Source organism: Aquibacillus koreensis, from assembly GCF_025154055.1.
Taxonomy (GTDB): domain Bacteria; phylum Bacillota; class Bacilli; order Bacillales; family Amphibacillaceae; genus Aquibacillus_C; species Aquibacillus_C koreensis.
The window spans coordinates 1-57,340 of record NZ_JAOALK010000013.1; the positions used below are offsets into that span (position 1 = coordinate 1).

A 57,340-nucleotide genomic window follows, 5' to 3' on the forward strand; every position below is an offset into this window, starting at 1 on the left:
GCGTGATTCTGACTCTGAATGGCTTTTGCTCGCACATGATGTCCGAATCCTAGCGTGATTCTGACTCTGAATGGCTTTTGCTCGCACATGATGTCCGAATCCTAGCGTGATTCTGACTCTCAATGGCTTTTGCTCGCACATGATGTCCGAATCCGTGCGTGATTCAGACTCTCAATGGCTTTTGCTCGCACATGATGTCCGAATCCTAGCGTGATTCTGACTCTGAATGGCTTTTGCTCGCACATGATGTCCGAATCCTAGCGTGATTCTGACTCTGAAAGACTTTCGCACGCACATGATGTCCGAATCCTAGCGTGATTCTGACTCTGAAAGGCTTTCAGTCGCACATGTTGTCCAAATCGAAGTCTGTTCTGATTGGCTACTGCACGTCTTCTCTTGCGAATTGACGATGAAATCAATAATTAAATTACTATACAGTTTATAGATAATCCGTTCTAATACAAAATTTAGTAATAAAAATTCTCCCTAAATATTTACAGGGGTAAAGTAAGCTTCATCCACACACCATAAGAAATGAACAGTTATCTTCTGTTCACTTATCCCACAAGGAGTGATTGCGAATGGCTTCTAATAAATTGTTAGTTCCAGGTGCAGAAAATGCGTTGAACAACATGAAAGAAGAAATCGCAAGCGAGTTTGGCGTTGAATTAGGCGCTGATACTACTGCGCGAGCAAACGGTTCCGTGGGTGGCGAGATGGTTAAAAGAATGATCCAGATCGCCGAACAAAGTCTAGAAAATAAATAAATTTTAAATTTTCTAGAAAAAGAAGGGGGACTCGGATTACGAGTTCCCCTTTGGTTCATCTTTCATTCTTTTCCTAACGATACGATAAACAATGATGCCAAGGATTCCTAAAAGGATTAAAGAAGGGAGATTTCCTACAAAAAATACAACCAATCCCGAAAACGCCGCTAGTAAAAAGTTGATACTATTCATAAATTGTTCTTTCGTTTTATCCCAAGTATTCAATTCTTCTTGATTTACAGAAGGAATGTTCACTCGGTTTTCATACATATGAATCGTAACGGTTGCGAGGTCTGATTGGTTTTTTAAGTAATTCATTTTACCAGTTAACTGCTCTATCTCTTCTTGAACCTTAGCTAAGTCTGATGATATTTTTAAGAGATCTTCCGTTTTTTCTGCTTGTTCCATAAAAGAAAGTAAACGTTCTTCTACTACTCTTTTTGACTTCAATCGTGACTCTAAATCTACGTACTGTTCGGTTACATCTTCACCAGATACATTCTTTTCAACAACCTTCACACTACCTTGCTCGATAAGTTGAATGAAGGATTGAAACTTTTCTTGCGGAATACGTACTTTAATCATTCCCTCAGAAAGGTCTTCCTCCGAACCGCCGTAGGTGTTTGATTCTACAATATAACCGCCCTGGTCTGTAACTTGCTTTTGCAGTTCATTCATTGCGTTTGTATAGTTTTTTACTTCAACGGTAAGGTTTGCGTTATAAATAATCATCCTGTTTACTTGTGGTGTAGAACCGTTAGTGGCTTCATCTGCTACGACATCTTCCTGAGGTGATTCGGCCTGATTCTCGTATTCGCCATCGTCACTCATTTTCATTTCCATATCCGCAGATTCTTCCGTGTCCATTCCTGCATCTTCATTTGCGCTTTCCTCTAAAGAGTTTTGATCGTTACTACAAGCAACTAATATAACGCCCAGCAGTATAAACATGATGTACAGTACACGCTTTTTCATATTAACCCACCTTTTTTCTTTATTAAATAGACGGAATAGAATGAAATAGGTTACAAAGATGCTTTTATGCATAAAAATGTAATGTTTATGCATAATTTAGCTTGTTATATATAGTCTATGTTGGAAAAAGTAATCGTTGGGTCTATACCATTGGAAAATGAAGTTAGCTCATGACAGTAATCTTAATAAACGAAGCTATCATGGAAGGTAGGTAGACAAATATTAATTATTTAAAACCCTTGTAACGAATATACACCTACCGCATACATTAACGGGGACATTATTCTTAGTAATGTCCCCTAAAAATTGCCGTCATTGAGTTGTTTTAAGCACTTGAATTAACACTATTATTCTGTAATTATATTTTTTGAAAAAATAATAAAAAAAATATCGATTAACGGTTGAATTAATATACTTAATAGTGCATAATAATTCATACACAATAAATTAAAATAATGTATCTATTGAAATATAAACACAAATGTTAGGGGAGATACCAAATGGGTAAAGAAAAAATCGTATTAGCGTATTCTGGAGGATTAGATACTTCCGTTGCAATTAAATGGTTACAAGATAAGTACAATTATGATGTTATTGCAGTTGGATTAGATGTTGGGGAAGGTAAAGATTTAGAGTTTGTTAAAAATAAAGCGCTAGATGTTGGTGCGATTAAGTCTTATTCTGTAGATGCAAAAGCGCTTTATGCAGAAGATTTTGTCCTACCAGCCTTAAAAGCCAATCTTCTTTATGAAGGAATATATCCGTTAGTATCAGCATTATCACGTCCGTTAATTGCAAAAGTACTTGTAGATATTGCTGAAAAAGAAGGCGCGGTAGCTGTTGCGCATGGTTGTACAGGAAAAGGAAATGACCAAGTAAGATTTGATGTGGCATTTACTGCTCTAAATCCAAACTTGAAGATCGTTGCTCCTGTACGTGAGTGGAAAATGACGAGAGATGAAGAAATAAAATATGCACAAGACAATGGTATTCCAATTCCAATCGATTTAGATAACCCATACAGTGTAGACCAAAACTTATGGGGACGTAGTAATGAGTGTGGCATATTGGAAGATCCTTGGGCAGAGGCGCCAGAGGGTGCGTTTGAATTAACAACAAATCCAGAGGATGCACCAGATAAGCCACAAGTGGTTGAAATTACTTTTGAACAAGGTAAACCAGTTTCACTTGATGGAAAATCAATGCCATTACATGAACTTATTCTTGAACTTAATAGCATAGCTGGAAAACACGGGGTAGGACGTATTGATCACGTAGAAAACCGTCTTGTTGGTATTAAGTCTCGTGAAGTATATGAGTGTCCTGGGGCAATTACTTTGATTACCGCACATAAGGAACTTGAAGCTTTAACACTTCCAAGAGAAGTTGCTTCATTTAAGCCAATGATTGAGCACAAATTATCTGAAACTGTGTATAACGGTCTATGGTTCTCTCAATTAACAGATGGTTTAAAAGCATTTATCGAAACAACACAAACGTATGTGTCTGGTACAGTGAAAGTGAAGCTTTATAAAGGTCACGCGCACGTACTTGGCCGTGAGTCTAAGCATTCTCTATATGATTTAGATCTTGCTACGTATAACAAAGGTGATGCATTCGATCACGATGCTGCACTAGGATTTATTAAGCTTTGGGGGTTACCAACACAAGTACACTCTCAAGTGAACAAAGTGCATGAAAATAAAGATGCTGCATCTATTGAAAAAGCAGTCGTTAGTGTAAAGGAAGCAGTGAAACAATGAAGCTATGGGGCGGACGTTTTACAAAACCAACAAACGAATTAGTGGATGAATATACGGCATCGATCCGTTTCGACCAAAAATTAGCACAGTTTGATATCCAAGGAAGTCTTGCCCACGTAGAAATGCTAGCAAAGTGCAACATCATCTCTGATGAAGATGCTGCTACGATTTCAAAAGGATTGAAAGTTGTTGCACAGAAAATAAATGCTGGCGAAGCAGAGTTAACAGAAGATAACGAAGACATTCATATGAATGTGGAAAAATTATTAATAGATGAAGTTGGCCCTGTCGGTGGTAAATTACACACCGGCAGAAGCCGTAATGACCAAGTAGCGCTTGATATGCGTTTATATTTACGTGATGCACTGATTACACTTAATCAACTACTCTTAAATGTGCAACAGTCACTATATACGCAAGCCAAAGATAACTTGGATACAGTTTTACCAGGATACACGCACTTACAGCGTGCACAACCGGTATTATTCGGACACCATATGATGGCTTATGTGTTTATGTTCCAAAGAGATATGGAACGCTTGCAGGATAGCTGGAAGCGTGTCAATCAATCACCACTTGGAGCAGGGGCACTTGCTGGGACATCTTTCCCGATCGACCGTCATTTTGTAGCAGAAAAGTTAAACTTTGATGGTATTTGTGATAACAGTTTAGACGCGGTTAGTGATCGGGATTTTGTTGTGGAGTTTTTATCCAACGCATCGCTAATATCTGTGCACCTTTCACGTCTCTGTGAAGAGCTTGTCCAATGGTCAAGTGCTGAATTCAATTTTGTGGAATTAGATGATGCATTCTGTACAGGAAGTAGTATGATGCCACAGAAGAAGAATCCAGATGTTGCAGAGTTAGTGCGTGGTAAAACAGGAAGAGTAGTTGGAAACCTTATCGGGATGTTAACGACATTAAAAGGTTTACCATTAGCTTATAACAAAGACATGCAAGAAGATAAAGAAGGTATGTTTGATACAGTCGAAACATTAAAAGGTGCCTTAGCTTTATTTGCACCAATGATTGAGACAATGGATGTGAAGAAAGAAAATATGTATGAAGCGGTGGCGAAGGATTACTCTAATGCCACGGATCTTGCTGATTATCTTGTAGGTAAAGACCTTCCATTTAGAGAAGCCCATGCAGTTGTGGGGCAAGTCGTATTACATTGTATCAACGAAAATAAGTATCTGCTTGATCTTAAATTGGAAGAATTTCAGGAATTTTCTTCTTTAATTGAAGGAGATATCTATGATGTCCTTTCACCAAAAGCGGTAGTAAATGCACGTAACGTGGCTGGTGGTACTGCTAGAAACCGTGTGGAAGAACAAATAGAAAAAGCGGAAAAGTTATTCGAAGCAAGTGACGAGTGGATTGAAAAGCATGCGAAACAAATTAGTGTGCTAATAGCTGAATAACAAACAAACACGGAACTAAGTCTCTGCCTCATTAGAGAGGCTTAGTTCTTGTTATATAAGTGGGGAGTATAGTAAAGGTGATTCTTAGTTTGCCAATATGAATGGGAGGCTAAGCCTTTATTTTGCCAAGGCTTGTATAATTATAAATAATTAAGTATAAATATTAGGTTGGTCAGGAGCGGTTTTCTACCAATTTATTATACGAACCTAGTTTTGGGAGGGAGCATCTATGGAGGAAAAAGTAGGTTATCTTACATTAAGCACAGGGGACGTTCTAGAAGGGGTATGGTTAGGCTCTAGTGTAACAGCAGAAGGAGAAATGGTGTTTAATACCGCGATGACTGGTTACCAAGAGGTAATGACAGATCCATCTTATGCAGGGCAAATTGTTACAATGACATATCCTTTGATCGGTAACTATGGGTTCAACGATATTGATTCAGAAAGTATCAAACCATCTTTATCTGGATTAATTATCTCCAATCCATGTTATACACCGGACCACTATCAATCTAATTATTCCATCGTTGAGATGATTGAAAAATATAATATACCAACACTGTACGGAGTGGATACGAGAGCACTTACCCGTATTATCCGAGAACAAGGTGAAGTATACGGGAAAATTACTGAAAATAAAGAAAACTTCCCGGAGAAAGACACTGTAGCAACTAATGTAGTGCAACGAGTATCCGTGACGGAAATTAAAAGCTTTAAAACTAAAAAACAAGCTTTTTCGGCCCCTCATGTGGTGGTGATGGATTTTGGATTTAAACATTCGATTATGCATTCTCTTTTAGATCTCGGTTGTGACGTATCGGTTGTTCCTTTTGATACTACATTTGAGCAAATCCAAGCATTGGATCCGGATGGGATTTTGCTTTCCAATGGACCAGGTAATCCGAAAAGCCTTAGTCACTTAGCCTCCAACATTAAGCAGATTGCTGATCATTATCCAACGCTAGGTATTTGTCTAGGTCATCAGCTTGTAGCTTTAGCTTATGGTGCGACGACTAAACGTTTACCATATGGACATAGAGGAAGTAATCACCCAGTAAAAGACTTAATCACTGGTAATGTACTCATCACTTCTCAAAATCATGGCTATGTAGTCGATATGGATTCAGTGGAAGAGAAAGACTGGCAAGTATCGCACATTAACGTAAATGACAAGTCTGTGGAGGGATTAATTCACCGCACGAAGAATGTGATGACCGTTCAATTCCACCCTGAAGCACACCCAGGCCCAATTGACACACACAACATTTTCGTAAACTTTACTAAACAACTAGTAGCAAAGGGAGAGAAACAGCATGCCTAAGTTCGAGCATATCAAGAAAGTACTAGTCATAGGTTCAGGCCCAATTGTGATCGGGCAAGCAGCTGAATTTGACTATGCTGGTACCCAGGCTTGCTTAGCGTTAAAAGAAGAAGGCGTTGAAGTAATCCTTGTTAATAATAATCCTGCAACGATCATGACCGATGAAAATATTGCAGATAAAGTATATTTAGAACCGTTAACTTTAGAATCCATTACTAAAATAATTGAGAAAGAACAACCAGATGGATTACTGCCTACATTGGGTGGTCAAACAGGGCTAAACATGGCGATTCTTCTCACAAATGCTGGGGTTTTGGAAAAGCATAAAGTAGAGTTGTTGGGCACACCGCTTGATACGATTCAAAAAGGTGAGGATCGTGAAATCTTTAAATCGATGATGAAATCCATTGATGAGCCTGTTGCAGAAAGTAAATCCACGACCTCGGTTGAAGAAGCCGTTACATTTGCAAAAACAGTAGGTTATCCACTTATCGTAAGACCAGCTTACACACTAGGTGGTGCTGGTGGTGGTATTGCGAAAGATGAGCAACATCTTCGGACAATTGTTAAAAATGGCCTTTATGCAAGTCCAATCAACCAAGTGTTGATTGAACAAAGCGTTAAAGGATGGAAAGAAATTGAATATGAAGTCATGCGTGATGCAAATGATACATGTATTATCGTGTGTAATATGGAAAACTTTGATCCTGTAGGTGTACATACTGGAGACAGTATCGTTGTTGCACCATCACAAACGTTAAATGACAGGCAGTACCAAATGCTACGTACATCTTCATGTCGTGTAATCCGTGAATTAGGAGTAATTGGCGGATGTAATATTCAATTTGCACTTAATCCAGAAAGCAATGAATATATCATTATTGAAGTAAATCCACGAGTTAGTCGTTCGAGTGCTTTGGCATCAAAGGCTACTGGTTATCCAATTGCTAGAATTGCTGCGAAAGTCGCGCTTGGCTATCACTTGGATGAAGTAATAAACCCAATCACTGGTGATACGTATGCTAGCTTTGAACCAGCGATTGACTATATTGCACTGAAGATTCCACGTTGGCCTTTTGACAAGTTTACGAAGGCTGACAGATTACTTGGTACGCAAATGAAAGCAACAGGGGAAGTAATGGCGTTGGCAAGAAATTTCCCAGCTGCTTTAAATAAAGCGGTGCGTTCATTGGAAATAGGATTGGACTATGTACACTTGCCAAGTCTAGAAAAATTAACAGATGCACAGATTAACCATGAGTTAGACGAAGCGACGGATGACCGTTTGTTTGTTGTGGCTGAAGCATTGCGACGAGGTTATACAGTCGATGCTATTCATGACATAACGGCGATTAATAAGTACTTCTTACATGAATTGTCCATCTTGATTCATACTGAAAAAGATCTAAAGCAGAAGCAGTGGGCGGATCTTAGTGATCAAACCTTGAAAAAGGCAAAATTATTAGGTTTTACAGACCAAACACTGGCAACACTACTAAATGTCCAAACAGAAGACGTAAGAAAACGATTAGAAACATCTAATCTAGCACCCTCTTATAAAATGGTAGATACATGTGCAGCTGAGTTTTCTGCGGAAACACCATATTTCTACAGTTCATGGAATGAGATCGATGAAGTTGAGCCATTAACTGGTTCCAAACGTATGGTGGTACTTGGATCTGGACCGATACGAATTGGTCAGGGTGTAGAATTTGACTATTGCTCTGTTCACGCGGCGATGTCTTTAAGAGAACAAAAAATTGACGCGATTGTTATTAACAATAATCCGGAAACTGTAAGTACGGATTTCAATACGGCAGACCATCTTTATTTTGAACCACTAACAGAAGAAGACGTATTGCATGTAGTGAAGAAAGAAAATGCAGATGGTGTTCTAGTACAATTCGGCGGTCAAACAGCTATCAATCTAGCGAATGGGCTAGAGAAAGCAGGCGTAAAAATCGTTGGAACAGATTTGAAGGCGATTGAGGCGGTAGAAGATCGTGATCAGTTCTATCAATTGTTGCAAAAACTAGACATTCCTCATATCCCAGGGGAATCTGTCATGAACTTTGATGATGCAAAAGAAGTGGCTACAAAGATTGGGTATCCTATTCTTATTCGTCCATCGTATGTTATTGGTGGAAGAGGAATGGTTGTCGTTCGTAATGAAAACCAATTAATGAACTATCTTGAAAATATAAAAGAAACGTCACCAGGTTCTCGTATCTTCCCATTATTGATCGATCGATTTATTACTGGATCTGAAGTAGAGATCGATGCGGTATGTGACGGAGAAGATATATTAATTCCAGGAATTTTTGAACATGTGGAACGTGCAGGTGTACACTCTGGAGATAGTATTGCTATTTTCCCTGCGCCTAGCTTAAATGATGCCCAAAAGAAACTCATTGAATCTTACGCACAGAAGATCTCTAAGGAACTTGATGTAAAAGGAATTATGAATATCCAGTTTGTAATCAGTGAGGACAAAAAGACCATCTATGTGTTGGAAGTAAACCCACGTGCTTCAAGAACTGTACCCATTTCTAGTAAGATTACTGGGGTACCAATGGTTGATTTAGCGACTCGCGTGCAAATGGGTGAAGCGTTAGAAGACCAAGAGTGGAAGTTAGGGTTGCATCAGGATGTTCCATTTTATGCTGTGAAAATGCCTGTATTTTCAACAAACAAATTACCTGGGGTTGATTCCTTCTTAGGACCAGAAATGAAATCAACAGGGGAAGCGATTGGTCTAGGTTCTACAGTTGAAACGGCGATGGCCAAAGCATTCGGCTGGAAGGAAAAAAGTCTGAAGCCATTAACAAAAGAGGATACGATTTTCTTATCGATGGATGTTGTATATGACAATGTGATAGAGTCTCTATCAGGCTTATCTGCTAAAATAGCTGCGGATGAAGCAACTGCAAAACTACTAGACGTTAACGGAATAAAGGTTGACCAACAAATAACTATTTCAGAAGCACAAGAGATTTGTCTAGACAATGGTTTCCAATTGATGTGTAGCACCAATCATAATGGAGAGTATGATGAACACGTGAAGCTAAGAGAAGATGCCTTAAAGTCGGATACCATGTGTGTTACATCGAACGAAACCTTGTTTGTATATATACAAGCGGCGGGGCAAGTCCAAGAAGAACCGGTTGCTATTAATTCGTACACGAAAGAACGTAATCAAATCAACAAAAAGGAGCGTGTGTTGCGGTGACAGTAGGTGTAACCTCCCAAGATATAAAAGAACAATTAAAAGGTCGCGACATGTTAACGTTGGCTGACTATTCACCAGAAGAGATCGACTATCTACTGGAGCTAGCGGAAGAGATAAAGACAAAGCATAAAAATGGAGAAATCGTTCAACCGCTAAAAGGCAAGATCTTAGGAATGATTTTTGAAAAATCATCCACACGTACACGCGTATCCTTTGAATCTGGTATTTATCAATTAGGTGGAACAGGACTTTTTCTTAGTTCAAAAGATATCCAGTTAGGTAGAGGGGAACCGATCTCGGATACAGCAAAAGTATTGTCAGGTTATTTAGATGGTATTATGATTCGAACTTTTTCGCAGGCAGATGTGGAAGAGTTAGCAGAGAATGCAAGTATTCCTGTAATCAATGGTCTTACAGATGACTATCACCCATGCCAGGTGCTTGCAGACTTACAAACGATCAAAGAAGTAAAAGGTAGTTTGAAGGGCAAAAAGATCGCCTATATTGGTGATGGCAATAACATGGCCAATTCACTTATGATTGGTGCGGCTAAAATGGGACTCGATGTTGCGATTGCAGCTCCGGAAGGTTACCAGCCAAGTCCTGCTATCACGGAGAAAGCGAAAGGCTTTGCTGTTGGTACAGAAGTGTTGGTTACATCAGACCCAGTTGAAGCTGTCAAAGATGCAGATGTAATCTACACAGATGTCTGGGCAAGCATGGGGCAAGAAAGTGAGCAATTAGAGCGCGAGAAACACTTTGCGAACTTCCAGGTTAATGATGAGCTGTTTAGCTATGCGAAGACGGACGCCATTTTTATGCATTGCCTACCTGCGCATAGAGGTGAAGAAGTGTCGGCAGAAGTTATTGATGGAAAACAATCTGTTGTGTTCCAACAAGCAGAAAATAGATTACATGCACAGAAAGCGCTAATGGTAGCTTTAATGGGCTAACAAGGAAAGTCTAGACGATGTCTAGGCTTTTTTATTTTTTTGAGAGATAGATTGGGCGGCCATTTTTTCCGTTATTTTCATGAAAACTACCAATTCCAAGTTGCAAGAGGACATTTTTTCCGCTATTCACTCCAAATAATAGAAATAAGACTACTAGTTAGTAAAATAGCGGAAAAAATGTCCGCGAACTTACCAAAATCATTAATTTAACTATAAATAGCGGAAAAAATGTCCGCCTAGGCTACCCAGCACTCTTTCTCATAACAAAATAGAATAGAGGAAAGGTTTCCGATCAGTGACCGTAGAATTAGTTAATGTAGAGTGAAAACAGAAGGAGAGAGGATCATGATTAAACGAGCATTAATCAACATTGACTATACATATGACTTTGTCGCAGATGATGGAAAACTAACTTGTGGGGAAGCGGGCCAAGCGATTGAGAATGAAGTTGTTGCAATTACCAAACAATTTGTTGATGCGGAAGACTTTGTTGTATTTGCGATTGATGGGCATGACGAAGGGGATACGTTCCACCCAGAAACGTCCCTATTTCCACCACATAATATAAAAGGTACAAAAGGACGTACGCTATACGGTGAATTACAGGGGTTGTATGAGAAGATAAAATATCTTCCCCAAGTGAACTATATGGATAAGACACGATATAGTGCATTTGCTGGAACAGATTTGGAAATGAAGTTGAGAGAACGCGGCATAAACGAGATATATCTAGTTGGCGTATGCACGGATATTTGTGTTCTCCACACAGCCATAGATGCTTATAATAAAGGCTTTGATCTCTACATTTATCAAAATGCAGTTGCCAGTTTTAATCAAGCCGGCCATGACTGGGCACTTGGACATTTTGCGAATACACTCGGTGCAAAAGTACTATAGCATTCTCACTCACAATGCTCCATGATCTTTCATATGTATAAACTAGAGCCTAATTGTTGTTGATGTATAGCTTGTGTAACTGCTATAATTTAAAAAGTGTATGTATTAATTGTCGGTTGATAAACGGCATGAAAAAGGATGATACAAGTGGTTAAATACCATCATATATATGAACAGTTACTTACCATTACAGCCAAAGAAAATGTGATGGTAGATGAGCAATTAAGAAATCATACCTATACAAAACTAGGTGGAAAAGCGGATTTATTTGTTACACCAGCAAGTATAGAAGAGGTACAGCAAATTGTGAAGTTAGCAAATAAGGAAGAAGTTCCTTTTACATTACTCGGTAACGGATCAAACCTCATTGTACGTGATGGTGGGATTCGAGGTATTGTGATGAGTCCGAAGCGCTTCACAACGATCAAGCGTGAAGGGGATAGCATCATTGCAGAAAGTGGAGCTAGAATCATCGATGCTTCAAGAAAAGCTTTAGAAGAAGAGCTATCGGGATTAGAATTTGCGTGTGGGATTCCTGGAACAGTAGGTGGTGCATTGTACATGAATGCAGGTGCTTACGGCGGGGAAGTGAAGGATTGCTTACACTATACTGTAGTTGTGACGAAAGAGGGAGAACTACTTACGTTGAAAGCGGAAGACCTTGACTTGGATTATCGAACAAGTAATATCCCGGATAAAGGCTATATCGTACTAGAGGCACGTTTTGATTTAAAACCTGGAAAATATGATGAAATAAAAGCGATTATGGATGACCTAACTTACAAAAGAGAGTCCAAACAACCTCTTGAATATCCTTCTTGTGGCAGCGTGTTTAAAAGGCCACCGGGCTATTTTGCTGGTAAGTTAATTCAAGATAGTGAGTTGCAAGGAAAAGGCGTAGGTGGGGCAGAGGTTTCAACCAAACATGCAGGTTTTATTGTCAATAAAGACAATGCAACTGCAACAGATTATATCGCTGTGATTGAAATGGTTCAAAAAACGGTGAAAGATAAATTTGGGGTAGAGTTAGAAAGAGAAGTTAGGATATTAGGAGAAGACTGAGTTCGCCATGCGCCTACTTAGGAAATCAAATCAAATTACATGATCAAATGGTAAAGAATCGCTCAGAGTCTAAGAAAACTCTGAGCGATTCTTTTTGTTAAGGATTTATGGGTGTGAAAAATGCGATTTGTTCGGTACTTTACTTAGTTCAACCCTTCAAATAATTCGAGACCATCCATCCTTCGAATCAAGGAAATCTTCCCATTTTCATTCAAGTTAATAACCCCAGTAACGGTTGCTGTATTAGCTTCATTATTTTTACTATATTCTACTTCTACTTCGTAATTATAGACATCATTTTTCGTATCCTCTATCTGTTGTATGTTGATATCTTTTGGTTGTAATTGATACCCTTCTGTATGGGCAGCTCTTAGAAATGATAATACATAATTCCTGTTAATCATCTGCTCTAAGTCTGCTACCAAATCATCATAATTTTCTTCTAGATACCTTTCTAATTCAACGGAGTATAACCCCTGATCAAGAATATCGCTTAGTTCTTGACCTGGCCCTGTGAATTCCTTCTCCAAATAAGTGTGGATTGTTCTCACATTGTTATCATTTATTTGCTCAAGCGGTATATTAGCTTCATTAAGATTCTTTTGATCTGTCGTTACATAGATTGTAAGGAAAAAAGCACATAATGCCGCAACTAGTAATCCTGCATGCAACAACCTCTTAACATAGGTGTTTTTGCTACTGGGCTCTTTAATAGAGTTGATTCTGGAATAAATGTTTCTTTTGTCCTTATCCGTAAACAATTTTTCTTCTCCGATAAAATCCTCCAAATTGTCTCGAATCCTATTACTCAAGGTATACACCTCCTAGCTTTTTCTTTAACAGGTTTCTAGCCCTTGAAATTCTCGTTTTCACTGTAGATTCATTCACTTGCAAAATATTGCTTATCTCCTTCATTTTCAGCTCGTTATAATAGAATAAAATAATTATTTCACGATATTTTATGGGCAAAGATAGGATTGCTTGTGTAAGCAGTGACTTTTCATCTTCTCTTATTAAAATTTGTTCGGGGGTATTATCGTTTGTTTTTTCAATGAAAGGATTAAAAATGATCTTTCTATAAGTCCAACTTCGAAAATAATCCTTACACTGATTGATGGCAATCCTATAAATCCATGTCTTATAAGAAGAGTTGTGTTCAAAAGTATTCATATGACTGAATACTTTTATAAAAACCTCCTGCGTTAAATCATCAGTGATGGCTTTGTCTCTCACATATAAAAAGATTAATCGTTTCACAGATTCCCCGTATTCCTCTAATAACGAGTCGAAAACATCCTCATCTCTCAATAGAATCACCTACTTTCATGTATTAGACGGAACAAGCAGAAAAAGGTCCCAATTTTTTAAAATAAATATATAGGAAGCGACATTAAATACGGGGTCGCCAGTGTGTTGACGACCCCGATATGCAATTAAGTGCTAGTTTATCTAGTAAACTAATTTTAACATAATTATCCATTATACTTTTATATTTGAAAACCTAACTGCTTGAGTTTGCATGATTTGTTCATAAATTCACAATATCGTCAAGTTTCACAACGTGCACGGCTCATCATTTAATGGTATATTATACGTAATCGAATAAGGATTCCTTTGGGGCAGGGTGTAAATCCCGACCGACGGTGAAGGATGTGCTCGCATCCTAAGTCCGTGACCCGGCGCATGTATATGCAATGGTTGATTTGGTGTAATTCCAAAACCGACAGTTAAAGTCTGGATGGGAAAAGGAAAAGAAACGTACAGTTGTATGTTTATTTAGACGTAGTAAAAGCTCCAAGTATAGTTCTTGGGGCTTTCTTGCTTCTCTTTCCAAAAAAGGAAAGGGTGTGGTAAAGATGACAAAGGAAGAATATATGGCACTGGCCTTATCTGTTGCGGAAAGTACGATTGGTCAAACGAGTCCTAATCCATCTGTTGGAGCAGTAGTTGTAAAAGGTGGGAGAATTATTGGGATAGGGAGTCATCTTCAAGCAGGTAAGGAACATGCAGAAGTCCATGCGTTAGCGCAAGCTGGTGAGGGAGCAGAAGGCGGAGAAATATATGTAACATTAGAACCGTGTGTTCACTTTGGTAAAACACCACCATGTGCGGATCTGATCATCAAACACAAATTAAAAAAAGTATATATTGCTTGCCTAGATCCAAATCCAGCAGTAGCTGGAAAAGGAGTAGCAAAGTTAGAACAAGCAGGTATAGAGGTTGAAATTGGCCTCGGAGAAGCAAGAGCATTAGAGCTTAATCGTAAATTTTTCTATTTTATGAAAACCCGAAGACCGTATGTTACGTTAAAAGCAGCGATGACGCTTGATGGCAAAACGGCTACTTCCTCTGGAGATAGCAAGTGGATCACATCAGAAGAAGCGAGGCTTGACGTTCATAAAGAGCGAGACATACATGATGCCATTTTAGTTGGTAGTCAAACGGTCATAAAAGATAACCCTCAACTAACCACTAGGTTGCCCCAAGGTGGTAAAAATCCCATTCGAATTATTTTAGATACGAATTTATCCATACATGATGATGCTCGAATTTTGGATCAGGTAGCGTCGACATGGATAATATGTGGAAACAAAGCAGATGTAGAGACTTTTTCGTCAAACCATCCACATATTGAAGTGATGCAGTTACCAGCCGATAAGATTCGAATTTCGGATGTGTTAGACGTGCTTGGAGAAAAAGGTGTGCAGTCGCTATATGTAGAAGGTGGAAGCACGATCCATGGAGCTTTTGTTAGAGAGCAGTTGTTTCAAGAATGTCATTGGTACATTGCACCGAAACTACTTGGAGGAGCTAACGCCATCACAGCGGTTGGTGGAGAGTCACCGTTGTTCATGAACGATGCTTCCTCGTTAACCTTTACATCCGTTGAGCAAATTGGACCGGATATAAAAGTAGTTGCAAGACCAAAGGAGGCTCGCTAACATGTTTACTGGAATTGTAGAAGAAAAAGGGAAGATTAAAAGTATTGAAAAGAATCAAAGTTCACTAACGCTAAAAATAGATGGACAAACTGTTACATCAGATGTATCAATTGGGGATAGTATAGCAGTAAATGGTGTTTGTCTAACTGTTACATCCTTTGGTGCCGGTTGGTTTACGGTAGACGTTATTCCGGAAACATTTAGAGGGACGTCACTAGCAACAACCAATGCAGGTTCTGAAGTGAATTTAGAGCGTGCAATGAGTGCAGGTGGCAGATTTGGTGGTCATTTTGTATCAGGTCATGTGGACACGGTAGGAAAAATAAAAAAGATATGGACAGAAGACAATGCCCAATATGTTCATATCACCATTGACCAAGATGGATTACCTTATATAGCTTTAAAAGGCTCGATCACAGTAGATGGTACATCGCTCACCATTTTTGGTGTGAAAGAGGATGGTTTTGTCATTTCACTCATACCAGAAACAAGAAGAGCGACAGTATTAGGGGCTAAAAGGCAAGGGGACATCGTCAATGTGGAATATGATGTACTCGCAAAATATATGGAACGAATGTTAGGTTTTCGAAATAAAGCTACAGACTCGCATGATGGTGGATTAACATCTGATAAATTACAACAATATGGTTTTATAGACTAGGAGGTAGACGCTCATGTTTCAAACAATTGAAAAGGCCATTCAGGATCTACAAGCTGGAAAAATGATTATCGTTGTGGATGATGAAGATAGAGAAAATGAGGGTGACTTTGTCCTTTTAGCAGAGCATGCTACTCCAGAAAACATTAATTTTATGGCGCAAGAGGGAAGAGGCCTGATTTGTACACCGATGGATCTAGCGTTTGCGAAAAAGTTTGAGCTAAACGCAATGGTCTCTAATAATACAGACGCACACGGTACAGCATTTACGGTTAGTGTCGATCACAAGGATACAACGACAGGAATTAGTGCATATGAAAGAGCGCTTACGATACAAAAGTTTATTGACCCTGAGACGGTTGCTTCTGACTTTAAACGACCAGGCCATGTCTTTCCTTTAATGGCAAAGGATGCGGGTGTATTAGAAAGGCCTGGGCATACCGAAGCGGCAGTCGATTTTGCGAGACTAGCAGGTTCATCACCAGTTGGTGTCATCTGTGAAATTATGAACCCCGACGGTACGATGGCACGGTTACCTGAGCTAGAGAAATTAGCAGAAGAGCATGATATGGCTTTGATTACGATTCAAGCGTTGATTGATTACCGAAAGAAAAAAGATAAGTTGATTAACAAAGAGATAGAAATAAACTTGCCAACTGAATATGGTCAGTTTAAGTTAGCTGCCTATACCGAAACATTTACAGGTAAAGAGCATTTAGCTTTATATAAAGGTGATCTTTCAGAAAATGAACCTACCTTAGTGCGCATTCACTCGGAGTGTTTAACTGGAGATGTGTTAGGATCACATCGTTGTGATTGCGGTCCTCAATTGGAAAAAGCACTCTTGCAGATTGAAGAAGCAGGAAAAGGTGTGCTTGTGTACATGCGGCAGGAAGGTCGAGGCATCGGTTTATTAAACAAGTTAAAAGCTTACAAACTACAAGAAAAAGGCTTCGATACAGTAGAAGCGAATCACCAACTTGGCTTCCCGGATGACTTAAGGGATTATGCTGTGAGTGCACAAATTTTGAAAGACTTAGGTGTAAAAAAGATACGTCTGTTAACGAATAATCCACGGAAAATCTCAAGCATGGGTGATTATGGCTTAGAAGTGGTGGAAAGAGAAGCAATTCAAATTCCAACAAATAAAGATAATGAAAACTATTTAAAAACAAAAGTAGCAAAATTAGACCATTTACTTAAATTTTAGGAGGACAAAGACATGAGTAACATTTTTGAGGGGAATTTAGTAGGTACAGATTTAAAAGTAGGTATCGTAGTAGCGAGATTTAACGAATTTATAACAAGCAAACTATTAGGTGGTGCTGAAGACACGTTACGCCGCCATGGTGTGAAAGAGGAAGACATCTCTGTAGCGTGGGTACCAGGAGCATTTGAAATTCCGTTAGTGGCGAAAAAGATGGCTGCATCAGGGAAATATGATGCTGTTATTACACTAGGGACAGTTATCAGAGGATCAACGCCACACTTTGATTATGTTTGTAGTGAAGTAGCAAAAGGTGTATCAAATATAGCAATGCAAGAAAACTTACCGGTTATTTTTGGCGTCTTGACTACTGAAAATATCGAGCAAGCAATTGAACGTGCTGGAACAAAAGCAGGAAACAAAGGTGCGGAAGCTGCAGTATCTGCAGTGGAAATGGCAAATTTATTAAGAAGCTTGGCGTAATTAGTTAACATATTTTAATAGAAAACACGTGGACTCTGAAAAGGGATCGCGTGTTTTTTATTTTGTGAATTGCGATTCTAATCAAAACGATTTTTTCTGAATAGACTTGACAGGTATATCATTCTTCCCATATAGTATGAAATAATTTCATATAGCTAAAAGCAATGATTAGGATTAGTACGAGTGGTTCGTCTTTTTACAGAGAGGAATGTTTGCTGGAAAATTCCATTAGACCCATTTGGAACCTACCTAGGAGCGTGTATCGATAAAGATATAAGCGGAGTGATTCCGTTATCAATAGAAAGTGTGCAGTGAATAGTACTGTAAACAAGGGTGGTACCACCATGACTCGGTCCCTTATTGGGGATGGGGTCTTTTTGTACGTTAAAAAAGTATAAATTTTTAGCTAAGAAGTGTGATCGACGTAGTGGAAAATTTAATGTACCAAGTATAAGATCAACTAACACATTCGCAAAAGGACGAGCGAATGCGAGTTTTTCTAACGTTCATTATTTTATTATCTTACAAGAGAAAGTGAGTGTGTATTTATGGGTAAAAAGAATAAACAATTTGTGGAAAAAGTAACGGCGATGGAAGATGATTTTGCTAAATGGTACACCGATGTGGTAAAACAAGCAGATCTTGTTGACTATGGCTCTGTTAGAGGAACGATGATCATTCGTCCTTATGGTTATGCAATCTGGGAAAATATTCGTGATGTATTAGATAGAAAAATTAAAGAGACAGGCCATCAAAATATGTACTTCCCTTTATTTATACCTGAGAGCCTTCTGCAAAAAGAAAAAGATCATATTGAGGGGTTTGCTCCTGAAGTGGCTTGGGTGACGCATGGCGGAGATGAGGAATTACAAGAGCGCTTAGTTGTTCGCCCTACTTCTGAAGTGTTATTTGCAGAGCATTATTCCAAAATAATTCATTCGTATCGTGACCTGCCAAAGTTGTATAACCAGTGGAGTAACGTAGTGCGTTGGGAAAAAACAACACGACCATTCCTTCGTTCTTTAGAATTTTTATGGCAAGAGGGACACACATGTCATGCCACAGATGAAGATGCAGCCGAAGAGACAAATAAGATGTTAGAAGTGTATGCAAGTGTGTGTGAAGATTATCTAGCAATCCCTGTCCTCAAGGGGAGAAAAACAGAAAAAGAGAAGTTTGCCGGTGCTAAATATACGCTAACGATCGAAAGCTTAATGCATGATGGAAAAGCATTGCAGTCTGGAACGTCTCACCATTTGGGCACAGGTTTTGCAGAATCATTTGATATTAGATTTTTAGATGAAGAAGGAAAACAACAACCGGTCCATCAAACATCATGGGGAATTACGACCCGTTTAATTGGTGCACTAATTATGGTTCATGGTGATAACCGCGGTTTAGTCATTCCACCAAAAATTGCCCCAACCCAAGTGATGGTCGTTCCAATTGCGCAGCATAAAGAAGGGGTACTGGATAAAGCTTACGAACTAAAAGAAAAAGTTGCAAAAGTAGCGCGAGCAGATATTGATGCCAGTGACAAAATGCCAGGATGGAAATTTAATGAATATGAGATGAAGGGCATTCCATTACGTCTTGAGGTTGGACCTAAGGATATTGAAAAAGAACAAGTAGTCCTTGTGCGAAGGGATACAGGCGAAAAAGTATTTGTAGCAATGAGTGAGCTAGAGGCAACAGTTGAAAAACTTCTTGCAGAAATGCAGCATAACTTACTAGAAAGAGCACGTACACATCGAGATGAGAAGACAAGTGTAGCGCATGACTTTCATCAATTCAAGGAGCTTCTCGAGTCGAAGCTAGGGTTTATCAAGGCAATGTGGTGTGGAGATCAAGCTTGTGAGGACAAAATAAAAGAAGAAACAGGCGCGACGTCTAGATGCATTCCATTTGAACAGGAGCAGCTAGCTGATACATGTGTTTGTTGTGGTGAAAAAGCAGAAACATTTGTTTATTGGGCGAAAGCTTATTAAATAAAAAGCGCAATGTCTAGGTAGTTCTAGATTATTGCGCTTTTTTGGTATTTCCGACTAATAGGATGGTAGGAAAAAGACCAGAGTCCATCGATAATCAGTATGCAAGTCCAAACGATAAACACAGTTGGAGGACATTGGATGACCAGTAGATAGACCTGCATGACGAACCATAAACAACCATGCACAACAAATTTACGCTTTAACACAGTTGAATAGGTACGGAAATAATCTGTTTGAGCGCTTGCTCTCACCATGGACGATCCGCGATAAGGTGCTTTATTTTTCCACCTAGAAGTATAGAGTTTTATCAGCTTGTCTAACTCCAACATGTGCTTTGGCCCTCTAAATATTGCATACATATAGATGCAAACAATGATGATGTGGAAGAGTGTAATGCGCCTAAAGTGTATATAATCGATGGCACCTAATGGTAAATTGACAAATTGATTTAGTATGGAAAACCAAAGGAAAAAGACCTGTCCTTTAGCCTCGTACCAATAACGTAACAGTAAAAAAATAATGAAGGATAACCAAAATAATATTTCTGAACCTACTAAAATTATCCATTTGTATTCTAAAATATATTGAATCATCGCATCACCTATTAGAAAGAATGCTTTCTAATAAGATATATTTCTGATTTGAGAAAAAATAACAAAAAAAGGTAGAAAGTATAAGACGGATTATTTAAAAGTAGTTGAAGACATGTTAGATAATGGACACCATCTTATTGAAAAGAGGACAAAAATAAAAATCGCTACAAAGTAAGCGATTTTCAAGTTAAGTCATATTTACTTATTCAAGATAGCTTCGATATCCTTCTCAATATCTTTTGGCTCATCCTTAGGTGCATATCTTTTTACGACATTCCCATCTTTATCAATTAAGAATTTCGTGAAATTCCATTTTACTTGGTCCGTAATAAAACCAGGGGCTTGTTTCACAAGGTATTTAAATAATGGATGTGCAGTCTTTCCTCTAACATCAATTTTGCTGAACATTGGAAATGTAACACCATAATTAAGCTGACAAAACGCTTGGATGTCATCATTGGATCCGGGTTCTTGATTCATGAATTGATTACTAGGAAATCCAAGAATCTCTAGACCTTGTTCCTTATACTTATCGTACAATGCTTGTAGTCCTTCTAATTGGGGAGTGAAACCACATTTACTAGCCGTATTAACAATTAATACTGCCTTGCCTTCATAATCAGATAAGCTTTTTTCTTCACCTTTAATGGTTTCTACCTCAAAGTCATAAATACCCATTGCCAAAACCTCCCTTTATTTAATTGAAACATACCAACGGAAAGCAACAATGTCAAAAATAATGTATTACCGCCACAAAGCAAAAAAGACGACCAAAAAATGGTCGTCTTCTGTATAATTTAAGCTTGTACGCCGTCTTCCTGCTCAATTCTTTCTAATCTGGCGTTAATCTCTTCTTGTGATAAGTTTTGTTCTTCTACATATAAGCTGCGTGGAGAAGTGCGGCACTCGTGTGAACATCCGCGCATGTATTTATGCTCATTTTCCTCTGAGCAAAGCATTTGTCTGTTACACTCAGGGTTTGCACAATTTACATAGCGTTCACATGGTTCACCGTCAAAGTAATCTTTACCAACAACCACATGTTCTTTATGGTTAACTGGTACTGCAATACGTTCATCAAAGACGTATAACTGACCATCCCATAGTTCACCACGAACTTCCGGGTCTTTTCCGTAAGTCACAATTCCTCCGTGTAGTTGCCCTACATCTTCAAAGCCCTCTTTGACAAGCCAACCAGAGAATTTTTCACAACGGATTCCACCTGTGCAATACGTTAATACTTTTTTGCCTTCTAATTTATCTTTGTTATCTCTAACCCAATTTGGTAGGTCGCGGAATGTTTCAATATCTGGACGAATAGCACCACGGAAATGTCCAAGGTCATATTCGTAATCATTTCTTGCATCTAAAACAATTGTATCTTCATCTTGCATCGCTTCAAAAAATTCTTTTGGACTCAAGTATTTTCCAGTTGTTTCTTTTGGATTAACATCATCTTCTAAGCGAAGTGTTACCAATTCAGGGCGAGGACGTACGTGCATTTTCTTAAATGCGTGTCCATCTGCTGGATCCACTTTGAAAACCATATCTGCAAAAAGCGGGTCGTTATGCATGGCTTCCATATACTTATTAGTTTGTTCAACTGTCCCAGAAACGGTACCGTTAATACCTTCTTTTGCGACAAGGATACGACCTTTAAGTTCTAATTCCTTACAGAACTTTAAATGCTCCGCAGCAAATGTCTCTGGATCCTCAATCGTAACATAGTTGTAGTACAATAAAACCTGATAATCGTGTTTCGTTTCCATGTTATTACCACCTATCATTCATATTTGCAAGATATAAATGTGTGTAGGTTGGATATTCAATTTTACATCGTCTCTTGCAAGAAACTATTTTAACAAAAAAGTATATAAAAGATCAATCTCCTTTAATAAAAATGAAAAAAATTCCTGAAACTTGCTTTTTGCTTCTAAAAAGAGTAAAGTAAAAATCACAAAAGGCAATTGATTTTGAATATTTCTTTACGATCTTCTAACAATAAGGATGTAAAGGTAATATCGAGATTCAATTACTTTGTATTTAAGTGTTAGGAGGTCATGGATTATGACAGGAAAAGTAAAATGGTTTAATGCAGAAAAAGGTTTTGGATTTATCGAGCGCGAAGGTGGAGACGATGTATTCGTACACTTCTCAGCTATCCAATCAGAAGGTTTCAAATCTCTTGAAGAAGGTCAAGAAGTTGAATTTGAAATCGTTGATGGCGACCGTGGTCCACAAGCTGCTAACGTAACTAAATTATAATAAAAAGAATGGGCGTATCTCTACGGGGATACGTCCTTTTACATAAGTAAGGGGATAGTTATGGATAATAAAGAGCTAGAAAAGAAAATTATTGATCAATACCAGCAAGATGAGAATATGATGATATTGGTTTTTGCGCAGTGGTGTGTAAATAATGACCTGGATCCAGAGCAGCTCTATCTGGAAGCATATCCAAAGCAAAGAGGTAACCTGGCTCTGCAGAAAACGTTGGAATTAACGGTATCTAAGGAAGAAGCTGATGAAATTCCGACTGAATCCGTATTAGGTGTGTTACAGTTGTTCGGCAATGATGATTTAGCTTTTATCGTTCATAAATATTTGGAAAAAAAGTAATGGAGATTTCTAACCAGAAATCTCCATTGTTTTATTAAACTGTAACTTGTAGGTATGCGTGAGTGATAGTCCACAAGCAATGATAACAGGGAGTAAAAGAGATAAATAAACGGCTTCTGCACCAAAGTTTGATGCGATGATGCCAACGATCGGTCCACTGATGACGACAGAGCCTTGATTACACAACATCCGGTAACTTGCCATTCTGCCGTGATATGCTTTTGCTGTAGCAATCTGTTGGATGGATTGTAACAAAACGCGAATCCATGTTGTTCCTAGGCCAACTAAAAACACACCGATAAATGATACAAGTGCTATTGGAGCTAACCCTAAGGCCAACAAGCCAATAAAGATAATCACTAGCGCATTTGCCGCTAAACGGTTTTGGTTTACTTTTAGCCACCAAGTTCCGAATATTCCTGCTACAACACCACCAACGGATAGGCTTGCATCTAACATGCCATAAACAAAAGCAGTTTGGTTGAGAAATTCGATCGTGTACACAGATAGAAAGCCTATGGAAGTGTGAAAAACAAGTTGACCGGTAAACATGATCCCGAACAAACGAAATAAAAAAGGGTGCATACGTAAATAAGCAAAGCCTTCTTTTAGATCATGACCAATGGAGTGTTTGACTTGAGACCTTGCGACAGGCTTATACGATATTTTAGCTAATAATAAAAAGCTCGCCGCATAACTTATGGTAATAATAAGCAAAGCAACCGATGCTGTAGCTACCCCAATAATTATCCCTCCAATGCTTGCTCCGATTAAGCTACCGGTAATTCCTGATGCACTAGACTGGGAAAAGATCTTAGGTAAATCTCTTTTGTTAAACACTTCTGCAGTAAGTGCTTGAATAGATGGTCTAAAAACAGATCCCATTAACTGAATAATCATATGGACAATAAGAATCATCCATGCTTCCAACAGGTCTACTAACATAATCGAAAATAAAGCGAACATCGTTATCGTATTAATAAGTATGGATAAGATGGATAGTACTTTTCGGTTTATGCGGTCTACAATTACTCCGATAAAAAGGTTAAGAATAACCCCTGGAATAAATCCTAGACTTACCATAAGGCCTGTATATAATGCATCTTCGGTCATTTGATATAACATCCATGTAATCACAACAAAATACATGGATCGAGCGAATTCTCCTAGAAAAAAGGAACCAACAATAGCGAAGTGATTTTTTTTCATTTTTTAACCGCCTTCCACATTGTCCAGCAATCTTGTTCAAGCACCGGTTCATTATTAGGCAGTCTTACATCCAGATAATCAATCAGTTCCTCGATTTCGTGATCGGATAGGGCATGTAATATAGACCGACCAGTCCTCTGTTTGATTTCGGATAATAAAGATTCCTTCGATTGATGCGCTTTCCTTACTTCCCATAATTTAATTTCTTCTATATCAATAAATCCCTGCTTTTCTAATGCATCTATCACTTTTTCTCCTGCGTATCTCCGTTCTTTTTCTAACTTAATTAACCGTGGAAACTGTTCGAAAAAGTAGCCGCGAATGTTTGTGTTGCTTGGTTCGGTTAAACAATCGGCAAAGTCACGATCTTGAATAACGAAGACCCCACCTCTTTTTAAAATACGATGTGCTTCTTTTATAAAAGGGTTGATCGTAGGTAAATGATGAATGAGAGCTCTTGCTAACACCAAATGATATGTGCTTCGTTCTAATCCTGTTTCCTCAGCCGTTCCATATGCTAGCTTAATTCTAGATTCGCCATGACAATTTTCTCTTGCGCCTTCTAAGATGCTATAGGATGAGTCAATACCAATGACTTCCTGGACACCGCAGTCAAGTAGGGCCTTGCTATAGATCCCTCCACCACAGCCTAGATCAACGGCATGATGCACGTCTTTATTTGTAAGTATATCTTTTATTGCTTGTTTCCATGAAAAACTTGCCACGCGTGATGCATAACTATGTTTCATACTTTTACCATCAAAGTTGATCACCATTGGTTTTTCCTCCTATATTGCTATTACTAATAGTATAAATGTTGGAACTTGATAAAAATAATATGAATAGTTAATTGATAAATATAAGAAAAACTTATAGATTTATCATAGAAGCATTCGTGAAGTGGAAGGGGGAAACGCGGTGAAAGTAGATGATTACCGTTTACTATTAATGCTACAAAAAGAAAAGACAATTAGAGGGGCCGCGGAACGGTTATTTATCTCGCAACCTGCAGTCAGTCAACGGTTAAAAACAATCGAAGACCAGTGGGGCGATGCATTATTTATTCGAACGCATAAGCATCTAATCCTAACACCAGTTGGCGAGAAGATACTATCCTTTGCAAAAGAAGTAGTAAAACAAGAAGAAGCTTTACATGATTCTATTTCTTCGTTATCGGAAGAAGTGACCGGCACTTTATCCTTAGGTGTATCCTCCATGGTTGGCCAATATCTATTGCCGAGCATCCTACAAAAGTATGTGGAGGAATACCCAGATGTAACGATTGAACTGGAGACCGGGCTAAGTAATGTACTTGTAAAAGGGGATTATCACGTCACCATTATACGAGGAGAAGGCATTCATGATAAAGTATGTGAATCCCTTCTTGCAGATGGTTTATATTTAATTGATAAGAAAATGAAGGAGATTCGAACGCCAAGAACGTTAATCGAGTTTCAAACAGATCAAAAGTATCAATCTACCGTTAATGATTGGTTCATAAGCCAAGGTGCTGCCAAACCCTCCCAAGTTATCAAAGTGGATCAAATTGAAACGTGTAAACAGTTAATGCTGCACGGGATCGGTATGGCTGTTTTACCAGAGAGCTCTATTAAAGATGTTGATGACAGGCTTTATGAAAAAGTGCCACTAATTATTGATGGAAAGCTACTAGTCCGACAAACGTGGCTTTGCTATGCGGAAGCAGCCAAACAATTGCCACAAGTGCAGGCCTTTATATCTATGGTGCAGCAGCATCTGTTAACGCGGTAACATTTGGGGGCACGCAACTGAATAATTCGGTGAACCCGACACGTAATTCGGTGAACCCGACATGTAATTCAGTGAACGCGACACGTAATTCAGTGAAAGCGACATATAATTCAGTGAACCCGACACGTAATTCAGTAAGTTCACCTATAGTCAATAAAAAAAGACATCCACACAAAAGTGGATGTCCCCCATTACTTTTTACTTAACAATTTAATCAACGCCTGTGTACCGCTATCCTCTTCGCCTAACTCAGCTAATTCTTTATAGAGAGATAGTGATAACTCAAGCCCTGGTGTTGTTAGGTTCATTTCCTTTGCAGATTCTAAAGCGATGGTCATGTCCTTAATAAAATGCTTCACATAAAATCCTGGTGCATAATCTCCAGCAATCATGCGAGGGGCTAGATTCGATAATGACCAACTACCTGCTGCACCGGTCGTAATGCTCTCTAATACACGCGCAGGATCTAAGCCAGCTTTTTTAGCATACATAATCGACTCGCATACTCCAATCATGGTAGAGGCGATCGTAATTTGATTACACATTTTGGTGTGTTGACCAGCACCAGCTTCTCCTTGCAGTACAATGTTTGCCCCCATTACATTAAAAATTGGCAGTACAGCATCAAATGCTTGTTGCTCTCCTCCAACCATAATAGCAAGCGTCCCGTTTCTTGCACCAATATCACCACCAGAAACAGGCGCATCCAACGCGTGGATTTTTTTATCTTTTGCCTTGTTAAAAATAGATTGTGCTAGCATTGGACTTGAGGTTGTCATATCAATAACATATGTACCTGCTTTTGCATGGTTTAGTATGCCGTTTTCGTTAAGATAAACTTCCTCTACATCACTAGGGTAGCCAACGATCGTAATAATTACATCTGAATCTGCTGCTAAGTCTGCTACAGTATCTTTCCATGTCGCTCCTTGTTCAATCAACTCACTTGCTTTTTCTTTTGTTCTAGTAAAAATATTTAATGGATAACCGGCTTGTAGTAAATTTTTAGCCATGCTCTTTCCCATTACACCTGTACCAACAAATCCAATTTTTACATTTGCCATTTTCGCCACGCCTTTCTTGCTTTCTTTGAATTTTATTTAGAGGTTAATCCTAATTATCCATCAGAAAGGATGGAATAACAAATTAATATATTATGTTTTTTAGGAAAAATTATGCATTGCAAGAATAAAATATCTGTGATAGATTCTATATATAGTAATAATATTAAAACTGAATACTATATCTTGTTTATATCAAGTGTAGGTGACAATTTGTCTTAAAAAGGGAACTTGGTGAAAGTCCAAGACTGTCCCCGCAACTGTAATTGCGAACGAACGAGCAAAACCACTGAGTGATTTATTCATTTGGGAAGGAGCTTTAGTAGGTTGATGCAAAAGTCAGTAGACCTGCCTATACTTGACGATGTTTCTTTTCTTCGGGGGTTGAGATACGGAAACGATAGAATAATTTGTTTAAAAAAGATTCGCTATACTTGTGTAGTGAATATTATTTTATGCACTTTCTGTCGTTTTTTGTACGCTCATGTCGCTCATGGGCGTTTTTTTAATGGAGAAAAAAGCAGAAACTTGATAGAGGAGAGGGAGGAAGTTTCCATGATCGAAACAAAAACATCCGAATGGGCTGGATATGTAACATCTGTATTAACTGAAAATTTTAACAATATTGATGTGGATCAATTAATTGCTTTTGGTGAAAAGTTGATTGAACAAAAGCCATGGATTGAAGAGAAAGAATATGTGCATCAATTAATCTTAGAAGCACTTTCCTACATGGATGAAAAAGAACCAGATTGGACATATATAGCCGCAAATCTTTACCTTGAAATGCTTTATTATGACGCATCTCAAAATAGAGGCTATGCCTATCAAGATAAATATGGATCCTTTTATAACCTGATTACAGAGCTAACGGAGATTGGCATTTATAATCGTTCTATTTTAAATTCCTATAATCGCTCTGAAATTATTGAACTACAAAGTTACATCGATCCAACGAAAGACAAACTATTTACATATATTGGATTAAGAACATTAGCTGATCGCTATATAACAAAGGATTATAAAAAACGTGTGTTTGAGTTGCCACAAGAGCGTTTCATGATCATTGCTATGACATTATTGATGAATGAAACTGGAGGCAATCGATTAGAGCTTGTAAAAGAAGCGTACTGGGCATTGAGCAATTTGTATATGACAGTAGCTACACCAACCTTATCAAATGCTGGTAAAAGCTATGGCCAGCTTTCAAGCTGCTTTATCGACACGATTGATGATAGTTTGCAAAGTATTTTTGATAGTAATACCGATATTGCTAACCTTTCCAAAAATGGTGGTGGAATCGGTGTATACCTCGGAAAAATTAGAAGTAGAGGTAGTGCGATCAAAGGCTTTAAAGGGGCATCCTCAGGTGTGCTACCTTGGATGAAGCAATTAAATAATACTGCAGTTAGTGTAGATCAGCTGGGTCAACGCAAAGGTGCCATTTGTGTATATCTTGATATTTGGCATAATGATATCTTCTCTTTCTTGGATGCGAAATTAAACAATGGAGATGAGCGCTACCGTACGCATGATCTATTTACGGGCATTTGTCTTCCTGACTTGTTTATGGAGCAAGTAGAAGCAAGGGCAAATTGGTACTTATTTGATCCACATGAAGTTCGGTCAGTCATGGGATACTCCTTAGAAGATTATTTTGATGAGCATAAAGGGGATGGAGCTTTTCGAGAAAAATATTGGGAGTGTGTCCATCACCCGGATTTAACAAAAGAAGAAGTGCCAGCTATTGATATTATGAAGCGGGTGCTTAAAAGCCAATTAGAGACTGGTGGACCTTTCATGTTTTACCGAGACGAGGTAAATAGACAAAACCCAAATAGTCATCTTGGGATGGTTTATTCCAGTAATTTATGTACCGAGATAACGCAAAACCAGAGTCCTACCATTGTGACAGAGCAAGTGACTGTCGATGGGAAGATTGTCATTCAAAAGCAACCAGGTGATTTTGTTGTTTGTAATTTGTCATCCATTAATCTTGGGCGAGCAGTACCAGAAAATGTATTGGAGCGACTTATCCCGATTCAGGTTAGAATGCTCGACAATGTGATTGAACTGAATACAATTCCGGTATTACAAGCACAGATCACAAATCAAAAGTATCGTGCAGTTGGTTTAGGTACGTTTGGTTGGCACCATCTACTTGCGTCTAAAAGAATCAAATGGGAAAGCGATGAAGCAGTAGCCTATGCAGATGAGCTCTACGAAAAAATAGCATTCTTAACGATTAAATCCAGTATGGAGTTAGCGAAAGAAAAAGGTCCTTGCGCAGTTTTTGAAGGTTCAGATTGGGAGAGCGGAAAGTATTTTGATCAAAAAGGGTACACAACTGGCAGTTCAGATTTAGCATGGGGAGAATTGAAGCGAGATGTAAGAGAAAATGGGATCCGTAATAGTTACTTAATGGCGGTTGCCCCCAACTCGTCCACTTCTCTTATTGCAGGAAGTACAGCTAGTATCGATCCAATTTTTCAAAAATTTTATTCCGAGGAGAAAAAAGACTATAAAATTCCTGTCACTGCACCGAATCTAAATGCAGAGACAACTTGGTATTATAAATCAGCTTATTTAATCGACCAGCATTGGAGTATTAAACAAAATGCAGCTCGTCAAAAACACATTGATCAAAGTATCTCTTTTAATATGTACGTTGCCAATACAGTACAAGCTAAAGAATTATTAAATCTTCATATAGATGCTTGGAAATCTGGATTAAAAACAACGTATTATCTACGATCAACGTCATCTGATGTGATTGAATGTGAATCGTGTTCTAGTTAAGGGGAGGAATTTTAATGTCAACACCGATAAAAAAGAGAAGCCTAATGGACAAAAACGCTCCAAACCGATCAACAGGAATTATAAACGGTGAGAGCTCTAATATCCTAAACTGGGATGATGTTCGATTTGCTTGGGCATATCCAAAATATAAGAAGATGCTAGCGAACTTTTGGACGCCATTTGAAATTAATATGTCTCAAGATATGAGGCAGTTCCCGGAGTTATCTGAGGATGAGAAAGATGCCTTTTTAAAGATCATTGGCTTATTAGCACTACTTGATAGTATCCAGACAGATTACGCTGGGAAAGTAGCCGATTATCTTACCGATTCCAGTTTGAATGCACTAATGATTATTCTGGCTCAACAAGAGGTTATTCATAATCATTCTTACTCGTATATCTTGTCCACGCTTGTATCCAAGCAAAAACAAGATGAGGTGTTTGACTTTTGGCGTACGGAACCAATTCTACAAAAGAGAAATGACTTTGTAACCGATGGATACCGTGCGTTTGCGGAAGATGCTACAGTCGAAAATTTGCTAAAGTCCATTGTGTATGATGTTATATTAGAAGGGCTATTTTTCTACTCGGGATTTGCGTTTTTCTATCACTTGGCACGAAACCAAAAAATGGTTGGCACATCAACCATGATCAACTATATAAACCGAGATGAACAAATCCATGTTGATTTATTTGTTCGAATTTATAAAGAGGTTTTGAATGAAAATCCGGAATACAATACAAAGGAATTAGAAACGTTTGTGTACGATACATTTAAAAAAGCCTGTGAACTAGAAATTGATTGGGCAAGGCATATCATCGGAAATAAAATTGATGGTGTTCTGCTCGAAGATGTGGAAAACTATATATTATTTACTGCTAATACGCGTTGTAAGCAACTTGGCCTTGAAAAACCTTATCCAGAAATTGATAAAAATCCATTGCGTTGGATTAAAGCTTATGAAGAAATTGACCTTGGTAAGTCAGATTTTTTTGAACAAAAATCAAGGCAATATACAAAGGTGAATGTAGTGGATAATGGGTTTGATGATTTATAATGAGAAAGCTCCTAGTTAGGAGCTTTTTTCGTTTTTAACTACAACAAACACTTTTTCTTCACCTAATGCCTTGTGAAATCTTCCGTTTTTCACAACAAGACAGGCATGATCATCAATGCCATAACCCGTGGATATTCTTGTGTTAGCTAAAGATCCTTTTAAATGTTCTGCATCGTTCCATTTAGAATAATGCACACTAATTAATATGTCTTGAACGAATCCTAATCCATGTAAGTGAATGGTTTCACCGCTATCTGTATCAATGGAAGATAATACAACTTGATCAGTTAGTAGAAGCGCACCAGCAGAATTGCCGGCAATAGGTGTACCTGCATAATATTTTTCTTGCATGATACTCTTATAGGGCTCTTTTACATAAGTGGCATGATATGTTTCTGTATGGCCACCTCCAATGTAAATACCGGTAGCTTCCTGTAAGGTATGGATTGTCTGGTCCACATTCAGTTCACCATGTTGATTTGGGATAATAACATCAATGTTTTGGGGTTGAACTCCCGCACGAATCCAAGGATCGGTGTATCTCGGTAGGTATTCTTCCCAGCCTTGACGGTAGATAATGAGTAATGCGATCTTTGCGTGTTTTCCACCAGCCTTTTTGGCGAAATCTAGAGATGCTTCGGATTGATTAGGATTTCCACCGAAAAAATACAAATAGTTGTCTTGTACCATCGAACAAAACCTCCAACGATATTTGTATATAGCATACCATCTGTTGAAACAGACAAAGCAAAATAATTCTATAATTTAAATCATTTCGAGTATGATAATAGTAATTTGAAATAGGTAAAGGGGACAGAGAGATGGAGTGGCAATTAAAGAAATTTCATGAACTAACTACAGATGAATTATATAAAATATTAAAAGCAAGAGTAGATGTTTTTGTCGTCGAGCAAAATTGCCCTTACGAGGAAGTCGACAACCATGACCAGGCATCTTTTCATCTTTTTTCAGAAGAAAATGGACAAATTATCGCATATTCAAGGCTAATACCAAAAGGCAATATTTATAAAGAAGCATCAATAGGCAGGGTATTAGTACATAAAGATTACCGCGGAAAAGGATATGCGAAAGCCCTTATGGAAAAATCGATTGATATAGTAACGAACGAATGGAATGAAAAGGAAATTAAAATTCATGGCCAAGAATATTTGCGCCATTTTTATGGTTCTTTAGGTTTTAAGGAAATTAGTGAGGTTTATTTAGAGGATGACATTCCTCATGTTGATATGATCTTACAAGTAACGTGAACCGTTTTAATTTTCCACTACTACCAACAACAAATATAGTTGTTATAGCTATAACGGATACACTAATAATGCCCCATGAAGACAAATTTGTCAGGAGGCGATGATTAGTGATATCTAATGAACAACTTCATGCCTGCAAACAAGTATTAGAACAAGAAAAACAAGAAGTAATGTCTCATTTACAGGATCACTACGGGTTAGAGCAGGAGCTGATTAAAGAATCAGTTGGTGAACTATCCAATTACGATAACCACCCTGGTGATCATGGTACAGAGCTTTATGAGCGTGAAAAAGACATTGCATTAAATGAGCATGCGGAACAAGAATTAAAAGATATAAATCGTGCTTTACAAGCAATAGAACAAGGATCTTATGGTACATGTGAAGTTTGTGGAAAAGAAATCCCTTCTGAGAGGTTAGAAGCCATGCCTACTACACAGCGTTGTATAGAGCATGCACCGAAAAATGTAGCGGTAACAAGACCGGTCGAAGAGGATGTCATTCATTCGAGTGTCAATGAAATGGAATCATCAGTCGATGAAGAAGAATCTACAGTATTTGATGCTGAAGATGCATGGCAACACGTAGAAGTGTACGGATCATCTGATGGTCCATCCGATTTTTATGATACGGAAAAAGACTACCAGGATATGTACTTTAACTCAGGAGAGCTAGTTGGTAGTGCAGAAGAAATCGAAGGGTTCCTATTAACAGATATGGAAGGGAACTATATTGGAGTTAACGGAAACCATGAGGATTACGAAGCATATTTGGATGAAAACCATGTTGGTTCTATTTTATACGAATAGGTAAAGGGGGTGGCAATTTTGTCACCCTCTATTTCTTTTGAAACCTGATTGCTTTGTTTTCGTACATAATAATAAAAGGAGGAATGACGTTATGAGTGATGCAAAAGGTTGTATTAAATGTGGAAGTACGGACGCTGCACAGAAAGAAGTTGCGATGACAGGTACTGGATTATCTAAGATGTTTGATGTGCAAAATAATCAATTCATTGTTGTGTACTGTAAAAACTGTGGGTACTCTGAGTTTTATAATAAAAATAGTTCGGCTGGAAGCAATATTATTGATTTCTTTTTTGGATAAAACCCTAGATACTGAATTAGTGGGTGCAGTCACTGAATTAGATGGTAAAGTTACTGAATTATGCGTGATTTTCACTGAATAATATGGCTTACACACTGAATCAGCACAAATTCTAACTGAAATAAGCAAAAAATAACCACCACCTTCATGAAGGTGGTGGTTTCATCTATATAAGATCTCAACAAAAGGGGAGGAAAGTTGAGAATGGATTAGCTTGGCTGATTAGCCTCATCCTGGTTTGTTAATGTTAAGGTTGTTGTTTGCTTTTGGCCATCACGATAGAATGTGATCGTTACTTCATCTCCAATATAAGTTTCTGCATAAAGATATTGTTTAAGGTCTAGCATAGAGGAGATCTCTTTATCATTAATTTGAGTAATAACGTCATATTGCTCCAGTCCTGCTTCGGCAGCAGGGGAACCATTTTGTGCATCTGCAACAACAACACCATCTGTTACACTGTCATCAAGGTTTAATGTACGCTCCTTATGAGCATCTGGAACTTCAGAAAGGGAGATAGCACTAATTCCGATAAATGGTCTTGCAACAGAACCACTTGTTTCTAGTTGATCAATAACTGGTTTTGCAGAGTCAATCGGAATGGCAAATCCAATTCCTTCGACGGCTTCTTGCGCAATTTTCATCGAATTAATACCGATAAGCTCGCCTTGACTATTAATTAGAGCTCCACCACTATTACCAGGGTTAATCGCTGCATCTGTTTGGATAACTTCTGTTGTCCAATCTGGTTGACGATCGCCGTTTAAATCCATCTCAACAGATCTTTCAAGTCCACTAATGATTCCTTTTGTAACAGAACCAGCAAATTCTGTGCCTAGTGGCGTTCCGATTGCGATGGCTGTTTCACCCACGGTTAGATCCCCTGATGATCCAATCGTAGCAACTTGTTCTACTTGGCTGCTATCAATTCTTAAAACGGCTAAGTCTGTTAGTTGATCCACACCTAAAACTTCAGCTTCTATATGTTCTCCATTTGTTAGTATAACTTCCACGTCTCTTGCACCTTCTACAACATGGTTATTTGTTACTACAAAAGCATGCTCACCGTCTTTTTTATAGATGACGCCTGAACCAGTACCAGCAGGTTGGGATTGTGACCACAAATCAATTTGTTGAATATTTGATACACCAACTACAGCATCAGAGATATTTGATATAGCTGCACTTAGATCCCCATCTGAAGGATCAACAGCGGTAGGAATTACATTTGTTGAAGCATCATTATTATCTGCGGTAGAGCTTGTTTCTTGCGCAATACTTTCTTGCGGTTCATTTGTATTAGGCTGTTCTATTATTCCCGTCGATAGAAGTGTTGCACCTGTAACAGCAACAACTAAGCCTCCAGCAATACCGCTTGCAAACATAGACCAAAGTCCTTTTGATCTTGGCTCTTTGGCTCTTTTTTGTTGCTCTTTGCTAACAGAACTTGCTAAATAAGTCTTGTTTTGCTCAATGGAATTGTATTGGTCGTGTTGTTCTGACTCTAAATCATGTTGCTCTTCTATGTTGTCGTTCATTTGTTCTGACTGATCTTGAAGCGTATGCTCTTCTTGTTGCTTTCCTTCATCTTCAAATCGATTATAATTATGGTGATCATTATGACTTGTCATATGTTTCACACCTTTCTAAGTATTTTCTTTTACATTTTTTATTCTAAACAGTGGATTTGGCAAGTCTTCGGTATAATTGTGTAAAAAGTGTGGAATGGAACAATATAAAGTGCAATTTTTGTAAAATATGCGAAAATGGTGCTAGGAGGAGGCATAGAGATGAAAAACAAAATCTTTGTCGTAGAAGATGATCCGAATATTCGCGATATTGTTGTAGCTTACTTAAAGAAGGACGGTTACGAAGTTTCCATGGCTGATAATGCAGAGGATGCTTGGGAGATGGCTTACCGTGATCAACCAGATATGTGGATTTTAGACATTATGCTTCCGGGAATGGACGGTTATGAATTGTGTAAAAAGATCAGACAGGATAGTGAAGTACCTATCATCATCATTTCGGCAAAAGATGATGAAGTAGATAAAATACTTGGCCTTGAACTAGGCAGTGATGATTATTTAACAAAGCCGTTTAGTCCTAGGGAATTGGTTGCGAGAGTGAAACGTATATTTAAGCGTGTAAACATTGCACCGGTAAAGAAAGAAAAAGAAGTAACAAAGACAATCCAACTTGGGGACCTCGAGATTCATATAGAGGAACGAAGAGTATTTTGGATAGGAGAAGAAGTAGAGGTTACTGCGAAGGAATTTGACATGTTAACGATCTTGATTCGAAATCAAAATCGAGCTTTTGCCAGAGAAGAGTTGCTTTCTTTGGTGTGGGGTGATGATTATTTTGGCTCTGATCGTGCAGTTGATGATTTGATTAAGCGTTTAAGAAGAAAGTTAGACGGACTGCCAATTGAGACGGTCTGGGGATATGGTTATCGCATGCGCAGTGACGAAGAGGGTAGTCAATGAAATTACAATATCAATTAACAGCTGCTTTTACAGGACTACTCATTGTCATCATGTCAATCGCTGCCATTACAATCTACTCCCTTATACTTAATTTGTTAGTGCAAGATGAACAGTTAGAACTAGAAGCTAAAGGAAATTTATTGGTGAGTTTGTTGAGTGATATTAGTTATGAGAATATCAATCGTATAAATCAGTTGATCCAAGGCCAAGAGATACAGTTGTTTTTATATGATCGAAACACCGACCAAATTGTGTTAACAAACCTCCCCCGCCCGTTAGTAGAATTTTGGATCGATAATTATGATATATCTACTAATAGAGAACAAATTTGGAAAGGCGCCAATGAAAGTTTTGTGGTATCACGAGTAGAGTCTTATTCAGAACTATCGAATCGTGAATTGATTTTGGTGACACCGCTAGAGGATTTACAAGCAGTTCAACAGACCTTTTTTAATCGGTTATTAATTGTATTTGTAATCGGAATTATGGTTGCTGTATTGCTTAGCTACTTATTAACGAAACGATTAGTCACGCCGCTAACTAATTTAAAATACCAATTGAAAAAAATAGAAAGGCGTAAATTTGATGAAGTAGAAGAGATAAAGGCCACTGGTGAAATTAAAGAAGTCGAACAAAGTGTTTTAGAGATGGCGAATGAGCTTAGCAGATATATTCAATCACAACGTCAGTTTTTCCAAAATGCGAGTCATGAGCTAAAAACACCATTAATGACTATTCAAGGTTATGCGGAAGGAATACGTGATGGTGTTTTTGAAAAAGAAGAATCAGATCGTGGATTAGATGTCATTGTTGCTGAAATTGTACGTTTAAAAAAGATTATTAATGAGATGATATTATTAGCTAAATTGGACAGTGAAGAAAACATTTATCAAGAAGAACTAATAAAAGTTGATGAATTAATTAAACTAACAGTAGACCGAGCATTACCTTTAGCTAATGAAAAACAGATCTCACTTCAGTATGAGGTGGCTGATGATTTATTTTTTTATGTAGATAATGAAAAAATGTTACGCGCAATGATGAACATTGTAACCAACGCGATACGCCATGCATCATCTATCGTATTTATCTCCGTAAAAGAAATAAACGGAACGATTAACATTGCGATAGAGGATGATGGAAATGGTGTCCCAGTAAGCTTGATGCCACATTTGTTCCATCGGTTTGTCAAAGGCGATGGTGGAGAAACTGGCTTAGGTTTAGCGATATCGCGAGCCATCGTTGAAAGGTCAGGTGGTACCATATCGGTAGGTGAGTCCGCCTATGGTGGTGCATTATTTACAATAAAGATATAAATGATTAACTATACTTTTACGTATAGTATGATATAATAGGCTAGTTGTAATCGGACTGAACGCTTTACAAAGAGGAGAGAATGTACATTATGCAATTAAGAGAAGACATTCGCAACATCGCAATTATTGCCCACGTTGACCATGGTAAAACAACACTTGTTGACCAACTATTAAAATACTCAGGAACTTTCCGAGATAATGAACATGTTGATGAACGTGCCATGGACTCTAACGACTTAGAAAAAGAACGTGGAATTACTATCCTAGCAAAAAACACAGCCATTAACTATAAAGATAATCATATAAATATCTTAGACACACCAGGACACGCAGACTTTGGCGGAGAAGTAGAACGGATCATGAAAATGGTAGACGGTGTTCTACTTGTAGTAGACGCATACGAAGGTTGTATGCCACAAACACGTTTCGTGTTGAAAAAAGCACTAGAGCAAAAGTTAAACCCAGTTGTAGTCTTGAACAAAATTGATCGTCCAAGTGCTCGTCCAAACGAAGTAATTGATGAAGTTCTTGACCTATTTATCGAATTAGGTGCGGATGAAGACCAATTAGAATTCCCTGTTGTGTATGCATCGGCATTAAATGGTACTTCAGGACACGAACCAGAAGAACAAGAAGAATCGATGGAAGCGGTATTTGAAACAATTATTGAGCATGTACCAGCACCAGAGGATAATTCAACTGACCCATTACAATTCCAAGTAACATTACTTGATTATAATGACTACCTTGGTCGTGTTGGTATTGGTCGTGTATTCCGCGGAACGATTAAAGTTGGACAACAAGTATCTTTAATGAAAAAAGATGGTAAGATTAAAAATTTCCGTGTAACCAAGTTATTCGGTTTTATCGGACTGAAGAGAATCGAAATCCAAGAAGCAAAAGCGGGAGATATTATCGCCGTAGCTGGTATGGAAGACATTAACGTTGGAGAAACAGTATGTCCAACAGACCATCAAGAAGCTTTACCAATTCTTAGAATTGATGAGCCAACACTTCAAATGACGTTTGTTGTTAACAACAGTCCATTTGCGGGTAAAGAAGGTAAGTATATTACTTCTCGTAAAATTGAAGAGCGTTTGTTAACCCAATTAGAAACAGATGTTAGTTTACGTGTTGATCCAACTGAATCTCCGGATGCATGGATCGTTTCAGGGCGTGGAGAGTTACACTTATCTATTTTAGTGGAGAACATGCGTCGTGAAGGATATGAAATTCAATTATCTAAACCACAAGTAATCATCAAAGAAATTGATGGTGTTAAATGTGAACCGTATGAGCGTGTACAAGTAGATGTACCAGAAGAGCATACTGGTGCAGTTATGGAATCTTTAGGTGCACGTAAAGGCGAAATGTTAGATATGGTTAACCATGGTACAGGACAAGTTCGTTTAGAATTTAAAGTACCTTCTCGTGGTTTAATTGGGTATTCTACCGAGTTTATGACACAAACAAGAGGCTTTGGTATTATCAATCACACGTTTGATAAATATGAGCCAGTTACACCTGGACAAGTAGGTGGAAGACAACGTGGAGTGTTAGTTGCGTTAGAAAACGGTAAAGCATCGACATACGGTATTATGGGCTTAGAAGATAGAGGTATTATCTTTGTTGATCCAGGTACGGAAGTATATGCAGGAATGATCGTTGGAGAGCACAACCGTGAGAACGACTTAACAGTTAACATCACAAAAGAAAAACACCTTACTAACGTACGTTCAGCAAACAAAGACCAAACATCTACCATTCGTAAGACGCGTAAAATGTCTTTAGAAGAAGCAATTGAATATCTAAATGACGATGAGTACTGTGAGGTAACTCCAGAGTCTATTCGTCTTCGTAAGAAAATCTTAAATAAAAACGAACGCGAAAAAGCATCGAAGAAGAAAAGCGTTTAATTAAATAAAGAAGAGATTAGTGAAACATTCACTAATCTCTTTTTTTCTGTTCTGATGAATATAGGTGAAGCTTGTTTCCTGGTTGATAATAGGAAATAACAGATAGCGGATTTACCTGTTGCTTTCTCGAATAAAGCAACAGATATTTAGTGCATGAGTGGAGTTACCTGTTGTTTTCTCGGATAAAGCAACGGATATTTAGTGCATGAGTGGATTTACCTGTTGCTTTCTCGAATAAAGCAACAGATATTTAGTGCACGAGTGAATTTACCTGTTGCTTTTTCGGATAAAGCAACAGGTATTTAGTGCACGAGTGGAGTTACCTGTTGTTTTCTCAGATAAACCAACAGATATTTAGTGTATGAGTGGATTTATCTGTTGCTTTCTCGAATAAAGCAACAGATATTTAGTGCATGAGTGGATTTACCTGTTGTTTTCTCGGATAAAGCAACAGATATTTAGTGCACGAGTGGATTTACCTGTTGCTTTCTCGGATAAAGCAACAGATATTTAGTGCATGAGTGGATTTACCTGTTGCTTTTTCGAATAAAGCAACAGATGTCTCGCACCTCTTTCCGGTTATATTGCAATCTTTTACGGATCCTATTACTTTTTAATTAAATATAAAAGGGTATCTGTATAGTAAATCGAATAAATAGAAGAAGCGTATAAGGATGAGGAGGTATGCCTTGTGCATAAGTGGTTAACTATTTGTGCAATCTTTTTGATGATAGGTTGTACTAATTCAGAAAACGAAGAGCAATCAATCGGATCAGAGAATTCAACTGATAAAAACAACAGTGTCCAAACCCTTGCTGAAAACTTACAGGAACCATGGGAAATTGTAGAGTGGGACGAACGAATATATATAAGTGAACGTAATGGGGCTATCGTTGAAGTCAATGATGGTGAAAAGAAGCGAAAACCGGTTAGCTTGGAAAAATCGTTAGCAGATCGACCAGAAGCGGGTTTGTTAGGTTTAGCATTTCCAGAAACATTTGAAGATGACCAGCAAGTATTTGCTTATTATTCTTATGTTGAAGGACAAGAAGTATTTCAACGAATTGTCATATTGGAAGAGCAAGAAAATGAATGGGTAGAGAATAAAGTAGTATTGGATCAAATACCTGGAGGTCAATACCACCAGGGAGGAAGAATTGAAATAGGACCAGATGATAAGCTCTTTGCTACAACAGGAGATGCAACAATTCCGGAGCTTGCCCAAAACAAAGACAGTCTGGCCGGTAAAATTTTGAGGATCAATTTTGATGGAAGTGTACCTGAGGATAATCCTTTTACAGATTCTTATGTCTACTCTTATGGCCATAGAAACCCTCAAGGGTTGGCATGGAACGAGCAAGGAGAATTATATGCCACCGAGCATGGGAATCAAGCCCATGATGAAGTTAATAAAATTGAGTCTGGGCAGAACTATGGCTGGCCTGAAATAGAGGGTGATGAGCAGCAAGAAGGGATGGAAACCCCTCTCATTCATTCCGGTGATAATACGTGGGCTCCATCAGGAATGACTTATTATAACGGGTCGTTTTACTTTGCTAGTCTAAGAGGACAAGCGCTAAGAAAATTTGATCAGACGAGCATAACGCAAGAGATTGTTCTTGATGGTTACGGTCGTATTCGAGATGCTCTGGCAACAGATGGTGGAGTATATGTCATTACGAATAATACAGACGGCAGAGGGAACCCATCTAGTCAAGATGACCAGCTGATATTCCTAAAGCTAGATGATTGATAAAAGAAACTAAAAAGGAGCTTTCACGATGATGAGGTTTTGGCGAAGAATTAAATTTTTATTTAATTTCAGAAAGTCGATTCCATTTTTAAAAGATTTCTTTATCTCTAAAGAAGTGAACCCTAGTACAAAGGTGATTTCTATTCTACTGATTATTGGGTATATTGTATTTCCATTCGATGTAATCCCTGACTTTTTAGTCGCATTAGGTATTGTTGATGATATAGCATTAGCTAGCTTAGTTTTGCAACAAATGATTAAAATGGCACCTGTTTCACTAAAAGTGAAGCATGGATTAATAAAAGAGATCAACGAAGTGCATAGATAATCAATTAGAAAAGGTCGTCAGTGTTTAGACTGACGACCCATCTAGTGATCTCACTTCTTTTAAACTGGAAGCGTACACTATTCTTGATCTAGGCGATTTATTGCTTGTTTTCGATAACCACCTGCGATATCCGCTTGCTTGAAATCCTTATTATAGTGGACTTGTTGAGCTGCTGATAAGTCAACCCCACTTCTTTTTGTTGGTTGATATTGTGCTTTTTTTGCCATACATAACATCCTTTCCATGATAGATTGGGTGAATTAGGCTATAAAATATATGTTACCCTGTCATATGGAATTTCAAACGTGGACCTACGGAAAGATTAGATGAATTGATCTAATAACCGTTTGAATGTATCGAATAGTTTCGGTTGATGTTTTGCTTGAACACCATCCGTTAAGCTAGTATAAACGTTAGTGTAATACCACTGTTGGCTTACTTTATCCCTTTTAAAAGAATCCCAAACCGCGGCCCCCATTTCTTTTTCATTTTCAAGAATAGAGGTTAGGTTATCTACTTTATCTGCACAAACAACTAATTTTGCTTCTATTGGTGCAGTTCTTATCGTTTCGATCGTATGTTTTTTTCTTTCTTCCCAAGAAAGTGATTTATCTGGTTCGGAAGCATATTCAACTAGAGTGGAAACTTTACTGCCAAAAAGCGTTTCAATTTCCTCTAATGTTCCGTCGGTATCCTCTACGACATCATGTAATAACCCAGCAATAACAACATCTTCCTTCACTCCCTCTTGAGATAACAACATCGCTACTCGATAAGGATGTGATATGTATGGGATGTTATCTACTTTTCTGACTTGTCCATTATGTTTCTTTGTTGCAAAAGAAATCGCTTCTAACAGTTTCATATGTTTATCACCTCTCATTTATTATACTCGTAGCTACATATATTAAAAAGGCGGACAATGCCGCCTATATTGATTTTGTTTAGAATCCGACGTAACACTAAGAAAACTTGTAAATGCAATTCCAAACGGCTATGAGAGACCTTATTCTCTTGTATTAGGCTAATTTTGAACTTGAGCGGCTATACAGTACGCTATTTTTAAAGATAGCAAGCAAAATCAGTGAAAACAGGTCAAATAAGGTCTCTGGTAACCGCCAAAATCACATCACCTTCAATTTTAGACAAATAAGGGCGCTCATAGCCGCTAAAATCTATTTAGATTTTTTATCAGCCATGAGCGCTCTTCGTTACCTTATAATCGCAGATTTGCCTCCTGAGAATCTAAAGGTCGTATAAAGAAAGACTTAATTCGGATCTTGTATTCTAGGCTTTGTAGGATCACAATTAGGTGGTGTGGTTTTTGCAGACTCTGCTAACTTCATTAAGTAGTAGCATTCCTCCCTAGCCATATGATCGGCCATTAATGCAGAAAATGTGCCTAATACTTGTTCGTTTAACTCCATTTCTTCTAATTCGTGTAAAAAGGTTTTAAATAAGTTCATTTCCACCTCAACATCTTGATTGAATCTATTTAAAGCGGGAAATGTTTCAATGTTGGAGCGGAGGTAGCCGGTTAATTCAACTGCTTTTAAGTAAAACTGATCAAAATGTTTGGCGAATGTTTTGCTCTTCTTTTTCAACCTTTTCTCCACACCGTCTAATTGGTCATTAATAGCGCCTGCATGGCCAGATGCGTCTAAAAGCCAGACGAGATGGTGGTGGAGTTCATGGAATATAGGAGGAAGCTCTCCTTGTTTTAAGTAATTGATTACAAGTTGATATTCTTCTAGTTCGTTAACCATATGATTCAAGAAAGTAGGAGATAGATGAATGCCTATTTTTCCTTTAAGGTGCCTTCTGATCAAAGATAATTTAAATGTCTTAAGTTTTTCAGCTGCGCTTTCGGCTTTTTTTGTAAATGCGATCGCATTATGCTCGCTTAACGCTTTTGATTGCTCTAAAAGCTCGTCAAAGGTTTCTACAAATTGTTTGGAAATTGCTATATCATCTTTTTCTTTTGGAAATAAGGAATCTCTAATAAAGCGAGAATGGTCACCTAATACTTGTAACCAAAATTGATGTTCAAACATGGATCCTTTAATGAAATCTGCCAAATAATCACTCCTTGTTAGTGTATCGGTCTTTATGTAGATACCGATAGAAGAGTTTATCAGTGAAGTGTATTCAGTAATGAGGTCTTTTATTAATAAAATATGTATGATTACAAATACTTTAGCTGACCTACAAGTTAAATGAAACGTAACTTGAAATAATATCGTCTATAATTATGAATTGTTTGTGTAATTGCTTGTCGTTTATTGTAAGATGGGGGATAGAGTTTAATTTAGAAAAGAAGGGAAGAAACATATTGAAAAGTAAAGGCTTGAAGTTATTGTTAATTATTGTTGCCATTTTAATCATAAATGCTTGTGGGATAATACAAGATGAAGCGGAAGATCCAGTAGAAAACGAAAATGAACCACAAACAGATGAGGTAGTAGAGGAGAATGAGGTAGAAGAACCAGAACCTACGGAGGAAACGGCACCTCCTGAACCGGAGCCAGATCCAGAACCAGTAGTAAAAGAGATTAGTGTGGCCGCAATTGGGGATATGCTTATCCATAACTCGGTGTATGAAGATGCACAAATAGCAAACGGAAGCTATGATTTCGTTCCGATGTTAGAACAAGTGGAACCGTATTTAAGTAATTCTACTATTACGATTGCAAACCAAGAGACCATGATTGGTGGTGTTGAACTTGGGTTATCGTCTTATCCAACATTCAATAGTCCTGTTGAGGTTGGAAATGCACTTCGTGATGTAGGGGTGGATGTAGTAACATTAGCCAATAATCACACACTAGATCGTGGAGAAGAAGTAATCCAACGTGCAATTGAACATTGGGAAACAATTGATATGATGTACACAGGTTCATACAAAGATGAACAGGACAGACAACAGATTAGAGTAATGGAAACAGACGAAGGTATTGATGTAAGCTTTTTAGGCTATACATACGGTACAAATGGTATTCCAGTTCCTGAAGGGAAAGATTATCTAGTTAATCTAATTGATAAAGACATTATGAAAGCTGATATCGAACGAGCGAAGGAAATGTCTGATGTTATTATCCTAAACCTACATTTCGGCAATGAATATGAAAGAATGCCGAACGAACAGCAAAAAGACTTAGTTCAATTTGCCGCAGATCTAGGAGTTGACGTTGTAATCGGGCACCATCCGCACGTACTCCAACCAGTGGACTGGGTAGAAGGGAAAGATGGGAATAAGACTTTTGTTGCTTACTCTTTAGGTAATTTCCTATCAGCACAAGATGAATTCTATCGCAGAATAGGTGGGGTTGTAGGATTCACAATTGAACAGACAATTGATGGTGATCAAGAAGAAATCGTTATAAAAGAACCAACCTTTTTGCCAACCTTTGTACAATTTAACTTAAATACATGGAGTGGTTATAAAGTTATTCCAATGTATGAATTAACAGAAAGTCAGTTATCAAACGCTTCTGGTCATTATGAAGAAATTAAAACGCATATGTCTCAATGGGTACCTGATCTAGAATTCATTGAAAATAAATAACAATTCCGATGTTGCAAACAGCCTAAGTCATAATCTGATTTAGGCTGTTTTTTTAATCTGTCCAAAAAGAAATTGGTGCTATTTCGTGATTCTATATCTTTTATTTAAAATGATGGAAATTAGATATAATATTGCTCCAATAACGGCAAATGTAATAATAGGAATATCGAGGGTAAGACCGAAATCAGGCATGAAATAACCTATTAGAACCATTGATCCAATAAAGGTGGTACTAATAAGCCAAATTTGAAAAAATTCCAAGGACTTTTTTGGTTTTTTGGTTTTAAACGCTGACCCCTGTATCCATTTTAGTACAACTTTTACAAATAAATATAATATAAGGAGGTCAATAATAATAATGGTAAATCCTTTACCTAGAGAGAGTTGGAAGATGTCAGAACCTAGTTCAAAAAAGTAGTGCAAAGCAAAACCAAGTGCTCCATGAACAAAGCTAATAATCGCTATAAATTGTATAATTATGAAGCCTAAGAAGAGAGCGATTGTAGAAGATTTTTCACCAGGTATTTCTTTAATTAACTCATCACAATATCCTTTATAATCCTCTCCAAAAATATCACTTGCCTTTTTCCCTTCAGCTTGGGCCTCTAACATATGATCTAATAACTCTAGAAGAACTTCTTCTGTTTGTTGTTCTGATTTGTTTGACTTTAATCGAATATATATGAGCATATCCTCATATATCTGCAGGTTCTCTTCACTTAATTTTTCTCTTTGTTCATTGTTTAATTGAATAATATCCTTCGCATTCATAAATATTTCCCTCCTTTTTCCATAATCTTATCAACAGGTGGCTTTATGGAATTCCAATGAAGCTTAAATTCCTGTAATGCTTTTTTGCCTTCGGACGTAAGGTGATAATACTTCCGCTTGGGTCCTGCCTCTGACTTTTGCAGGGTTCCTTGGATGAGATCTTCTTTTTGCAAACGAAGTAGTATGGGATAAATAGACCCCTCACTAACATCCGTTAAACCGAATCCTTGTAATTTAACGGATAGTTCATATCCGTAAGTCGGTTGTTGATCGATGATTGCAAGAATACATCCTTCTAATATTCCTTTTAATAATTGGCTCCTTAATGTCATCTTTCCACCTCTATCTTGTATTGCAAGGTACTGGGATTAAGTTAAGCTAACTTGTATAACAAGATAGCTTGATATTAGTATATAATGAAAATATGTTAAATACAACCATATTTTGTTATACTAAATTCGTCGTTACATAATAATGAAGGCAAAATCGACTCACAAGAAGGAGATAGCTAGATGGAATGGAAAAATATTTACCGGGGTTTATTAATGGGTGCTAGCGATGTTGTACCGGGTGTTAGTGGTGGTACGATTGCTGTTGTACTTGGTATTTACGATCGGTTAATTGAAGCGATTAACGGTTTTTTTAGTAAGGATTGGAAGAAACATTTAGGTTTTCTGTTACCATTAGGTATCGGGGTAATCACTGCTGTATTTCTATTAGCTAGTTTAATTGAATGGTTATTTGAGCATTATCCTGGACCAACCCAGTTTACTTTCTTAGGGTTAATTGTTGGAGTACTACCATTTTTATTTCACAAATCTGAGGCGAAAAAAACGTTTAAGGCTCAACATATTTTATTGTTATTAGTAGGAGCGGCTCTTGTGGCATCGATGTTATTTTTCCGATCTGGCGAAACAGATCCAATTGAAAATCTTACATTAGGAACGTATGGATTTCTATTTTTGTCTGGATTTTTAGCAAGTGCAGCAATGATCTTACCAGGTGTAAGCGGCTCTTTTTTACTATTAATTCTTGGGTCCTATAGTACAGTTATAAACGCAATAAGTGAGCGTAAGTTTGACATCATTATCGTTGTTGGAATTGGTATTGTGCTTGGGATCGTCGTGATGAGCAAGATCATCCATTTCTTTTTAGAAAATTATACAACAGCTACTTTCGCAGTTGTCATTGGTTTGGTAATTGGCTCGATCTTTGTTATCTTTCCAGGATGGCCTTCTACTTTCACAGAAATGATTGTAAGTGTTGGCACGTTTGGAGTAGGTCTGCTAGTTGCTTTCCTCCTTGGTCGTGTGGAATACAAAGAAGAATAGAAAGCAGATAACTTGATAATAACTTAGAGGAATGATAATTTACTGCTTAAGAGAAAGGGGTTTTAAACGTGAAAGCAATTAAAACAAGAGAAGAATTTAATGAAGTGATTAATTCCGAAAGCCCTGTCATCGTAAAGTTTTATGCAGATTGGTGCCCGGATTGTAAACGAATGGATATGTTCATTGGTGATATTATAGAGCAGTATAATCAACATGAATGGTATGAAGTAAATAGTGATGAAATTGAAGGACTTGCTGCAGAACATGAGGTAATGGGCATTCCTAGTCTTTTAATTTTCCAAAACGGTGAAAAGCTAGCACATCAACATAGTGCTTATACAAAGACTCCAGAAGAAGTATTAGAATTTTTACAACAACAATTAGGCTAGATCGATGAATCTCAACTTTGATATAAAGTTGGGATTTTTTTCTGCATAGAGTGAAGGAGTGAAATGTAATTGTTTATGAGTGAATTTATAAGAGTGCGTCGTAATCGTTCCTAACTTCGTATAACAGCGATTTATGCGGACATTTTTCCCTCTATTTTCACTAAAAACATCATTTTGACTTACCACGCGGACATTTTTTCCGTTATTTGATGATATTGACGTGGTTTCCCTCAGATATCTGAGAAATAGCGGAAAAAATGTCCGCATTAGGGCTGATATACAGGGATTCTAGAAGAATAACGGAAAAAATGTCAGATTCAAATTCGTGCTACTAACGATTCATGGACTGCATGCGTATGTTGTGACGGAGTTTATATAAATTCCGACATTTTAAGAGAATAACTTATTTAACAGTCTAATAATAAGGAGTGTTGTCATGTCAATCTACAAAGGACCCACTGCATATAACAATGAGGATTTCATGAATACTTATCTAAAAAGAAGACACCGGAAAGAGAGTCCCAATAACATCATTGAAAAGCCTGCCTTGATAAAATTACTCGGGGATGTTCGTGGAAAAGAGGTCATGGACCTTGGGTGTGGGGAAAGCGCATTTGGTCTAGAGTTGTTGGAGAGTGGATGTGAATCCTACTTAGGAATAGAAGGCTCAGAGCGGATGTATGAAAAAGCACTGGAGACATTAAAGGGGACATCTGGAAATGTGCAGCACGCGACTCTAGAAAGCTTTGCTTATCCTGAAAATACTTTTGATATTGTATTATCGAGACTGGTGTTTCACTACATAGAAGATCTCAGTCCTATAATTGAAAACATCTATGGGTCATTGAAACAAGGTGGGAGGTTTATTTTCAGTGTGCAGCATCCACTCCTTACTTCTTCCGTGGATAGCAACAGAATAGAAGAGCAAAGAACAGATCGTGTTGTAGATGATTATTTTTATAGTGGCGAACGTATAGAGCAATGGATGGGGGAAAGAGTAGTTAAATACCACCGAACGGTTGAAGATTACTTTAAGCTGTTAAAACGTGCTGGATTTTCGATAGAGGATATACAGGAGCCTAAGCCCAATAAGAAGTATTTCTCAGATTTACAGGAGTACCGAAGACGAATGCGAATTCCGTTATTCTTATTGTTTTCTTGCTCCAAATAAACATGGTGGATTCACCATGTTTTATTTTTGGTAAAATTAATTTAAAAATGAACTTTTCACACCGATCGTTTGTCTTATGAATGAAGGGGGTGGCCAATTGGAATTTTTGCGTTTAGTGAAGAAGGCACAGAAAGGAAATAAAGAAGCGCTTCTTCAATTGATTATGGAGCAACAAAATGAATATTATCGGCTAGCCTACACCTATATGGGAAACCAACATGACGCGTTAGATGCCATGGAAGATATGATTGTAAAACTATACGAAAATATTGATACATTGAAAAAACGAGAATCATTCTATAGCTGGAGCAAGACAATCTTAGTGAATTGTTGTAAAACAATGATCCGGAAAAAACAGAAGATCGTGCTAATAGATGATTGGGATGTTCCGAAGTGTTCCGATCAAGATTATTACGAAAGTACGAAAGATCAGGTTAATCGAGAGCACCAAATGGATATTGAGAACATGCTTAAGCATGTAAACGAAAAACAAGCAGAGGCCATTCAATTAAAATATTTGCATGATTTGGATTATCAATCAATTGCAGAAATGACAAATGTTTCCGTAGGTACCGTTAAATCTAGAGTCTTTCAAGGGTTAAAAAAGATGCAACAGGTGTATGGAGGTGGAAAAATTGAGTGATATCGAGAAAAAGTTACAAGCAGAAAAAGATCGTTTAAATCAAACCACTGCTCCACCAGAGCTTGAACATCGTTTAAGAACTGTGTTAGAGGATAAGAAAAGAACTCGAAAAAAGAAACCATTGTTATGGAAAACACTCATTGCCGCTATCCTATTATTTGGATTAATCAGCTATAACTACAATGGATTGGCTTATTACGGGAAGAAAATACTTGGGTTTGATGAGGTCAATTCCGAAACGTTAAACCAACTGAATGAGGCTGGATATGGACAGATCATTGATAAAGAGTTGGAGTTGAGTAATGGAACGATCTTAACCCTAAATGGTGTTATATCAGATGAAAACAGAATGATTGTGTATTACACATTATCCAATCCGAATGGTAATATAGCTGAAGCTTACAATGATTTGTGGGCATCCAAGATTACTGGTTTTCTGACCAGTTCACAATTTGAAAGCGGAAGTGCAGAGATAAACGAATCTGAAACAGAGCTTAAAGGAATGATGGACTTCGAAGCTCCTAGTCCTTTTGCGAAGAAGCTAACGATGCATTTCGATGAAAAGACTGCTAATGGACAATATGTCGAGAAAGAAATATCATTTGCGTTTGATCCTAATCAGGCACTTCGGACTTCAATCAAACAACCGATTAATCAATCAATGCAAGTGGATGGAGGAACGATTACATTCAAATCAATCATCGCATCCCCAACTATGACAGTGATTAAAGGCTCCATGAATGTAGATCACCTAGACCGTGTAAGGTCGCCTTTTAGTGAAACCTATCTCTTTGCAAATGGCACTCCTATAGCAGATTTGGGGAGTGGAATCTCCACTAATATCACAGGAACAAAGTTTGAATTGGAATTTGACGCACTTCCAAGTCACTTGGATTCCCTGGAACTTCATGTAGATAAGTTTGTTGGTTATCATAAGCTAGATAAAGCTGTTATGTTTACCCCTGAAGAGGAAGTAGAGGCAGATATAGGTTCTAAAAAGTTGACCATAAAACATCTGAAACACACAGATAGAGGGTCAGAATTAACAATTGTTACAGATGAAGATGTTATGTTGGATGAGGTGAGTATGGGGAACGAATCTAGAAGGGTTGAACTGATTACAACGATAGGGCAAACATATGAAGAAGCTGATGGAGAAATGAGAAAGAAAAGAACGTTGTTATTTGATGAGACGAAAGAGGCTGACAGGTTATATATTGGTGGAATGCATTACATGAAAGCGTACAATGAAACTATTAACATTCCTATAAAATGAGGCGGAAAAAGACTTAGTAATCCTAAGTCTTTTTCTAATTCGATAGAGTCAACTGTATCATATGGCAATAAAAAAAAGCACAACCGAACAAATAAATAGGATGAAAAGCCCCCATACTACAATCTTCTTCAACGGTTCACTTTTAAAATATAAATATACAAAAACAACGTACAAGATATAAGCGCAGGTAAAGAAGACGAAACCTGAAACAATATCCTCTTGCTCATATTTACCTGATAAAAATAGATGTAACAATGTATAAATATATGAGATGCCAACAAACAGATAATGGATTTTCTTTACTTCCATAACTACCTCCTACTATTTTCTCGCCACTTAGAATTTTATTTTAACCTAATCTCTCTATTAGAATTTTATCACATGCAGAGCAGGATCTTACCCATAATCACACATTTTGTTTTATCATGAAATATAGAAAAAAGATCAATTGATTCGTGAAGGGGTGCCGTATGACATGCTTAGAAAAGCTATGCAATCAGATATAGATGATATTATGGCAATGGTAAAAAGTTCGACAAATATCATGAATGAAAGAGGAAACTTCCAATGGGATGAGACCTATCCGTTACAATCACACTATCAGTCAGATTTAGATCAAGGTGATTTGTATGTCTATCAACAAGATGGGGAAGTGGTTGGGGCTACTGCGATTAGTGAACAAGAGCATAGTGAATATCCAACTATTTCATGGAGTTTACCTGACCAAGCAATAACAATTAAACGCTTAGTAGTGGACCCAAACGCTCGAGGAAAAGGAATACCGGATGCGTTATTTACCCATGCAGAAGAGGTAGCTCGACAAAAAGGTATCTTTTACATAAAAACAGATACATTTTCAAACAATCCAGCTGCGCAAAAATTATTTAGCAGAATGAATTATCAGTTTGTAGAAAAAAGATATGTGGAGGAGAAAAAGGATTCACTTTTGTATTTTGAGAAAAAACTCCGTACAATGCATGCGTAAATAGAAAAGTCAAAAAGGGCTAAAGCAATGTCCTTTTTGACTTTTATTAGCTTTTATTTCGTGCAAACCGCTATCCCAAGTGGATAATAAACATCTCTGCCCTCAGGTTCAATCAATACGCCATGTTGATAGAAGAATTCCTGGCTAGAGTAATCAACAAATAGTTCTTTGAATTCACTAGGAGCCAACTGATGAACATGGAAAGGAGATCCGCATGGAATTCCTCGCCCCTCTCCAAACGGTGTGGAGACGATCAAGGTACCGCCAGGCTTTAATAAGTGATAGTAGTTGTCTAGCAATTTTTGCTCCTCTTCAATATGCTCGATCGTTTCAAAACTAACGATACTATCAAATTGTCCTAGCTTTTCTGGTAAGCTAGGATCTGTTGCATCGTGTACTTGAAAGGATGATTGTGGATGATAGTAAGCACCCTTTGCGTAGGTGATAATTTCATCATCAATATCGACCCCGATGATCTCTTCAATCACATCTTTTTTTTCTTTTGCGATCATATGTGCCCCATAACCAGATCCACATGACAAATCTAATATTCTCCCTTCTTTTATATAATGAAGGGCAAACTGATATCTAGCTATATGTTCGAGCAAAAGCTTGTTCATGGGTTTCATCATTTCTGGGATAACACGTTCTCCTGTGTCTTTCATTAACGTACACACCACTTTCTTCTTCGGTCCTTCTTATTATCCCATACAAGCAGGGATCGACCAAGCGATTTGTGAGCGCTCCCATTGACAGGAGAAATTAGCTTCTACTATAATACGTTTAATTCTATTCGTAGAAAGAGGGGACGAAATGGAGCAAGACCATAAACAATTGTTCAAACAGAAAAAGCAAGATCCATCATTAAAATTATTTGTGGTATTATCAAAAGCCTATCGTTCCGTCGCTGATCAAGTAGCAGCCGATATTCGTGCAAAAGGACTTAACACAACCGATTTTGGCGTGTTGGAATTGCTCTATCACCAAGGTGAACAACCACTTCAAAAAATCGGTGATAAAATATTGCTAGCAAGTGGTAGTATTACGTATGTCGTAGATAAATTAGAGAAAAAGGGTTATTTAAAACGTGTGCCATGCGCAAGCGATCGTCGCATTACCTATGCATCCATCACAGAACAAGGTGAATCTTTGCTTCATTCTATTTTCCCAGATCATTGGAAACAAATAGAAGCAATTACAGGTGGTTTAGAGCCGGAAGAAAAGCAAGAAGCCATTCGATTATTAAAAAAACTAGGGATGCATGCAGAAGAATTAAAGTAGATTTTATCCGAAGATTTCGTTATAATTAAACTTAATTGATGAAAGAAGGAGGGGAAGATAGATGCTACACGTAGATAAGTACGCTAATGATACACATAATTTGTATTTTTATCGTGCGATTTGTCATGATTTTTTTGCTAACGGGATACGTATGCCCTTTTTTAGCAACTGAATAATGACAAAAGTGTAGGATCATCTCACCCAAAATATAACGATAGGAAGCATAAGTAGATCTACACGATTTTTTTCGTGTAGATTTTTTTGTTAGGGATAGGTTTCTTTTCCCAACTAAAACCGTCTTTATTGCTCGCGCAGTAATAGAGGCATGTGTTTTCAATATCGATATACGATCGCCAGGGGGAGGATACCTCTGGTTTTTTTGTGTTTAATTATAGGACGAAGGAGTTTAAAAAATGTTAGTAACATTAAAAGATATAAAGAAAATAATTGGTGGAAATATATTGTTTGAAAATCTGCAGTTGGATATAAAGCCAAATGAAAAAATAGGTTTAGTTGGGAGAAACGGAAGTGGTAAAACGACCATTTTTAAAATAATTGCAGGCATAGAGCAATACGAGCAGGGAGATCTTTTCCTTAAACGACATACTAAAATAGGATATCTTGAACAAATACCTCATTTTCCAAATGGCACGGTAAGATCCTTCTTAGAAAGAAGTTTTGAAGAACTAAATAACCTGAAGCAAAAAATGAAAGAATTAGAAAGTGAGATGCAACGAACAGAAAAAATAGAGCGTGTTCTAGAAATGTATGGGAAAATACAAACGCAATTTTCAGATCTTGGTGGATATGAAATGGACGCCCAACTAGAAAAAATCGCGGATGGTTTATCTATATCCCATTTGCTACAGAAAAGCTTTGAGCAATTGAGTGGTGGGGAAAAAACAAAAGCAGGACTGGCAAAAATTTTATTACAGCAGCCCGAGCTATTATTGCTAGATGAACCAACTAATCACCTTGATTTATCGGCGATCGAGTGGCTAGAAGAGTATCTGAATCATTATAAAGGTTCTGTATGTATTATTTCACATGATCGTACCTTTTTAGATCATATTGTCGAAAAGATTGCCGATTTAGAAAATGGAGAAGTAGACTACTACAAAGGTAATTATAGTAGTTTTGAAAAACAAAAAGAAGAGAAGCTATTACAGGAATTTGCTGCATTTCAAGAGCAACAGAAAAAAATAAAGAAAATGAAAGAAGCAATTAAGCGATTAAGGCAGTGGGCAAATGAAGCAAACCCGCCGAATGAAGGCTTGCATAAGCGTGCGCGTAATATGGAGCGTGCTTTGGAGCGGATGGAAAAGCTAGACCGACCAGTTATCGATGCGAAGAAAATGGGTCTAGCCTTAACGGCAGATGATCGGAGTGGCAATGACGTAGTAAAGATAAGTGGAGTAACGAAACAGTATCAAGAAAGAGGGATTCTAAAAGGTATAGATCTACATGTTAGATATAAAGAAAGACTTGCAATTGTAGGGGATAATGGGAGTGGAAAATCAACATTAATAAAGATTTTAATGGGCAAAGCGGAACCTTCTACGGGTGAAATAACACTTGGAACCCAAATAAACATTGGATATCTAGCCCAGAACCCTCTAGAAGGAATAGCGGAGGATCAACCAATGATTGAATATTTTAGATCTGAAGTTAGTGTGACAGAAGGGCAGGCTAGACAAATATTAGCTAGGTTTATGTTCTATGGATATGCTGTCTTTCATAAATTAGGGCAATTGAGTGGTGGGGAAAAAATGCGCCTAAAGTTAGCCATCTTCATGCATCAAGGTGTGAATGTTTTATTACTCGATGAGCCAACCAACCATTTAGACGTAGAATCTCAAGAAGTGTTAGAGGATGCGTTAAGCCGATTTGATGGGACTGTTATTGGTATTTCGCATGACCGTTACTTCCTCAACAAATGTTTTAACGAAACTGCATACCTTGTGGATGGAAAGCTTCATCGTTTCCATGGAACATATCATGAAACAAAACATAATTGGGAGCGTTTAAAAGAAGATCAAACTACTTTGAAGAAGGCGCCGTTAGCTAAAAATAACATCGACACTCCCGATCAGATTAATTATGAAATAGAGATCGAACGGTTAGAACAAGAGTTAGATGATTTAACAAACCAATTTAAGAATGGTGAAATTAGTGAACAGCTTTATCAAATAGAGGAAAAGGAACGACAAAGAAAGCTAGACCGTTTTTATGAGGAATGGGCAACAATAGAAGAAAAATAGTTGGATTGTGATAAATGTCACAGAAAAGAAGAATGAGTCGGTGTATAGTATAAATGAGATTGGGATGTCTCTGCTCTATAATATTCGGTATAGATATTTGGGAGCTATCTATACCCATGAAGTGTCTCCTTGTACGGGAGTAGACACTTCAAATAAAGGCGCTTATCCATTGTTGATAAGCGTCTTATTTTTTGATTATAATATTTTTTCTTTTGTCGAAAAAAAGATAAACCATGTTTAAAGAAATATGCTTCGGGTATTAAAAAATAATGGTTAGTGGATATATGATTGCAAAGTTAGGGAGGTACGTCAGCAATGAACAGACATAATGTCATCGTGTATACTAGTAACAGTTGTCAGGAATGCGAAAAAGTACTTTCCTGTTTAGATGAATTAGGAATCACATATACGGAAAAAAATATTTCTGAGGATCATGAGTATCGGAAGGAATTACAAAAAGAAAAAGTGTACGCAACACCAGCAGTGTTTTACGGAAAACAAGTTATATTAGGGTATCAAAAGCAAAAGTTAATAAGAGCACTTGGATGATGCGTTCCTCTTTTCAATTATTCTATGATTAACCTTTTAAAGAAAGGGTGCATATACTAGTAGAAAATGATTGGAAAGAGGTGTTGAATATGAATTATCGGAGAGTCCCTTATTATCCGCAACAAGGGTATGTGAACTACCCAAATCCACAACAAATGGGATTTTACAATCAAAATAATGTGCCCGGTTTCAACTTCAACCAAGATGGACCATCTATGAAGGGGAATAACCCACCGCCTCCGACTACACCTTACGAGCAATTCGCCAAACCTAATCACCCTTCCCAATGGTTTCAGCAAGCCCAACAAACACAGCAAGCCCAAGGTCAACCTTGGGGGCAAACACCTAAAGGGCTTATGGCTTATTTTCAAGATAAAGATGGGCAATTAGACATTGATAAGATGTTAAGCACGGTTGGGCAACTTGGTAATACCTATCAACAAGTTTCTCCGATTGTAAAAGGACTAGGATCGTTTGTGAAGGGGTTTAAATAATAATAACGTGTCCTTGTCGGAACTGGCCGACAAGGATTTTATGCTTCTCGATTCATTTAAAAAGTGAATAATTCTCAGAAGGTACTGTTACAAATTGTTAAACATGATAATCCCAGTTTTGGGGAAGTTATAGATATAAATTTTCATCAAAAGGAGCCCTAACAATGATTGGATGCGTATGTGTACACGGTTTTACCGGTGGTCCATATGAATTGATGCCTTTAGCAAACTACCTGAAAGAAGTTACTGATTGGCATATTGAGGTTCCGTGCCTACCTGGACATGGTGAATCATTGCAATTAGAAACAGCTACTTATAAAGATTGGATAAAAGCCGCTGAAGAAGCACTGGAAAAGGTAAGTGAAAAATGTGACCAAGTCTATGTTATTGGATTTTCCATGGGAGGAATGATTGCATCTTATCTTGCTTCTAAGTATAACGTGGCAAAACTAGTTTTGTTATCGGCATCAAGGAAATATATTAGTTATCGTCAAATGGCGATGGATATTGGAATGTTTGTTAAAGAAGGTTTTAATGGGAGACTTAAGCAAAATAAGTTGTTCCAACATTATATGAACAAGAAAGGTTCCATTCCAATTAAAGCAACTGTAGAGTTTATAAAATGTATGAGATTCACCAAGCCTTACTTACAAGAAGTAACATGTCCGGTACTAATAGCCCAAGGAATTCAGGATGGTATGGTACCATATAAATCGGTTTATTATCTTGATAAGGAAATACCCGCTGATACAGAAGTAATCTATTATCATGATTCTAAACATTTAATTTGTCTTGGGGATGATAAGGACGTACTAAACGAAACTGTCTATTCATTTCTTGTTCGTGAAAAAGGGAAAAAAGCAGCGTTTACGATTGAGCAACCAGTAGCAGAATCTCAATAATAGATTGTAGAAACCAAAAAAGTTGATCCAAGTTTCAGGATCAACTTTTTTATAACTCTTTATATAACATTATTTGTCTTTAAAGAATGCTATAACAAGCCCACCTTCACCAGCATGTGTAGATATTGCTGGCCCCATCTCTGTAACAATTGACTTCTTAAAAGGATAGGACTCTTTTATTTTATTCAAAACGTGTTGTGCCCTTTCTTGAGCGTTGCAGTGAGTCATGACAAGTACTTTTTCTTCAAAGTTGGAAGTGTACTCGCCAATTTGCTCAACAAATCTACGAAGTGCCTTCTTGTCACCGCGTACTTTCTCGCTCACTTCGACTTTTCCTTCATCACTCGCACGCATGAGTAATTTGATGTTTAAGGATTTAACAACAGCACCTCTTACCCTATCTAATCGTCCACCGCGGACGAGGTTATCAATTGTTTTCAGAATAAATAATGTCGTTGTTTGTTCTGCGCGCTCTTGTAAATGTGGGACTAGTTCATCAAAACTATACCCTTCATTTATTTTTTGATGGGCTTCATGCAATAATAATAGTTGTCCCGGAGAAGCTGATGTACTGTTAATAACTGCGATTCTCCGATTTGGTTCTTCTTCTAAAAGTAAGTTCATTCCCATAACAGCATGGTTGTAAGTACTACTTATTCCTTTTGACAGACTAATTACAATAATTGGCTTTTCAGGATCAATCTTTTTGTACGCCTCATAAAATTCATTAGGTCCAGGTGCTGACGAAAGTGGAAAAACTGATC

The 57,340-nt window shown here is 37.7% G+C and carries 58 protein-coding genes, 2 riboswitches and 1 other annotated feature (1 of these 61 cut by a window edge); of the genes, 39 read left to right on the top strand and 19 right to left on the bottom strand.

Annotated features, from left to right (window positions below; all coding sequences use genetic code 11):
- The first annotated feature begins 581 nt into the window (after positions 1-581).
- Positions 582-767: an alpha/beta-type small acid-soluble spore protein gene (locus NYQ66_RS03750; RefSeq protein ID WP_259867008.1), complete on the top strand. Its 186-nt coding sequence runs from the start codon at positions 582-584 to the stop codon at positions 765-767.
- A gap of 36 nt (positions 768-803) precedes the next feature.
- Here NYQ66_RS03750 and NYQ66_RS03755 read toward each other — a convergent pair whose 3' ends face one another.
- Positions 804-1,742: a DUF4349 domain-containing protein gene (locus NYQ66_RS03755; RefSeq protein WP_259867011.1), complete on the bottom strand. Its 939-nt coding sequence runs from the start codon at positions 1,740-1,742 to the stop codon at positions 804-806.
- A 500-nt stretch (positions 1,743-2,242) separates the two neighbouring features.
- On the opposite strand from NYQ66_RS03755, the gene NYQ66_RS03760 reads away from it, so the two are divergent.
- The 7 genes from NYQ66_RS03760 to murB all read left to right on the top strand — a co-directional run bounded on the left by NYQ66_RS03760 (position 2,243) and on the right by murB (position 12,391).
- Positions 2,243-3,505 (top strand): argininosuccinate synthase, encoded by a 1,263-nt coding sequence (locus tag NYQ66_RS03760; protein ID WP_259867013.1) that lies wholly within the window; start codon positions 2,243-2,245, stop codon positions 3,503-3,505.
- A complete protein-coding gene (gene argH / locus NYQ66_RS03765; protein ID WP_259867016.1) occupies positions 3,502-4,929 on the top strand; it encodes an argininosuccinate lyase in 1,428 nt (475 codons plus the stop codon). The genes NYQ66_RS03760 and argH overlap by 4 nt, the downstream gene beginning before the upstream one ends.
- A gap of 229 nt (positions 4,930-5,158) precedes the next feature.
- Positions 5,159-6,250 carry a carbamoyl phosphate synthase small subunit gene (locus tag NYQ66_RS03770; RefSeq protein ID WP_259867018.1) on the top strand — a complete coding sequence of 364 codons (1,092 nt, stop codon included), beginning with the start codon at positions 5,159-5,161 and terminating at the stop codon, positions 6,248-6,250.
- Positions 6,243-9,479 carry a carbamoyl-phosphate synthase (glutamine-hydrolyzing) large subunit gene (carB, locus tag NYQ66_RS03775; protein ID WP_259867021.1) on the top strand — a complete coding sequence of 1,079 codons (3,237 nt, stop codon included), beginning with the start codon at positions 6,243-6,245 and terminating at the stop codon, positions 9,477-9,479. Before NYQ66_RS03770 ends, carB begins: the two co-directional genes overlap by 8 nt.
- A gap of 50 nt (positions 9,480-9,529) precedes the next feature.
- Complete coding sequence (gene argF, locus NYQ66_RS03780; RefSeq protein WP_407652040.1) at positions 9,530-10,432, top strand: ornithine carbamoyltransferase; 903 nt, start codon at positions 9,530-9,532, stop codon at positions 10,430-10,432.
- Positions 10,433-10,777: 345 nt separating this feature from the next.
- Positions 10,778-11,329, top strand: coding sequence for a cysteine hydrolase family protein (locus NYQ66_RS03785; protein ID WP_259867025.1), 552 nt, complete (start codon positions 10,778-10,780; stop codon positions 11,327-11,329).
- Positions 11,330-11,476: 147 nt separating this feature from the next.
- Positions 11,477-12,391: a UDP-N-acetylmuramate dehydrogenase gene (gene murB / locus NYQ66_RS03790; RefSeq protein ID WP_259867027.1), complete on the top strand. Its 915-nt coding sequence runs from the start codon at positions 11,477-11,479 to the stop codon at positions 12,389-12,391.
- A gap of 143 nt (positions 12,392-12,534) precedes the next feature.
- Here the strand turns inward: murB and NYQ66_RS03795 are convergent, their stop codons facing one another.
- Both NYQ66_RS03795 and NYQ66_RS03800 read right to left on the bottom strand, forming a co-directional pair.
- The gene (locus NYQ66_RS03795) at positions 12,535-13,203 is read right to left on the bottom strand and encodes a hypothetical protein (protein WP_259867029.1); all 669 of its coding nucleotides are present in this window, start codon (positions 13,201-13,203) and stop codon (positions 12,535-12,537) included.
- Positions 13,196-13,708 carry a sigma-70 family RNA polymerase sigma factor gene (locus NYQ66_RS03800; protein WP_259867031.1) on the bottom strand — a complete coding sequence of 171 codons (513 nt, stop codon included), beginning with the start codon at positions 13,706-13,708 and terminating at the stop codon, positions 13,196-13,198. Before NYQ66_RS03800 ends, NYQ66_RS03795 begins: the two co-directional genes overlap by 8 nt.
- A gap of 289 nt (positions 13,709-13,997) precedes the next feature.
- A riboswitch (FMN riboswitch) is annotated at positions 13,998-14,145 on the top strand.
- Between the two features lie 102 nt (positions 14,146-14,247).
- Between NYQ66_RS03800 and ribD the strand changes: the two genes are divergently transcribed.
- The 5 genes from ribD to proS all read left to right on the top strand — a co-directional run bounded on the left by ribD (position 14,248) and on the right by proS (position 19,669).
- A complete protein-coding gene (gene ribD / locus NYQ66_RS03805; RefSeq protein ID WP_259867033.1) occupies positions 14,248-15,333 on the top strand; it encodes a bifunctional diaminohydroxyphosphoribosylaminopyrimidine deaminase/5-amino-6-(5-phosphoribosylamino)uracil reductase RibD in 1,086 nt (361 codons plus the stop codon).
- 1 nt (position 15,334) lies between these two features.
- Complete coding sequence (gene ribE, locus NYQ66_RS03810) at positions 15,335-15,994, top strand: riboflavin synthase (protein ID WP_259867035.1); 660 nt, start codon at positions 15,335-15,337, stop codon at positions 15,992-15,994.
- Between the two features lie 13 nt (positions 15,995-16,007).
- Complete coding sequence (locus tag NYQ66_RS03815) at positions 16,008-17,201, top strand: bifunctional 3,4-dihydroxy-2-butanone-4-phosphate synthase/GTP cyclohydrolase II (protein ID WP_259867038.1); 1,194 nt, start codon at positions 16,008-16,010, stop codon at positions 17,199-17,201.
- A 12-nt stretch (positions 17,202-17,213) separates the two neighbouring features.
- On the top strand, positions 17,214-17,681 hold the full coding sequence (ribH, locus tag NYQ66_RS03820) for a 6,7-dimethyl-8-ribityllumazine synthase (protein ID WP_259867040.1): 468 nt from the start codon (positions 17,214-17,216) through the stop codon (positions 17,679-17,681).
- A gap of 155 nt (positions 17,682-17,836) precedes the next feature.
- Positions 17,837-18,042: a binding site (T-box leader), on the top strand.
- A 187-nt stretch (positions 18,043-18,229) separates the two neighbouring features.
- Positions 18,230-19,669 (top strand): proline--tRNA ligase, encoded by a 1,440-nt coding sequence (proS, locus tag NYQ66_RS03825; protein ID WP_259867042.1) that lies wholly within the window; start codon positions 18,230-18,232, stop codon positions 19,667-19,669.
- A 26-nt stretch (positions 19,670-19,695) separates the two neighbouring features.
- On the opposite strand, the gene NYQ66_RS03830 is transcribed toward proS, so the two are convergent.
- The 3 genes from NYQ66_RS03830 to trhO all read right to left on the bottom strand — a co-directional run bounded on the left by NYQ66_RS03830 (position 19,696) and on the right by trhO (position 22,034).
- The gene (locus NYQ66_RS03830; protein ID WP_259867044.1) at positions 19,696-20,265 is read right to left on the bottom strand and encodes a hypothetical protein; all 570 of its coding nucleotides are present in this window, start codon (positions 20,263-20,265) and stop codon (positions 19,696-19,698) included.
- 198 nt (positions 20,266-20,463) lie between these two features.
- On the bottom strand, positions 20,464-20,943 hold the full coding sequence (locus NYQ66_RS03835) for a glutathione peroxidase (RefSeq protein ID WP_259867046.1): 480 nt from the start codon (positions 20,941-20,943) through the stop codon (positions 20,464-20,466).
- 119 nt (positions 20,944-21,062) lie between these two features.
- Positions 21,063-22,034: an oxygen-dependent tRNA uridine(34) hydroxylase TrhO gene (gene trhO, locus NYQ66_RS03840; RefSeq protein ID WP_259867050.1), complete on the bottom strand. Its 972-nt coding sequence runs from the start codon at positions 22,032-22,034 to the stop codon at positions 21,063-21,065.
- A gap of 295 nt (positions 22,035-22,329) precedes the next feature.
- On the opposite strand from trhO, the gene NYQ66_RS03845 reads away from it, so the two are divergent.
- Both NYQ66_RS03845 and NYQ66_RS03850 read left to right on the top strand, forming a co-directional pair.
- The gene (locus NYQ66_RS03845) at positions 22,330-22,530 is read left to right on the top strand and encodes a cold shock domain-containing protein (RefSeq protein WP_259867179.1); all 201 of its coding nucleotides are present in this window, start codon (positions 22,330-22,332) and stop codon (positions 22,528-22,530) included.
- Positions 22,531-22,590: 60 nt separating this feature from the next.
- Complete coding sequence (locus NYQ66_RS03850) at positions 22,591-22,884, top strand: hypothetical protein (RefSeq protein ID WP_259867053.1); 294 nt, start codon at positions 22,591-22,593, stop codon at positions 22,882-22,884.
- 9 nt (positions 22,885-22,893) lie between these two features.
- Here NYQ66_RS03850 and NYQ66_RS03855 read toward each other — a convergent pair whose 3' ends face one another.
- Positions 22,894-24,093, bottom strand: a complete 1,200-nt coding sequence (locus NYQ66_RS03855; protein ID WP_259867055.1) for an MFS transporter — start codon at positions 24,091-24,093, stop codon at positions 22,894-22,896.
- The gene (locus NYQ66_RS03860) at positions 24,090-24,869 is read right to left on the bottom strand and encodes a class I SAM-dependent methyltransferase (RefSeq protein ID WP_259867058.1); all 780 of its coding nucleotides are present in this window, start codon (positions 24,867-24,869) and stop codon (positions 24,090-24,092) included. Before NYQ66_RS03860 ends, NYQ66_RS03855 begins: the two co-directional genes overlap by 4 nt.
- Positions 24,870-25,011: 142 nt before the next feature.
- Here NYQ66_RS03860 and NYQ66_RS03865 point away from each other — a divergent pair, with 142 nt between their 5' ends.
- Positions 25,012-25,863 (top strand): LysR family transcriptional regulator, encoded by an 852-nt coding sequence (locus tag NYQ66_RS03865; protein ID WP_259867061.1) that lies wholly within the window; start codon positions 25,012-25,014, stop codon positions 25,861-25,863.
- Positions 25,864-26,054: 191 nt separating this feature from the next.
- On the opposite strand, the gene NYQ66_RS03870 is transcribed toward NYQ66_RS03865, so the two are convergent.
- A complete protein-coding gene (locus NYQ66_RS03870; RefSeq protein ID WP_407652041.1) occupies positions 26,055-26,963 on the bottom strand; it encodes an NAD(P)-dependent oxidoreductase in 909 nt (302 codons plus the stop codon).
- A gap of 147 nt (positions 26,964-27,110) precedes the next feature.
- Positions 27,111-27,294: riboswitch (cobalamin riboswitch) on the top strand.
- Between the two features lie 185 nt (positions 27,295-27,479).
- Here NYQ66_RS03870 and NYQ66_RS03875 point away from each other — a divergent pair.
- Positions 27,480-29,723 (top strand): ribonucleoside-diphosphate reductase subunit alpha, encoded by a 2,244-nt coding sequence (locus NYQ66_RS03875; protein ID WP_259867065.1) that lies wholly within the window; start codon positions 27,480-27,482, stop codon positions 29,721-29,723.
- Between the two features lie 14 nt (positions 29,724-29,737).
- On the top strand, positions 29,738-30,781 hold the full coding sequence (locus NYQ66_RS03880) for a ribonucleotide-diphosphate reductase subunit beta (RefSeq protein ID WP_259867067.1): 1,044 nt from the start codon (positions 29,738-29,740) through the stop codon (positions 30,779-30,781).
- 15 nt (positions 30,782-30,796) lie between these two features.
- Here NYQ66_RS03880 and NYQ66_RS03885 read toward each other — a convergent pair whose 3' ends face one another.
- Positions 30,797-31,471, bottom strand: a complete 675-nt coding sequence (locus NYQ66_RS03885) for a Type 1 glutamine amidotransferase-like domain-containing protein (protein ID WP_259867070.1) — start codon at positions 31,469-31,471, stop codon at positions 30,797-30,799.
- 131 nt (positions 31,472-31,602) lie between these two features.
- Between NYQ66_RS03885 and NYQ66_RS03890 the strand changes: the two genes are divergently transcribed.
- The 3 genes from NYQ66_RS03890 to NYQ66_RS03900 all read left to right on the top strand — a co-directional run bounded on the left by NYQ66_RS03890 (position 31,603) and on the right by NYQ66_RS03900 (position 33,156).
- Positions 31,603-32,049 carry a GNAT family N-acetyltransferase gene (locus NYQ66_RS03890; protein WP_259867072.1) on the top strand — a complete coding sequence of 149 codons (447 nt, stop codon included), beginning with the start codon at positions 31,603-31,605 and terminating at the stop codon, positions 32,047-32,049.
- A gap of 107 nt (positions 32,050-32,156) precedes the next feature.
- Entirely contained in the window at positions 32,157-32,858 is a 702-nt protein-coding gene (locus NYQ66_RS03895; RefSeq protein WP_259867074.1) for a TraR/DksA C4-type zinc finger protein, read from the top strand.
- Between the two features lie 91 nt (positions 32,859-32,949).
- Entirely contained in the window at positions 32,950-33,156 is a 207-nt protein-coding gene (locus tag NYQ66_RS03900) for a zinc ribbon domain-containing protein (protein ID WP_259867076.1), read from the top strand.
- Positions 33,157-33,365: 209 nt separating this feature from the next.
- Here the strand turns inward: NYQ66_RS03900 and NYQ66_RS03905 are convergent, their stop codons facing one another.
- On the bottom strand, positions 33,366-34,787 hold the full coding sequence (locus tag NYQ66_RS03905; RefSeq protein ID WP_259867078.1) for a S1C family serine protease: 1,422 nt from the start codon (positions 34,785-34,787) through the stop codon (positions 33,366-33,368).
- 159 nt (positions 34,788-34,946) lie between these two features.
- Here NYQ66_RS03905 and NYQ66_RS03910 point away from each other — a divergent pair, with 159 nt between their 5' ends.
- The 5 genes from NYQ66_RS03910 (at position 34,947) to NYQ66_RS03930 (ending at position 40,958) form a co-directional block, all read left to right on the top strand.
- Positions 34,947-35,645 carry a response regulator transcription factor gene (locus tag NYQ66_RS03910; protein ID WP_259867080.1) on the top strand — a complete coding sequence of 233 codons (699 nt, stop codon included), beginning with the start codon at positions 34,947-34,949 and terminating at the stop codon, positions 35,643-35,645.
- Positions 35,642-36,961, top strand: a complete 1,320-nt coding sequence (locus NYQ66_RS03915) for a sensor histidine kinase (RefSeq protein WP_259867082.1) — start codon at positions 35,642-35,644, stop codon at positions 36,959-36,961. The genes NYQ66_RS03910 and NYQ66_RS03915 overlap by 4 nt, the downstream gene beginning before the upstream one ends.
- An 89-nt stretch (positions 36,962-37,050) precedes the next feature.
- Positions 37,051-38,877: a translational GTPase TypA gene (gene typA, locus NYQ66_RS03920; RefSeq protein ID WP_259867181.1), complete on the top strand. Its 1,827-nt coding sequence runs from the start codon at positions 37,051-37,053 to the stop codon at positions 38,875-38,877.
- Between the two features lie 691 nt (positions 38,878-39,568).
- Positions 39,569-40,630, top strand: a complete 1,062-nt coding sequence (locus tag NYQ66_RS03925; protein ID WP_259867084.1) for a PQQ-dependent sugar dehydrogenase — start codon at positions 39,569-39,571, stop codon at positions 40,628-40,630.
- 28 nt (positions 40,631-40,658) lie between these two features.
- Positions 40,659-40,958: a YkvA family protein gene (locus NYQ66_RS03930; RefSeq protein WP_311202004.1), complete on the top strand. Its 300-nt coding sequence runs from the start codon at positions 40,659-40,661 to the stop codon at positions 40,956-40,958.
- 77 nt (positions 40,959-41,035) lie between these two features.
- On the opposite strand, the gene NYQ66_RS03935 is transcribed toward NYQ66_RS03930, so the two are convergent.
- The 3 genes from NYQ66_RS03935 to NYQ66_RS03945 form a co-directional block, all read right to left on the bottom strand.
- Entirely contained in the window at positions 41,036-41,185 is a 150-nt protein-coding gene (locus NYQ66_RS03935) for a YfhE family protein (protein WP_259867086.1), read from the bottom strand.
- Between the two features lie 95 nt (positions 41,186-41,280).
- Positions 41,281-41,823, bottom strand: coding sequence for an HD domain-containing protein (locus NYQ66_RS03940; protein ID WP_259867088.1), 543 nt, complete (start codon positions 41,821-41,823; stop codon positions 41,281-41,283).
- A gap of 403 nt (positions 41,824-42,226) precedes the next feature.
- On the bottom strand, positions 42,227-43,012 hold the full coding sequence (locus NYQ66_RS03945) for a DUF2935 domain-containing protein (RefSeq protein WP_407652042.1): 786 nt from the start codon (positions 43,010-43,012) through the stop codon (positions 42,227-42,229).
- A gap of 278 nt (positions 43,013-43,290) precedes the next feature.
- Here NYQ66_RS03945 and NYQ66_RS03950 point away from each other — a divergent pair, with 278 nt between their 5' ends.
- Positions 43,291-44,523, top strand: a complete 1,233-nt coding sequence (locus NYQ66_RS03950; protein ID WP_259867095.1) for a CapA family protein — start codon at positions 43,291-43,293, stop codon at positions 44,521-44,523.
- 78 nt (positions 44,524-44,601) lie between these two features.
- Here NYQ66_RS03950 and NYQ66_RS03955 read toward each other — a convergent pair whose 3' ends face one another.
- Positions 44,602-45,294 (bottom strand): DUF1048 domain-containing protein, encoded by a 693-nt coding sequence (locus NYQ66_RS03955; protein ID WP_259867097.1) that lies wholly within the window; start codon positions 45,292-45,294, stop codon positions 44,602-44,604.
- Positions 45,291-45,626, bottom strand: coding sequence for a PadR family transcriptional regulator (locus tag NYQ66_RS03960; protein WP_259867099.1), 336 nt, complete (start codon positions 45,624-45,626; stop codon positions 45,291-45,293). The genes NYQ66_RS03955 and NYQ66_RS03960 overlap by 4 nt, the downstream gene beginning before the upstream one ends.
- Positions 45,627-45,806: 180 nt before the next feature.
- Between NYQ66_RS03960 and NYQ66_RS03965 the strand changes: the two genes are divergently transcribed.
- The 5 genes from NYQ66_RS03965 (at position 45,807) to NYQ66_RS03985 (ending at position 50,104) form a co-directional block, all read left to right on the top strand.
- Positions 45,807-46,625, top strand: coding sequence for a DUF368 domain-containing protein (locus NYQ66_RS03965; protein WP_259867101.1), 819 nt, complete (start codon positions 45,807-45,809; stop codon positions 46,623-46,625).
- A gap of 68 nt (positions 46,626-46,693) precedes the next feature.
- Entirely contained in the window at positions 46,694-47,014 is a 321-nt protein-coding gene (locus NYQ66_RS03970) for a thioredoxin family protein (RefSeq protein ID WP_259867103.1), read from the top strand.
- A gap of 436 nt (positions 47,015-47,450) precedes the next feature.
- Positions 47,451-48,185 carry a class I SAM-dependent DNA methyltransferase gene (locus tag NYQ66_RS03975; RefSeq protein ID WP_259867105.1) on the top strand — a complete coding sequence of 245 codons (735 nt, stop codon included), beginning with the start codon at positions 47,451-47,453 and terminating at the stop codon, positions 48,183-48,185.
- 97 nt (positions 48,186-48,282) lie between these two features.
- Positions 48,283-48,828 carry an RNA polymerase sigma factor gene (locus NYQ66_RS03980; protein WP_259867106.1) on the top strand — a complete coding sequence of 182 codons (546 nt, stop codon included), beginning with the start codon at positions 48,283-48,285 and terminating at the stop codon, positions 48,826-48,828.
- Positions 48,821-50,104, top strand: coding sequence for a DUF4179 domain-containing protein (locus NYQ66_RS03985; protein WP_259867108.1), 1,284 nt, complete (start codon positions 48,821-48,823; stop codon positions 50,102-50,104). Before NYQ66_RS03980 ends, NYQ66_RS03985 begins: the two co-directional genes overlap by 8 nt.
- 57 nt (positions 50,105-50,161) lie before the next feature.
- Here the strand turns inward: NYQ66_RS03985 and NYQ66_RS03990 are convergent, their stop codons facing one another.
- On the bottom strand, positions 50,162-50,413 hold the full coding sequence (locus NYQ66_RS03990; RefSeq protein WP_259867111.1) for a YeaH/YhbH family protein: 252 nt from the start codon (positions 50,411-50,413) through the stop codon (positions 50,162-50,164).
- A 166-nt stretch (positions 50,414-50,579) separates the two neighbouring features.
- On the opposite strand from NYQ66_RS03990, the gene NYQ66_RS03995 reads away from it, so the two are divergent.
- Complete coding sequence (locus NYQ66_RS03995) at positions 50,580-51,089, top strand: GNAT family N-acetyltransferase (protein ID WP_259867114.1); 510 nt, start codon at positions 50,580-50,582, stop codon at positions 51,087-51,089.
- Between the two features lie 53 nt (positions 51,090-51,142).
- Here NYQ66_RS03995 and NYQ66_RS04000 read toward each other — a convergent pair whose 3' ends face one another.
- Positions 51,143-51,754 (bottom strand): class I SAM-dependent methyltransferase, encoded by a 612-nt coding sequence (locus NYQ66_RS04000; protein ID WP_259867116.1) that lies wholly within the window; start codon positions 51,752-51,754, stop codon positions 51,143-51,145.
- A gap of 148 nt (positions 51,755-51,902) precedes the next feature.
- Between NYQ66_RS04000 and NYQ66_RS04005 the strand changes: the two genes are divergently transcribed.
- The 6 genes from NYQ66_RS04005 to NYQ66_RS04025 all read left to right on the top strand — a co-directional run bounded on the left by NYQ66_RS04005 (position 51,903) and on the right by NYQ66_RS04025 (position 56,576).
- Positions 51,903-52,370: a MarR family winged helix-turn-helix transcriptional regulator gene (locus NYQ66_RS04005; RefSeq protein ID WP_259867117.1), complete on the top strand. Its 468-nt coding sequence runs from the start codon at positions 51,903-51,905 to the stop codon at positions 52,368-52,370.
- Positions 52,371-52,431: 61 nt separating this feature from the next.
- Complete coding sequence (locus NYQ66_RS21470) at positions 52,432-52,542, top strand: RAxF-45 family protein (protein WP_407652039.1); 111 nt, start codon at positions 52,432-52,434, stop codon at positions 52,540-52,542.
- Positions 52,543-52,783: 241 nt separating this feature from the next.
- Complete coding sequence (gene abc-f / locus NYQ66_RS04010) at positions 52,784-54,631, top strand: ribosomal protection-like ABC-F family protein (protein WP_259867119.1); 1,848 nt, start codon at positions 52,784-52,786, stop codon at positions 54,629-54,631.
- Positions 54,632-54,946: 315 nt separating this feature from the next.
- Positions 54,947-55,180, top strand: a complete 234-nt coding sequence (locus NYQ66_RS04015) for a glutaredoxin family protein (protein ID WP_259867122.1) — start codon at positions 54,947-54,949, stop codon at positions 55,178-55,180.
- 89 nt (positions 55,181-55,269) lie between these two features.
- The gene (locus NYQ66_RS04020; RefSeq protein WP_259867125.1) at positions 55,270-55,674 is read left to right on the top strand and encodes a YppG family protein; all 405 of its coding nucleotides are present in this window, start codon (positions 55,270-55,272) and stop codon (positions 55,672-55,674) included.
- 164 nt (positions 55,675-55,838) lie between these two features.
- Positions 55,839-56,576: an alpha/beta hydrolase gene (locus NYQ66_RS04025; RefSeq protein ID WP_259867127.1), complete on the top strand. Its 738-nt coding sequence runs from the start codon at positions 55,839-55,841 to the stop codon at positions 56,574-56,576.
- A gap of 69 nt (positions 56,577-56,645) precedes the next feature.
- On the opposite strand, the gene NYQ66_RS04030 is transcribed toward NYQ66_RS04025, so the two are convergent.
- A protein-coding gene (locus tag NYQ66_RS04030; protein WP_259867128.1) for a DegV family protein crosses the window boundary here: on the bottom strand, positions 56,646-57,340 show its 3' portion. It continues 163 nt past the right edge of the window; only the last 695 of its 858 coding nucleotides appear in the window; its start codon lies off the right edge, out of view; the stop codon is at positions 56,646-56,648.

Bases quoted from the DNA above. Each gene is read 5' to 3' on its own strand.
- NYQ66_RS03750 (WP_259867008.1), top strand. From the start codon at position 582: ATGGCTTCTAATAAATTGTTAGTTCCAGGTGCAGAAAATGCGTTGAAC.
- NYQ66_RS03755 (WP_259867011.1), bottom strand. From the start codon at position 1,742: ATGAAAAAGCGTGTACTGTACATCATGTTTATACTGCTGGGCGTTATA.
- NYQ66_RS03760 (WP_259867013.1), top strand. From the start codon at position 2,243: ATGGGTAAAGAAAAAATCGTATTAGCGTATTCTGGAGGATTAGATACT.
- argH (WP_259867016.1), top strand. From the start codon at position 3,502: ATGAAGCTATGGGGCGGACGTTTTACAAAACCAACAAACGAATTAGTG.
- NYQ66_RS03770 (WP_259867018.1), top strand. From the start codon at position 5,159: ATGGAGGAAAAAGTAGGTTATCTTACATTAAGCACAGGGGACGTTCTA.
- carB (WP_259867021.1), top strand. From the start codon at position 6,243: ATGCCTAAGTTCGAGCATATCAAGAAAGTACTAGTCATAGGTTCAGGC.
- argF (WP_407652040.1), top strand. From the start codon at position 9,530: ATGTTAACGTTGGCTGACTATTCACCAGAAGAGATCGACTATCTACTG.
- NYQ66_RS03785 (WP_259867025.1), top strand. From the start codon at position 10,778: ATGATTAAACGAGCATTAATCAACATTGACTATACATATGACTTTGTC.
- ribD (WP_259867033.1), top strand. From the start codon at position 14,248: ATGACAAAGGAAGAATATATGGCACTGGCCTTATCTGTTGCGGAAAGT.
- ribE (WP_259867035.1), top strand. From the start codon at position 15,335: ATGTTTACTGGAATTGTAGAAGAAAAAGGGAAGATTAAAAGTATTGAA.
- NYQ66_RS03815 (WP_259867038.1), top strand. From the start codon at position 16,008: ATGTTTCAAACAATTGAAAAGGCCATTCAGGATCTACAAGCTGGAAAA.
- ribH (WP_259867040.1), top strand. From the start codon at position 17,214: ATGAGTAACATTTTTGAGGGGAATTTAGTAGGTACAGATTTAAAAGTA.
- proS (WP_259867042.1), top strand. From the start codon at position 18,230: ATGGGTAAAAAGAATAAACAATTTGTGGAAAAAGTAACGGCGATGGAA.
- NYQ66_RS03830 (WP_259867044.1), bottom strand. From the start codon at position 20,265: ATGATTCAATATATTTTAGAATACAAATGGATAATTTTAGTAGGTTCA.
- NYQ66_RS03835 (WP_259867046.1), bottom strand. From the start codon at position 20,943: ATGGGTATTTATGACTTTGAGGTAGAAACCATTAAAGGTGAAGAAAAA.
- trhO (WP_259867050.1), bottom strand. From the start codon at position 22,034: ATGGAAACGAAACACGATTATCAGGTTTTATTGTACTACAACTATGTT.
- NYQ66_RS03850 (WP_259867053.1), top strand. From the start codon at position 22,591: ATGGATAATAAAGAGCTAGAAAAGAAAATTATTGATCAATACCAGCAA.
- NYQ66_RS03855 (WP_259867055.1), bottom strand. From the start codon at position 24,093: ATGAAAAAAAATCACTTCGCTATTGTTGGTTCCTTTTTTCTAGGAGAA.
- NYQ66_RS03860 (WP_259867058.1), bottom strand. From the start codon at position 24,869: ATGGTGATCAACTTTGATGGTAAAAGTATGAAACATAGTTATGCATCA.
- NYQ66_RS03875 (WP_259867065.1), top strand. From the start codon at position 27,480: ATGATCGAAACAAAAACATCCGAATGGGCTGGATATGTAACATCTGTA.
- NYQ66_RS03880 (WP_259867067.1), top strand. From the start codon at position 29,738: ATGTCAACACCGATAAAAAAGAGAAGCCTAATGGACAAAAACGCTCCA.
- NYQ66_RS03885 (WP_259867070.1), bottom strand. From the start codon at position 31,471: ATGGTACAAGACAACTATTTGTATTTTTTCGGTGGAAATCCTAATCAA.
- NYQ66_RS03890 (WP_259867072.1), top strand. From the start codon at position 31,603: ATGGAGTGGCAATTAAAGAAATTTCATGAACTAACTACAGATGAATTA.
- NYQ66_RS03900 (WP_259867076.1), top strand. From the start codon at position 32,950: ATGAGTGATGCAAAAGGTTGTATTAAATGTGGAAGTACGGACGCTGCA.
- NYQ66_RS03905 (WP_259867078.1), bottom strand. From the start codon at position 34,787: ATGACAAGTCATAATGATCACCATAATTATAATCGATTTGAAGATGAA.
- NYQ66_RS03910 (WP_259867080.1), top strand. From the start codon at position 34,947: ATGAAAAACAAAATCTTTGTCGTAGAAGATGATCCGAATATTCGCGAT.
- NYQ66_RS03915 (WP_259867082.1), top strand. From the start codon at position 35,642: ATGAAATTACAATATCAATTAACAGCTGCTTTTACAGGACTACTCATT.
- typA (WP_259867181.1), top strand. From the start codon at position 37,051: ATGCAATTAAGAGAAGACATTCGCAACATCGCAATTATTGCCCACGTT.
- NYQ66_RS03930 (WP_311202004.1), top strand. From the start codon at position 40,659: ATGATGAGGTTTTGGCGAAGAATTAAATTTTTATTTAATTTCAGAAAG.
- NYQ66_RS03935 (WP_259867086.1), bottom strand. From the start codon at position 41,185: ATGGCAAAAAAAGCACAATATCAACCAACAAAAAGAAGTGGGGTTGAC.
- NYQ66_RS03940 (WP_259867088.1), bottom strand. From the start codon at position 41,823: ATGAAACTGTTAGAAGCGATTTCTTTTGCAACAAAGAAACATAATGGA.
- NYQ66_RS03945 (WP_407652042.1), bottom strand. From the start codon at position 43,012: ATGTTTGAACATCAATTTTGGTTACAAGTATTAGGTGACCATTCTCGC.
- NYQ66_RS03955 (WP_259867097.1), bottom strand. From the start codon at position 45,294: ATGAATGCGAAGGATATTATTCAATTAAACAATGAACAAAGAGAAAAA.
- NYQ66_RS03960 (WP_259867099.1), bottom strand. From the start codon at position 45,626: ATGACATTAAGGAGCCAATTATTAAAAGGAATATTAGAAGGATGTATT.
- NYQ66_RS03965 (WP_259867101.1), top strand. From the start codon at position 45,807: ATGGAATGGAAAAATATTTACCGGGGTTTATTAATGGGTGCTAGCGAT.
- NYQ66_RS03975 (WP_259867105.1), top strand. From the start codon at position 47,451: ATGTCAATCTACAAAGGACCCACTGCATATAACAATGAGGATTTCATG.
- NYQ66_RS03990 (WP_259867111.1), bottom strand. From the start codon at position 50,413: ATGGAAGTAAAGAAAATCCATTATCTGTTTGTTGGCATCTCATATATT.
- NYQ66_RS03995 (WP_259867114.1), top strand. From the start codon at position 50,580: ATGCTTAGAAAAGCTATGCAATCAGATATAGATGATATTATGGCAATG.
- NYQ66_RS04000 (WP_259867116.1), bottom strand. From the start codon at position 51,754: ATGAAAGACACAGGAGAACGTGTTATCCCAGAAATGATGAAACCCATG.
- NYQ66_RS04005 (WP_259867117.1), top strand. From the start codon at position 51,903: ATGGAGCAAGACCATAAACAATTGTTCAAACAGAAAAAGCAAGATCCA.
- NYQ66_RS21470 (WP_407652039.1), top strand. From the start codon at position 52,432: ATGCTACACGTAGATAAGTACGCTAATGATACACATAATTTGTATTTT.
- abc-f (WP_259867119.1), top strand. From the start codon at position 52,784: ATGTTAGTAACATTAAAAGATATAAAGAAAATAATTGGTGGAAATATA.
- NYQ66_RS04015 (WP_259867122.1), top strand. From the start codon at position 54,947: ATGAACAGACATAATGTCATCGTGTATACTAGTAACAGTTGTCAGGAA.
- NYQ66_RS04020 (WP_259867125.1), top strand. From the start codon at position 55,270: ATGAATTATCGGAGAGTCCCTTATTATCCGCAACAAGGGTATGTGAAC.
- NYQ66_RS04025 (WP_259867127.1), top strand. From the start codon at position 55,839: ATGATTGGATGCGTATGTGTACACGGTTTTACCGGTGGTCCATATGAA.